Origin of the sequence: Maribacter sp. 6B07 (genome assembly GCF_002700155.1) — a bacterium.
Lineage (GTDB): Bacteria > Bacteroidota > Bacteroidia > Flavobacteriales > Flavobacteriaceae > Maribacter > Maribacter dokdonensis.
In genome coordinates, this window is the sequence record NZ_PDUT01000003.1 from 230,493 (window position 1) to 288,163 (window position 57,671).

The 57,671-nt window shown below is 35.7% G+C and carries 57 protein-coding genes (2 of these 57 cut by a window edge); 30 read left to right on the top strand and 27 right to left on the bottom strand.

Annotated elements, in window-relative coordinates; translation table 11 throughout:
* Positions 1-2,819 carry the 5' portion of a HEAT repeat domain-containing protein gene (locus CSC80_RS13575; protein WP_099192537.1) on the bottom strand. Its footprint begins 613 nt before the window's first position, so 2,819 of the gene's 3,432 nt are visible here — the first part of the coding sequence; the start codon lies at positions 2,817-2,819; its stop codon lies beyond the left edge, outside the window.
* 196 nt (positions 2,820-3,015) lie between these two features.
* On the opposite strand from CSC80_RS13575, the gene CSC80_RS13580 reads away from it, so the two are divergent.
* Entirely contained in the window at positions 3,016-3,951 is a 936-nt protein-coding gene (locus CSC80_RS13580; RefSeq protein WP_099192538.1) for a DUF1080 domain-containing protein, read from the top strand.
* 42 nt (positions 3,952-3,993) lie between these two features.
* Here the strand turns inward: CSC80_RS13580 and CSC80_RS13585 are convergent, their stop codons facing one another.
* The 4 genes from CSC80_RS13585 to CSC80_RS13600 form a co-directional block, all read right to left on the bottom strand.
* Positions 3,994-4,221, bottom strand: coding sequence for a DUF2007 domain-containing protein (locus CSC80_RS13585; RefSeq protein ID WP_099192539.1), 228 nt, complete (start codon positions 4,219-4,221; stop codon positions 3,994-3,996).
* Between the two features lie 12 nt (positions 4,222-4,233).
* Entirely contained in the window at positions 4,234-5,346 is a 1,113-nt protein-coding gene (locus CSC80_RS13590) for a Gfo/Idh/MocA family oxidoreductase (RefSeq protein WP_099192540.1), read from the bottom strand.
* A complete protein-coding gene (locus CSC80_RS13595; protein WP_099192541.1) occupies positions 5,336-6,718 on the bottom strand; it encodes an ATP-binding protein in 1,383 nt (460 codons plus the stop codon). Before CSC80_RS13595 ends, CSC80_RS13590 begins: the two co-directional genes overlap by 11 nt.
* Positions 6,719-6,945: 227 nt before the next feature.
* The gene (locus tag CSC80_RS13600; RefSeq protein ID WP_099192542.1) at positions 6,946-7,656 is read right to left on the bottom strand and encodes a pirin family protein; all 711 of its coding nucleotides are present in this window, start codon (positions 7,654-7,656) and stop codon (positions 6,946-6,948) included.
* 194 nt (positions 7,657-7,850) lie between these two features.
* On the opposite strand from CSC80_RS13600, the gene CSC80_RS13605 reads away from it, so the two are divergent.
* Positions 7,851-8,309 (top strand): hypothetical protein, encoded by a 459-nt coding sequence (locus CSC80_RS13605; protein WP_058105727.1) that lies wholly within the window; start codon positions 7,851-7,853, stop codon positions 8,307-8,309.
* A 1-nt stretch (position 8,310) separates the two neighbouring features.
* Here the strand turns inward: CSC80_RS13605 and CSC80_RS13610 are convergent, their stop codons facing one another.
* The 6 genes from CSC80_RS13610 to CSC80_RS13635 are packed head-to-tail and all read right to left on the bottom strand — an operon-like array spanning position 8,311 to position 14,473.
* Positions 8,311-9,645 (bottom strand): DUF58 domain-containing protein, encoded by a 1,335-nt coding sequence (locus tag CSC80_RS13610; protein ID WP_099192543.1) that lies wholly within the window; start codon positions 9,643-9,645, stop codon positions 8,311-8,313.
* A 6-nt stretch (positions 9,646-9,651) separates the two neighbouring features.
* Positions 9,652-10,650 (bottom strand): MoxR family ATPase, encoded by a 999-nt coding sequence (locus CSC80_RS13615; RefSeq protein WP_071339996.1) that lies wholly within the window; start codon positions 10,648-10,650, stop codon positions 9,652-9,654.
* The gene (locus CSC80_RS13620) at positions 10,640-11,860 is read right to left on the bottom strand and encodes a DUF4350 domain-containing protein (RefSeq protein ID WP_099192544.1); all 1,221 of its coding nucleotides are present in this window, start codon (positions 11,858-11,860) and stop codon (positions 10,640-10,642) included. The genes CSC80_RS13615 and CSC80_RS13620 overlap by 11 nt, the downstream gene beginning before the upstream one ends.
* A gap of 4 nt (positions 11,861-11,864) precedes the next feature.
* A complete protein-coding gene (locus CSC80_RS13625; RefSeq protein WP_143751753.1) occupies positions 11,865-12,584 on the bottom strand; it encodes a DUF4129 domain-containing protein in 720 nt (239 codons plus the stop codon).
* A 1-nt stretch (position 12,585) separates the two neighbouring features.
* Positions 12,586-13,524, bottom strand: a complete 939-nt coding sequence (locus CSC80_RS13630; protein ID WP_099192546.1) for a hypothetical protein — start codon at positions 13,522-13,524, stop codon at positions 12,586-12,588.
* Complete coding sequence (locus CSC80_RS13635; protein ID WP_099192547.1) at positions 13,493-14,473, bottom strand: stage II sporulation protein M; 981 nt, start codon at positions 14,471-14,473, stop codon at positions 13,493-13,495. Before CSC80_RS13635 ends, CSC80_RS13630 begins: the two co-directional genes overlap by 32 nt.
* A gap of 33 nt (positions 14,474-14,506) precedes the next feature.
* Here CSC80_RS13635 and CSC80_RS13640 point away from each other — a divergent pair, with 33 nt between their 5' ends.
* Positions 14,507-15,232: an RDD family protein gene (locus tag CSC80_RS13640; RefSeq protein WP_058105734.1), complete on the top strand. Its 726-nt coding sequence runs from the start codon at positions 14,507-14,509 to the stop codon at positions 15,230-15,232.
* A 3-nt stretch (positions 15,233-15,235) separates the two neighbouring features.
* A complete protein-coding gene (locus CSC80_RS13645) occupies positions 15,236-15,847 on the top strand; it encodes a trimeric intracellular cation channel family protein (RefSeq protein ID WP_099192548.1) in 612 nt (203 codons plus the stop codon).
* Between the two features lie 24 nt (positions 15,848-15,871).
* Here the strand turns inward: CSC80_RS13645 and CSC80_RS13650 are convergent, their stop codons facing one another.
* Positions 15,872-16,591, bottom strand: coding sequence for a peptidylprolyl isomerase (locus tag CSC80_RS13650; RefSeq protein ID WP_099192549.1), 720 nt, complete (start codon positions 16,589-16,591; stop codon positions 15,872-15,874).
* Between CSC80_RS13650 and CSC80_RS13655 the strand changes: the two genes are divergently transcribed.
* Both CSC80_RS13655 and CSC80_RS13660 read left to right on the top strand, forming a co-directional pair.
* On the top strand, positions 16,590-17,231 hold the full coding sequence (locus CSC80_RS13655) for a CoA pyrophosphatase (protein ID WP_099192550.1): 642 nt from the start codon (positions 16,590-16,592) through the stop codon (positions 17,229-17,231). The two genes, CSC80_RS13650 and CSC80_RS13655, sit on opposite strands and share 2 nt — an antisense overlap.
* Before the next feature lie 26 nt (positions 17,232-17,257).
* The gene (locus tag CSC80_RS13660; RefSeq protein ID WP_058105738.1) at positions 17,258-18,067 is read left to right on the top strand and encodes a lysophospholipid acyltransferase family protein; all 810 of its coding nucleotides are present in this window, start codon (positions 17,258-17,260) and stop codon (positions 18,065-18,067) included.
* Here the strand turns inward: CSC80_RS13660 and CSC80_RS13665 are convergent.
* The 3 genes from CSC80_RS13665 to CSC80_RS13675 all read right to left on the bottom strand — a co-directional run bounded on the left by CSC80_RS13665 (position 18,064) and on the right by CSC80_RS13675 (position 20,765).
* Positions 18,064-18,714, bottom strand: a complete 651-nt coding sequence (locus CSC80_RS13665; RefSeq protein ID WP_099192551.1) for a hypothetical protein — start codon at positions 18,712-18,714, stop codon at positions 18,064-18,066. The genes CSC80_RS13660 and CSC80_RS13665 overlap by 4 nt on opposite strands.
* Positions 18,715-18,718: 4 nt before the next feature.
* Positions 18,719-19,213 (bottom strand): sigma-70 family RNA polymerase sigma factor, encoded by a 495-nt coding sequence (locus CSC80_RS13670; RefSeq protein WP_058105740.1) that lies wholly within the window; start codon positions 19,211-19,213, stop codon positions 18,719-18,721.
* A 124-nt stretch (positions 19,214-19,337) separates the two neighbouring features.
* Positions 19,338-20,765, bottom strand: a complete 1,428-nt coding sequence (locus CSC80_RS13675; protein WP_099192552.1) for an amidohydrolase — start codon at positions 20,763-20,765, stop codon at positions 19,338-19,340.
* A gap of 99 nt (positions 20,766-20,864) precedes the next feature.
* Between CSC80_RS13675 and CSC80_RS13680 the strand changes: the two genes are divergently transcribed.
* The gene (locus CSC80_RS13680) at positions 20,865-22,157 is read left to right on the top strand and encodes an NAD(P)/FAD-dependent oxidoreductase (RefSeq protein ID WP_058105742.1); all 1,293 of its coding nucleotides are present in this window, start codon (positions 20,865-20,867) and stop codon (positions 22,155-22,157) included.
* A 133-nt stretch (positions 22,158-22,290) separates the two neighbouring features.
* The gene (locus CSC80_RS13685) at positions 22,291-22,806 is read left to right on the top strand and encodes a hypothetical protein (protein WP_143751754.1); all 516 of its coding nucleotides are present in this window, start codon (positions 22,291-22,293) and stop codon (positions 22,804-22,806) included.
* Here CSC80_RS13685 and xerD read toward each other — a convergent pair.
* Positions 22,803-23,705 (bottom strand): site-specific tyrosine recombinase XerD, encoded by a 903-nt coding sequence (gene xerD, locus CSC80_RS13690; RefSeq protein ID WP_099192553.1) that lies wholly within the window; start codon positions 23,703-23,705, stop codon positions 22,803-22,805. The two genes, CSC80_RS13685 and xerD, sit on opposite strands and share 4 nt — an antisense overlap.
* A 194-nt stretch (positions 23,706-23,899) precedes the next feature.
* Between xerD and CSC80_RS13695 the strand changes: the two genes are divergently transcribed.
* The 4 genes from CSC80_RS13695 to CSC80_RS13710 all read left to right on the top strand — a co-directional run bounded on the left by CSC80_RS13695 (position 23,900) and on the right by CSC80_RS13710 (position 26,829).
* Positions 23,900-24,364, top strand: a complete 465-nt coding sequence (locus tag CSC80_RS13695) for a hypothetical protein (protein WP_071339986.1) — start codon at positions 23,900-23,902, stop codon at positions 24,362-24,364.
* Positions 24,365-24,562: 198 nt separating this feature from the next.
* Positions 24,563-25,081 carry an outer membrane beta-barrel protein gene (locus CSC80_RS13700; protein ID WP_058105746.1) on the top strand — a complete coding sequence of 173 codons (519 nt, stop codon included), beginning with the start codon at positions 24,563-24,565 and terminating at the stop codon, positions 25,079-25,081.
* Between the two features lie 78 nt (positions 25,082-25,159).
* Positions 25,160-25,576 (top strand): type II 3-dehydroquinate dehydratase, encoded by a 417-nt coding sequence (aroQ, locus tag CSC80_RS13705; RefSeq protein WP_058105747.1) that lies wholly within the window; start codon positions 25,160-25,162, stop codon positions 25,574-25,576.
* A gap of 65 nt (positions 25,577-25,641) precedes the next feature.
* Complete coding sequence (locus CSC80_RS13710) at positions 25,642-26,829, top strand: PQQ-dependent sugar dehydrogenase (RefSeq protein ID WP_099192554.1); 1,188 nt, start codon at positions 25,642-25,644, stop codon at positions 26,827-26,829.
* Here the strand turns inward: CSC80_RS13710 and CSC80_RS13715 are convergent.
* From CSC80_RS13715 to CSC80_RS13730, 4 genes are all read right to left on the bottom strand, one after another.
* Positions 26,826-27,113: a DUF3817 domain-containing protein gene (locus CSC80_RS13715; protein ID WP_071339983.1), complete on the bottom strand. Its 288-nt coding sequence runs from the start codon at positions 27,111-27,113 to the stop codon at positions 26,826-26,828. The two genes, CSC80_RS13710 and CSC80_RS13715, sit on opposite strands and share 4 nt — an antisense overlap.
* Positions 27,114-27,136: 23 nt before the next feature.
* On the bottom strand, positions 27,137-28,528 hold the full coding sequence (gene lpdA, locus CSC80_RS13720) for a dihydrolipoyl dehydrogenase (RefSeq protein ID WP_058105750.1): 1,392 nt from the start codon (positions 28,526-28,528) through the stop codon (positions 27,137-27,139).
* 201 nt (positions 28,529-28,729) lie between these two features.
* Positions 28,730-29,227, bottom strand: coding sequence for a peptide-methionine (R)-S-oxide reductase MsrB (gene msrB / locus CSC80_RS13725; RefSeq protein ID WP_058105751.1), 498 nt, complete (start codon positions 29,225-29,227; stop codon positions 28,730-28,732).
* A 153-nt stretch (positions 29,228-29,380) separates the two neighbouring features.
* Positions 29,381-29,944: a hypothetical protein gene (locus tag CSC80_RS13730; protein WP_058105752.1), complete on the bottom strand. Its 564-nt coding sequence runs from the start codon at positions 29,942-29,944 to the stop codon at positions 29,381-29,383.
* 172 nt (positions 29,945-30,116) lie between these two features.
* Between CSC80_RS13730 and glgB the strand changes: the two genes are divergently transcribed.
* From glgB to CSC80_RS13750, 4 genes are all read left to right on the top strand, one after another.
* Positions 30,117-32,012 carry a 1,4-alpha-glucan branching protein GlgB gene (glgB, locus tag CSC80_RS13735; RefSeq protein ID WP_099192555.1) on the top strand — a complete coding sequence of 632 codons (1,896 nt, stop codon included), beginning with the start codon at positions 30,117-30,119 and terminating at the stop codon, positions 32,010-32,012.
* A gap of 80 nt (positions 32,013-32,092) precedes the next feature.
* On the top strand, positions 32,093-34,495 hold the full coding sequence (locus CSC80_RS13740; protein ID WP_099192556.1) for a glycoside hydrolase family 31 protein: 2,403 nt from the start codon (positions 32,093-32,095) through the stop codon (positions 34,493-34,495).
* Between the two features lie 38 nt (positions 34,496-34,533).
* Positions 34,534-35,343 (top strand): M48 family metallopeptidase, encoded by an 810-nt coding sequence (locus CSC80_RS13745; RefSeq protein WP_058105755.1) that lies wholly within the window; start codon positions 34,534-34,536, stop codon positions 35,341-35,343.
* Between the two features lie 60 nt (positions 35,344-35,403).
* A complete protein-coding gene (locus tag CSC80_RS13750) occupies positions 35,404-36,735 on the top strand; it encodes an MFS transporter (RefSeq protein WP_099192557.1) in 1,332 nt (443 codons plus the stop codon).
* Positions 36,736-36,782: 47 nt separating this feature from the next.
* Here CSC80_RS13750 and CSC80_RS13755 read toward each other — a convergent pair whose 3' ends face one another.
* From CSC80_RS13755 to CSC80_RS13770, 4 genes are read right to left on the bottom strand one after another with little or no spacing between them, the layout of a single operon-like run.
* The gene (locus CSC80_RS13755; RefSeq protein WP_058105757.1) at positions 36,783-37,508 is read right to left on the bottom strand and encodes a head GIN domain-containing protein; all 726 of its coding nucleotides are present in this window, start codon (positions 37,506-37,508) and stop codon (positions 36,783-36,785) included.
* A gap of 24 nt (positions 37,509-37,532) precedes the next feature.
* Entirely contained in the window at positions 37,533-38,624 is a 1,092-nt protein-coding gene (locus tag CSC80_RS13760) for a hypothetical protein (RefSeq protein WP_099192607.1), read from the bottom strand.
* The gene (locus CSC80_RS13765) at positions 38,605-39,168 is read right to left on the bottom strand and encodes a hypothetical protein (protein ID WP_091602583.1); all 564 of its coding nucleotides are present in this window, start codon (positions 39,166-39,168) and stop codon (positions 38,605-38,607) included. Before CSC80_RS13765 ends, CSC80_RS13760 begins: the two co-directional genes overlap by 20 nt.
* Entirely contained in the window at positions 39,168-39,722 is a 555-nt protein-coding gene (locus CSC80_RS13770) for an RNA polymerase sigma factor (RefSeq protein WP_058105760.1), read from the bottom strand. Before CSC80_RS13770 ends, CSC80_RS13765 begins: the two co-directional genes overlap by 1 nt.
* A gap of 262 nt (positions 39,723-39,984) precedes the next feature.
* Here CSC80_RS13770 and lon point away from each other — a divergent pair, with 262 nt between their 5' ends.
* On the top strand, positions 39,985-42,435 hold the full coding sequence (lon, locus tag CSC80_RS13775; protein ID WP_099192609.1) for an endopeptidase La: 2,451 nt from the start codon (positions 39,985-39,987) through the stop codon (positions 42,433-42,435).
* Positions 42,436-42,463: 28 nt separating this feature from the next.
* Positions 42,464-43,159 (top strand): (d)CMP kinase, encoded by a 696-nt coding sequence (gene cmk / locus CSC80_RS13780; protein ID WP_099192558.1) that lies wholly within the window; start codon positions 42,464-42,466, stop codon positions 43,157-43,159.
* Positions 43,160-43,207: 48 nt separating this feature from the next.
* Here cmk and CSC80_RS13785 read toward each other — a convergent pair whose 3' ends face one another.
* On the bottom strand, positions 43,208-43,588 hold the full coding sequence (locus tag CSC80_RS13785) for a LysM peptidoglycan-binding domain-containing protein (RefSeq protein WP_058105800.1): 381 nt from the start codon (positions 43,586-43,588) through the stop codon (positions 43,208-43,210).
* Positions 43,589-43,853: 265 nt separating this feature from the next.
* On the opposite strand from CSC80_RS13785, the gene rpsA reads away from it, so the two are divergent.
* Positions 43,854-45,689: a 30S ribosomal protein S1 gene (gene rpsA, locus CSC80_RS13790; protein ID WP_058105762.1), complete on the top strand. Its 1,836-nt coding sequence runs from the start codon at positions 43,854-43,856 to the stop codon at positions 45,687-45,689.
* Positions 45,690-46,137: 448 nt separating this feature from the next.
* On the opposite strand, the gene CSC80_RS13795 is transcribed toward rpsA, so the two are convergent.
* Positions 46,138-47,388 (bottom strand): hypothetical protein, encoded by a 1,251-nt coding sequence (locus CSC80_RS13795; protein ID WP_099192559.1) that lies wholly within the window; start codon positions 47,386-47,388, stop codon positions 46,138-46,140.
* Positions 47,378-48,718: a DUF4270 family protein gene (locus CSC80_RS13800; RefSeq protein ID WP_083365560.1), complete on the bottom strand. Its 1,341-nt coding sequence runs from the start codon at positions 48,716-48,718 to the stop codon at positions 47,378-47,380. Before CSC80_RS13800 ends, CSC80_RS13795 begins: the two co-directional genes overlap by 11 nt.
* 241 nt (positions 48,719-48,959) lie before the next feature.
* On the opposite strand from CSC80_RS13800, the gene CSC80_RS13805 reads away from it, so the two are divergent.
* The 11 genes from CSC80_RS13805 to ppk1 form a co-directional block, all read left to right on the top strand.
* On the top strand, positions 48,960-49,949 hold the full coding sequence (locus tag CSC80_RS13805; RefSeq protein ID WP_099192560.1) for a kelch repeat-containing protein: 990 nt from the start codon (positions 48,960-48,962) through the stop codon (positions 49,947-49,949).
* 74 nt (positions 49,950-50,023) lie between these two features.
* Positions 50,024-50,365 carry a DUF4907 domain-containing protein gene (locus CSC80_RS13810; RefSeq protein ID WP_099192561.1) on the top strand — a complete coding sequence of 114 codons (342 nt, stop codon included), beginning with the start codon at positions 50,024-50,026 and terminating at the stop codon, positions 50,363-50,365.
* Positions 50,366-50,371: 6 nt separating this feature from the next.
* Positions 50,372-51,406 carry a histidine kinase gene (locus tag CSC80_RS13815; protein ID WP_058105767.1) on the top strand — a complete coding sequence of 345 codons (1,035 nt, stop codon included), beginning with the start codon at positions 50,372-50,374 and terminating at the stop codon, positions 51,404-51,406.
* Positions 51,403-52,131: a LytTR family DNA-binding domain-containing protein gene (locus CSC80_RS13820; RefSeq protein ID WP_058105768.1), complete on the top strand. Its 729-nt coding sequence runs from the start codon at positions 51,403-51,405 to the stop codon at positions 52,129-52,131. The genes CSC80_RS13815 and CSC80_RS13820 overlap by 4 nt, the downstream gene beginning before the upstream one ends.
* A 114-nt stretch (positions 52,132-52,245) precedes the next feature.
* Complete coding sequence (gene pyrR, locus CSC80_RS13825) at positions 52,246-52,785, top strand: bifunctional pyr operon transcriptional regulator/uracil phosphoribosyltransferase PyrR (protein ID WP_058105769.1); 540 nt, start codon at positions 52,246-52,248, stop codon at positions 52,783-52,785.
* Positions 52,786-52,789: 4 nt separating this feature from the next.
* Positions 52,790-53,716, top strand: coding sequence for an aspartate carbamoyltransferase catalytic subunit (locus tag CSC80_RS13830; protein ID WP_099192563.1), 927 nt, complete (start codon positions 52,790-52,792; stop codon positions 53,714-53,716).
* Position 53,717: 1 nt separating this feature from the next.
* Positions 53,718-54,050, top strand: a complete 333-nt coding sequence (locus tag CSC80_RS13835) for a ribonuclease Z (RefSeq protein WP_071339965.1) — start codon at positions 53,718-53,720, stop codon at positions 54,048-54,050.
* A gap of 42 nt (positions 54,051-54,092) precedes the next feature.
* A complete protein-coding gene (locus CSC80_RS13840; RefSeq protein WP_099192565.1) occupies positions 54,093-54,998 on the top strand; it encodes a ribonuclease Z in 906 nt (301 codons plus the stop codon).
* A gap of 78 nt (positions 54,999-55,076) precedes the next feature.
* The gene (gene pdxH, locus CSC80_RS13845) at positions 55,077-55,724 is read left to right on the top strand and encodes a pyridoxamine 5'-phosphate oxidase (RefSeq protein ID WP_099192611.1); all 648 of its coding nucleotides are present in this window, start codon (positions 55,077-55,079) and stop codon (positions 55,722-55,724) included.
* Between the two features lie 10 nt (positions 55,725-55,734).
* A complete protein-coding gene (locus tag CSC80_RS13850) occupies positions 55,735-56,223 on the top strand; it encodes a histidine phosphatase family protein (RefSeq protein WP_099192567.1) in 489 nt (162 codons plus the stop codon).
* On the top strand, positions 56,220-57,671 hold the 5' portion of the coding sequence (ppk1, locus tag CSC80_RS13855; protein ID WP_099192569.1) for a polyphosphate kinase 1. It continues 615 nt past the right edge of the window; 1,452 of the gene's 2,067 nt are visible here — the first part of the coding sequence; it begins with the start codon at positions 56,220-56,222; its stop codon lies beyond the right edge, outside the window. Before CSC80_RS13850 ends, ppk1 begins: the two co-directional genes overlap by 4 nt.

Here is a 57,671-nt window from a genome sequence, read left to right on the forward strand (position 1 = left end):
CTAGATAGTAATGCATTACTATTCTCTACAGGTAGGTCACCTAAAACATTTAACATTCTCTGTTGTTCAGATATAGAGCCTCTTTTAAAAATAGGGTCTACAATGCTAGGAAGTTTTTCTTTAGGTATATTTAATTGCGCCAAAAGACCTACGGCTGCTGTTCTTACTTCTTCATAGCTGTCTTTCATACCAATGGACATGGCAGTTTCCATTTGTTCGAATTTTAATTGACCAAGACTGTTTAGTACTGTAGCACGTACCTCTGCTGATTTATTGTATCTAAAAATAGAGAATAACTCATTGTTATAATCGGTAATGCCCACTGCGCTCAATGTCTTAGAAATACCAATTAAAATTTCAGGTTGGCGTTCATTTAAAAATGAAGGGATATCTTTTCTGATCTTCTCTTCTAGTTGACCGTTTTGCCTAATTATTTCTCCTCTATATCTACCATCTACACGGTCTAAGAGAGAAGGATTGTTCCAAGTTCCCAAGGCGGCAAGAGCCTCGCCACGTAAGTCGCTGGAAACACTTTTTCGCTTTGCAAAATTGATAAGGAAATCTAGTTGTTCATCACCACCAACGCGTAAAGCTGCATTGATCGCTCTTCTTAATAATGGTTCTGAGGTAAATTTCTCATTATTAAGGGTAGCCGCCAATGCCGGCAATGCAGCCTCTATAGAAAGATCATCGTTTATGGCACGAGCGGCTTCTGTTACTATATACTCATCTTTATCAGATAAAAATATTGAAATATTAGGGTCTTGTAATTTTCTCAAGACAAGAACTGCTGCAATACGCAAACTTCTGTTCTCATTATTGGCAAGAGCTAAAATTGGTTCTGCTTTTCCTATTCTTGCAAGAGCCAATACGGCAGCATGTCTTAGGTAAAGATCTTGATCATTATTTGCTTCGATCATTGCCAAAAGTGGTTCTATGGCGTTTTCATGTTTCAATCTTCCTAATGCTTGGGCAGCATAGAACTTAACCCGATCGTTCTCGTGTGTAGTCAATGCTATTAAACTATCGGCAGCTTTCCCGTACCTTACATCACCAAGAACTTTTACACTTTGCGCGATAATTTCAGAATCTTCGTCACTTAATAGATTTAATAAAGGTTCGGCATCATCAACATCTTTTGCCGCAATTTGTCCAATACCCCATATGGCGTGAATACGTGCAAATTGGTTTTCTTCCTCAGTTAAAGCCTTTTCTAAAGCTCTGTATCCCCAAAAAGTTCTTTTGGCGAGTTCAAATTGTGCTTTTTGCCGAATTCTCATATCATCATATGAGAGTAGTTTTATAAGATTATCAGTTTTGTCATCTTCATAATTATGGGTCATTAACCGTTGTGTTTCTAACCTTTCTTGTTCAAGGTCATTGGTTTGGTCCGTAACGTCTAATTTCCATACCCTTCCGTAATTTTTGGTTCCCCAACCATTAACCCAATCGGCAAGGTATAATGCGCCATCTGGACCAAAATCAATACCTGTAGGCAATACTCCGGATAAGATAGATTCCTCACTCTTCAGTTCAAAAGAGGCACCTTTCGTTTTTAGATCAAAAGACCAAATATGTGATCTGCTGGGGTCACCTACAAATTCTACTAAGAAAAATTTGTCCATCCACTTTTTGCCCAAAGCGGTGCCAGGGTTATATCTCATTCCGGTAGGTCCGTTATGAAAATTCTGAATAGGAGGTATGATATACGCGGCTTGACCATCCCAATGTGGGGTAAAGAGTTTTTCATCCATCCAAACGTTATAACCATTGTTCTTTGGGTCCGTATATTTTCCATACTGCCAATTGGCTCTCCACCCAGCATCTGAACCTTCTACGATATGAACCAGGCGTTCACTTTCTCCCTTATGGTCACCGTCGTTATCAGAAGAAATAATATTTCCGTAGGCATCAAAAACAAACTCATGCGTATTGCGCAGACCGTGAGCAAAAACCTCAAAGTCACTTCCATCTAGGTTACTTCTTACAATTACCCCTTCATTTGGGTACTTATGGTTTTCACCATCAACGGTAGTAATGTTGGCACCAATATCACCAATACCCCAATATATTTTACCATCTGGACCTTCTATGGCACCAGACATACCGTGACCGCTAAATCCTATATGTACGGCAAAGCCCTCTGCAATACTCGTTTTTTCGTCTAAAATTTTATCGCCATTAGTATCTGTTAAGCGATACATACCTGGACCAATACCAACAAAAACATCGTTATCACGTACTAAGAGTGCGCCGGCCACATCATTGATTTCATCGCTAAAATCGTTCATAATCTGGGTAGAAATATCTGCAATACCATCATTATCGGTATCTTGTAACATCCAAATTTCATCTTGTTCAACGGCAAGATCTTGCCAGTCATGAATGCTATCATTATTAAGGTCAGGTAACCATTCATTTTCTTTACTAAGTTCAGGAGCAAAAGTTTTATGAAGAAAAGCTCTTCTATCTTCCACAGATTCTAGGGAGATGGATTCTGTCATCCAATCTCTATGTCCGCGAATATCAAATTCTGAGTTTTTGGCTCTGTTAGTACGTGTAATGTATACATTGCCTTCATTGTCAATATCAAGTGCAATGGGGTCTGGAGCTAAGGAATCTGAAGCCCAAAGACTTAGTTCTAGTCCGTCTGCAACTTCAGCAGTAATGGTTTCTCGAGCTAATTTAGCCATTTCAATAAGCTCGGTACTATCTTGTTGAATGGTTAACGGAATTTCGACAGGCTTTTTATTGATGCATGAAATAGAAAAAAATAATAGGGCGATTACCCCCAAAAGGAATTTTTTAAAGAATGTCATTGTTGTTTGGTTGAATTGAAACTTAAATGTAGCGAATAATGGAGATAATCAAGAAAGAAATTGAATAGTTGTTAAGTTATTAACCATATATGATATAGATTTATCAATTTGAAATATAAACGACATTTAAATTAATGTGGTGAAACTGTAACTATAAGTTCTGCTATATTTGATTACTTATTAAACTAACAATGATATGAATACTATTAAAACAGCTGTATTTGTTTTTCTGACGGCAATCGGTTTAACATGTGCACAAGCGCAAGAAGGTCATCCTTTAGAGGGAAAATGGAATTTGACAATTGATCAAGAAGGAGAGAAGCTACCATCTTGGTTAGAAATTAGGCACTCGGGTACCAATACATTGATCGGAAGATTTACATATGCTTTTGGTAGTGCAAGACCTGTAGCCGAAATAGAAAAGCACGGAGAATTATTTTCTTTTGAATTACCTCCACAATGGGAGCCAGGAGCTGCCAATATGGAATTTGAAGGGAAAATAGTAGGGGAAGGGCTAGAAGGAACCATGATATATGTAGATGGTAAAACATATAATTGGACAGCAACAAAATCGCCAAAATTACCATACTATGAAAATGCAAAAGAAGGGAAGACCATAAAACTTTTTAATGGAAAGAACTTAAATGGTTGGATGATGCAACCGGGCAATCAATGGGCGGTGTTAGATGGTATATTGACCAGTGCAAAACCTGGAGTCAATTTAGTCTCGGAAGAAAAATTCAAGGATTTTAAATTACATGCAGAATTTAGATATCCTGAAAATAGTAATAGCGGACTTTATTTAAGAGGGCGTTATGAAGTACAAATTGCTGATAACATTGGGTTGGAACCATCTTCAATTTATTTTGGCGGAATCTACGGATTGTTGACCCCAAACGAAAATGCCGCTAAGAAAGCGGGCGAGTGGCAAACCTATGATATTACGTTGATAGGTAGAAGAGTAACCATAGTTGCCAACGGAAAAACTATTATCTCTAATCAGAATATAGACGCTATGACAGGTGGAGCTTTAGATAATAATGAAGCAGAGGCCGGACCTATTATGATTCAAGGCGATCACGGACCTGTAGAATTTAGAAAACTAGAAATTACGCCATTGAGCAAAGGTTAATTTAAAGTATAGGGATAAAAGCCTCTATTTTAGAGGCTTTTTTTATGCTTTTTTATTGAGCGTAGTTATTAAAGCAAGCGATTTCTCTTCCTCATCTTTGTGCACAAACACCTCAATAAGTTCGGGCAAAGGACTGCCAAAACCCGCTAACCTAGCAGATTCGGTTTCGTCTTTGATTACGGCCTTGATATTGTTGTCTTCTAAAGTTAGTTTTATACGTTGAGCTTCTATTTTATTACCGCCAAATACTTTTATATAGTCTGTGTCCATTTTTTTTTTTTTTTAATTTAAAAGAATTGTTTTTCCGCTTTTAGCACTCTTGATGGCAGATTCAAGAATTTCCATAGTTATCAAATTGTTTTCTAAAGAGTATACATTGTACGGTTCTAATTGAAGTGTGCCATTAATAACTGCAGCAAAAACGGCGAAAGGGTCATTGTAGGGCTCTTCCCGCTCTCCCAGAAGAAATGTTTCTTCGGTATAATCGCTATAGCCCTTAGAAAGTCTAACTCTTAATTGGGTAGGATTGTCAGAGTAAATAGCACCTTTAGTGCCATAAATTTCCATATCTTTTCTGCCAATTGGCCAGTTCCAAGAAGGTTCTAAGATGGCCATTTCATTCTCATAAGTTAATATAATAGTTGCATCGTCATCAACATTCGGGTTGTTTTCTTTTTGTAGTTGCTGTGTTACGGCAGTAATGCTTTTTGGTCTTTTACCCTTAGTTATCCATGTCATTAAATTGGCGCCATAGCAACCAAAATCTGTTATAGCACCGCCACCGTTTAAATTGGGGTCCGTTAACCATTCTAAAAATTCACTAGAGACACCAATGTTTTTAGGTCCCTTATGTCCATCTCTAATAATTACCTTCCTTAATTCACCAATTTCTCCTTGTTGGTATAGTTCAATAGCTTTGACATTGGTTTTGTACCATGAAGTTTCATAATTGGTCAATACCCGAATATTATGTGTGTCTACGAGTCTTTTAATTTCCTTCGCATCATCATAGGTAGTTGCCAATGGTTTTTCTACCATAACATGAATTCCTTTTGGGGCACATGCTTTCACTACTTTTAAATGATCCTTAATGTTGCCAAAAGCTGCAACCGCATCAGGGTTGACCATGTTAATCATTTCATCCATGGTACTGAAAACGATATCCATAGAGAAACCAAATTCTTTGGAAAGTTTTATGGCCAGTTCTTGATTGGGTTCTACAATTCCTACCATGTTCATATCCGGTTGCTGGCCTCTGCCAAGAATCCATCCAACGTGTCCATGGGTTAGTCCTGCTACTCCTAATTTTAACGGAGGTTCTTGAGCATAGACCAAGGTCGTTATAATCAAGGTTAATACTAGATGTATATTTTTAAAATTAAAGTTAGTTGACATTATCAATTAATTCATGGGTTGGCTTTTGTTCCAATAAATTTGTACTTATGGTAAAGTAAAATATACTGCCTTTGTTTTCTTCGGAAGTCACCCATATTTTACCTAAATGATGATCTACAATTTTCTTACTCCCATAAAGCCCAATACCTGAGCCTTCAAATTTAGATTGGTTGTGTAATTTGTGAAAGGCATTAAATATTTTTTCTGACTGTTCGCTCGGAATTCCTATACCGTTATCTGCAACGCTGAACAAATAATCATTCTCTCTTTTCTCAGATGTAATGGTGATTATTGGCTCCTGAGCAGATGATTTAAATTTTAAAGCGTTGTGAACTAAATTCTGAAATAGCATTCTAATGTCGCTTGGTCTGGCAATAAGGGTTGGTAATTCATTAAATTTAATTGTAGCCTTTGTTTCTTTAATTTTTTCAGAAAGGTCATCAAGAACAGATTGCAATATTACAGTAACGTTTACAGATTCCATACCGCTTGAGTTTCCAATTTCAGCATATTTTAAGAGACCTTCTACTAAGTTTGTAAGTCTAGTAGAACTGCCCTGCAAATGTTTAAGATAACTACTGAAATTAGCATAACTAGAAATGGCGTGTTGTTTTTCCAACTCGCTGGCAATAACATTTATGTTGTTCAATGGTCCTCTAAGGTCATGGGTAACTATAAAGGTAAATTCTTCTATATGGGTATTTTTAAGTTTTAATTCATTGTTCAATACCTCTAGTTTTTTATTCTGGTTCTTTAGGTTGTCTTGTGCCTTTTTTAAGTTGAGTTCACTTTCTTTTAAAGCTTCAATATGATTTTCCAAATCTGTAGTATAAGCCCTAGTTTTATTTTGATCGTACATTCTAAAGGTTAGTGATAGCCAACCTAAACTCGCTAAAAATGCAAACACTTCATCAAAAGGAACGTCTATGGTGCCAAGTATTGGACCATACATAGTAACATAAATAGTAGGCAGTATAAACGCAAGTACATCAAAAAAAATGATGATGTTTCTTAACCTAGGATTTTTACGATACCCGATAAACGCTAGAAAACCCATGGTAGCAAAGGCAACTCCTTGTCCAAAATAGCCACCAATTAGGAGTATAAGCGACATAAAAACCAATGGAGGTAATAATGTCATGTATAACCTAGTTGCTTGTCGGTAATCTAATCGATTTAAGATAAAACCAATGCCAAATACCACTGCAACAATAAGAGCGAGAATTTGTTCTATATACGAATGAAAAATTAACGTGTATATAAAAACCAAAAAAGTGAAAATAGCGGATATGATGGTAATTAAACCAAATTCGTCGGTAATGTCCCTGCTTTTAGCTTTATGATTTTTTGATGTCGTATTTAGCTGTGACAAATGATTTAAATTTTAATGTAGTCAATTTGAGTTCTAAACAAATAAACAAGAGCGTTAATGTTTGATCAGTATCAAATTAAAAGTAATTGTTATACATATATTCGTTAATAATGAAATAGAAACATAACTCAAACAGGGGAAGTTGTAAACAATTTAATTTCTACTTAAATATAATCAAGTAATAATTAATAAGCACAATATTTTTTGCTTTAAAATGGCTTTTAAATTTATTGCATTGGTATTTCCATTAGCAATATTTCAGTTTCGCTATTTGCAGTTATATTCAGGGAATTTACATCCCAGATACCTAAACCGTCTCGGGAGTTCATCTTTTGGCTTTCAATTTCGACTTCACCTTTGATAACAAAAATATATACTCCGTTTCCATCCAAATGAATTGTGTAATTGTCTGTAGCCCCGGTGTCATATTTTCCCAAATAAAACCATGCATTTTGTTGGATCCAAACTCCTTGATCGTCTTCGTAAGGAGATAATATTTGATATAAACTGTTTTTAGTTGCAATTTCTAAGGTTGAAATTTGATCATATCTTGGAGTTATATTTCGTTGATTAGGAATAACCCATATTTGCAAAAACTTGACCTCATCAACTGAACTTTGGTTATACTCGCTGTGGGTAACTCCATTACCGGCACTCATTACTTGAATATCTCCTGCTTTGATAATTGTACTATTGCCCATATCATCCATATGTTGAAGGTTACCTTCTAATGGTATAGAAATAATTTCCATGTTTTTATGGGGGTGTGCCCCAAAACCACGCCCCGCTGCAACCGTATCGTCATTTAAAACTCTTAAGGTTCTAAAATTCATTCGTTCTGGGTTATAATAATTGCCGAAACTAAAACTATGATAAGAGTTTAGCCAACCGTGATCGGCATGACCTCTAGTGTCCGATTTGTGAAAAATTGTTTTCATTTTTTATATTTTTTATAATGATTTTAGTCGAGAATTATGGCATAACTTTACCTTAGAATATATAATAAAATGCAGTGCTGAGTCTATTGTGTTAGATTTTGATTCATACTGTGGAATTATTGATTCTATTAATTTACAGCATAATTTAATTTGCTTAAGTACGTTATAAAATAAAAATTCCTTTTTCCCCTAATATGAAATTTAATATACTATTTTTTGCTTTTATTTTTGGTGTTTATGTGAATGCTCAGGATCCAAGCGATGCAGCTAAACATATAGGAGCAGGTGTGGTCATTGGTGCAGCAGGAGGATATGCAGCACATAAAATATCAGACGGACAACGTGGTTGGAAATGGGCAGGAGCAGTAGGTAGTAGTTTAGCCGCTGGTCTTGCGAAAGAAGCAATTTATGATCAGTCTAAAGGGTATGAATGGGAAACTAAAGATGTTTTGTATACTACTTTAGGCGGTGTTCTTGCAGGGATGGCGATTGATATACTGACTGATAATAGTAGAAGAAGAAGTGGTGGGGGTAAAAGCTGTGGCTGTCTCGTAGCTCATTTTGATAGTAATAAAGTTCAACTCCCAAAGTTCGTTGAAACTGGCACTGGTGATATATTCTCAGAGGTACAGGCAGCCTATTTACTGAATTGATTTATAATAACCCTTTTGCTTTTATCTCTAAATATTTATTGATGGTGTTTATGGTAAGGTCTTCGGGCTTTGTCAGTATGGTCTGTATGCCATACTTTTTTAGTTCATTGACCACTAGTTGTTTTTCATAAATAAATTTCTCTGCAATTGCCTGTTCAAAAACTTCTAGTGTATTGTTGGGTTTACATTTTGCGTACGATACAAGTTCTGAGTTTTCAAAGAAAATAACGACCAGTAAATGTTGTTTGGCAATAGCTTGCAAGTAAGGAAGTTGGCGATGCAAGGCATCAAGGGTTTCAAAATTGGTATACAGTAATAATAGACTCCTTTGTGGTAAATTTCTTTTTACATCAATATATAACCTACTGAAATCACTTTCAACAAAGTTGGTCTTGAGGTTGTAAAGTGTTTCTAATATTAAGTTCATTTGTGAACTTCTGCGTTCTGCAACAACTCTGTTTTCTATTTTATTGCTAAAAGAGAAAATACCTGCTTTGTCATTTTTTTTGAGGGCAATGCTGCTGATGACCAAGGTAGCGTTTATGGCGTAATCCAGTAAGCTGAGTGAATTAAAAGGCATTTTCATGACCCTGCCTTTATCAATTACAGAATAAATCGGCTGTGACTTTTCATCTTGAAATTGGTTGACCATTAGTTGCCCTCTTTTGGCAGTGGCTTTCCAATTTATATTTCTTATATCATCACCTTGTATGTAATCTTTGATCTGTTCAAACTCCATCGTATGACCGATTCGTCTAATTTTTTTAATGCCAAATTCAAGTAATCTGTTGCTGAATGCCATAAGGTCATACTTGCGAAGTTGTAAAAAAGAAGGGTAAATAGGTACTTCTTTATCTTGGTCAAACGTATATTTTTTAGCTAAAAGGCCAATGGGTGAAATGGCGAATACATTTAAATTTCCAAAACTATAAACGCCCCTTTCTACGGGTCTTACAGCATAGGAGTATAGTTTCTGCTCTCCCGGTTTTAATAGGCTGTTAAAATTAAAATCTCGCTTTTGAAATTGAAACGGAAGTTCATCTATAATGGTTATTTGAGCAGAAAACAAATATTTGTTGGTGACTTCTATCTTAATCGTATTTTCATCACCATTAGAAAGTTTGTCGGTAACAATTCTATGCGCTGTAATTTGCCCTTTTGACAGAAAAAGTAAAATGGCATCGGTAATAAGTAAAGCTAAAAAAAGGTAAAATAGAAGCTTTGGAATATATGCAATGTTTTCAAAAATATAAGATAGTAGAAAACATAGGATAACTCCTGATAACACCAAGAAGAACCTTTTTTGAATAAATATATTTTTGAAAATCTTTTTCACTGAAGTTTATCTTGGGATTTCTATGGTTTGAATTAAATCCTTGATCATTTTCTCAGCTGTATAACCCTCCATTTCACGTTCTGGAGTCAGAATAATTCTATGGCATAGTATAGGGCTTACTACTTTCTTTATATCATCTGGTGTAATAAAATCTCTTCCGTTAATGGCGGCAACGGCTTTAGAAGCATCTAAAATGGCAATAGATGCCCTTGGAGATGCGCCTAAATAAAGGTTGGCGTTTGTTCTGGTATTATTAACGATTGCTGCAATATATTTTAGAAGATTATCTTCCACGACAATATCTTTGATGACCTTTTGGTAAGCGGCAATTTGTTCAGCCGAAAGAATAGCATCTATAAGCGATTCTACATTATTGTTTTTTTGATGGTGTTTATTTTCTAAAATCTGTACTTCTTCTTCTAAAGTTGGGTAGTGCACATTGATTTTAAAAAGAAAACGGTCTAATTGGGCTTCGGGTAATCTGTAGGTGCCTTCTTGCTCTACAGGGTTTTGGGTAGCAAAAACCAAAAACGGAGGTTGCATGTCAAATTCATTACCATCTATGGTTATTTGTCTTTCTGCCATAGCTTCAAAAAGTGCAGCCTGTGTTTTTGCCGGAGCTCTGTTTATTTCGTCGATCAATATAATATTTGAAAAAATAGGACCCTTTTTAAATTCGAATTCAGATGTTTTAACATTGAAAATAGATGTTCCAAGAATATCACTAGGCATTAAATCTGGCGTAAACTGTATTCTGCTAAAATCTACGTTCATAGTTTTTGCAAGTAGTTTTGCGGTTACAGTTTTGGCAACACCTGGAACCCCTTCTATAAGTGAATGACCGTTGGCTAAAATTGAAACGATCAAAAGTTCGATCATTTCTTGTTGACCGATTATAACCTTTCCTAATTCGGCTTTTACCTTGGTAACAGAATCTTGAAGCTTGGTAAGATCTATTCGAGAATTAAATTCTACCTGCTGCTCGTCTTGTGTGTTATCTTCCATAAGATTGTTTAAATGTATTTATTTTCTTGGCAAGTACTATAGCGTCTTGTTCAGAATGTATAGGTTTGTTTTTAAGACTAAGAATGAACTCGATGAGGTCTTTGGTTTCTTCTATCGATTTTCCTGCCTTAGCACTTAATTGGGCTATTAGTTTTTCATCTAGAACCGTACTGTTTACGTAAAACCTATTTCGAATATGTGTTAAAAAATAGGTGATTTTTTTATGGTTCAAGTTGGTGTAGTCTTTCTTTTGATGGTATAATGACCCCACGGTTTTAGCAAATTCTACAGAAGAATTTTCTAATGGTTTTATAATTGGTATTATTCGTTGCTCTCTTTTTGCCTTGAAAATAACAAATAGCAATAAACCAGTAATTGTTAGGTAGTAACTCCATTTTAAAGCAGATTGATTTAAAACGAACCGCATTGGAGAGGTAATTACTTTACGCCCAGATTTCTTATAATCGTCCCATATTAGGGTATTGTTATTCAAATAAGCGAAACTTTGACTACTGTAACCAATTTTATCACTTAACATATAATAGTTGGTATAAGCAATAGGCAGGGTGTTGATAATAAAATTTCCTTTGCCAAATGAAGTTTTTATGAAGTTGGGACTTATTTTTATTTCATTGGGGGTGTTATTTAGCAATGTGGAACTTTTCACGTGAATATGACCTAAAATTTCTGTTTTGGCGGTATCAATACTGGTTAAATATGCAGGGATGATTCCTCTTTCAAAATAGAAAGCCTCTTCATTAAAATGTGCATTGGTAAATGATGCTTTAGTTGAATCTTCTTTTATATCATACCGTTGTTCAATGGTGATATTCAATGTGTCTGCCAATTTACCGGTAAGGTTGCTCGTAGCTATGAATACCTGATTGCCTTCGTCAACAAATTTTAATAGTTGGTTTGTTTCCTGTTCGTCCAAATAAATAAAATCATTGATCAAAATGTAATTGGCGGCAGTTGAGGTATCTCGATCTACTAGCACATCATAGATGTTTTCTTCTACAGTTTCAATATCGTTATGTGGAAAAATAGATGCTAACTCATTATAAAGCACGTAGCAACCGAACGGAATTTTAGATGCCAATGTGTAAGACGGGCTCCAATTGATCGGTCTTGGGCGTACTATTTCTGTTACAATGATACCAATAAGCACCGCAACCAAAAGACCAAGTATTATTTTAGAACGTTTTCCCAAGTTACTATTGAATTAGTTTGTTGATTGCCTCAAAATCTAAGACAGATATGGTGTATCTATCGTTATCTATATCTTGTTCTCCGTACCATATATAATCGTATAGATAGGCTATTCTTTTAAAACCTTGTTTTAACTGTGGTTGTTCGATCTCGTTAACGTAATCTGTATTGGTTTTATCAAAATGCCAATCTATAATATCTTTTTTAGACAGTTTTTGCAGTGATAATAGAAACTGGTAACGTACCGCTAATCTGTAGTCCTTGTTTGCAAGGGCCTCATTCAATAAGTTGCCGATATCAACACCTTCAATGTGTTCTTCGGTAAGGTTAATATCGTTGATCGTTTTAGCCTTTTTTTGAAAGATTGCGCTGAAATTTTCATTGATCAGGAATTTTACGAGCAGGTAAATGGCGAGAATTCCTAATAAGATATAAATGAGATATTCTAAAAGTTGTAATACTTCTGGAGATAGGGTAATGCCAAATACATCGAATAGCCCTTGCCCAACCCAATTTAAAAATCGGGCAAATAAATTTTGAGATTCGCCGGTTTTAAAGGTATAGTTGAATTCATCGCCTGAATATTTCTTTGTCAGGTCATCTTCAAAATTTCTCAATGTTAAAACTGATGAAGTATCGGTTTTAACAATACTATCTGTTTTATGTTGAGCAAATGAATTAAAGGTCATCAACAAAAAGAAAATATAAATGAATGGTAGTCTCAAATTAATCGTTTTGTCCTATTTGTTCAATTCTTGCCCTTGTATTTTCATTATAAGTTTTTTCATGTAATGCATAATATAATATACCATTGATAAACTGGGAAAGACATTGTCCGTATACCGCAATAATCAGGAAAATGGATAACCCTAAAGTGTAAACAATTGTTGAAACAATGGAATTTGTATAATCTACATCGTTCTCTACAACATGAAAAGTATACACCCCTATTATAATACCGGGTATGATCAAAGCGATCATTAATAGCAAACCTAATAATAAACCTAAAATAAAGTTTACTCCTATAGATTTCCAAAAACTACCGGTTACAAGTTTCCAACCTTCGCCCAAGGCATCGGTAACGCTTTTTTTATTTTGGAGCATATCAAAAAAAGAAACACCGATCCAGGCTGTTAAAAAGAACTGAACAATATACTGGGCAAAAAAGCCTAGTAGGGGTATAATGGCTAAAATTATGGCCACTATAAAATAGACAAGGTAAATAGGTATAAGCAATAAGACAAAAAGCAGAATATTTCCAAATTGGCTTTTGGCATATTGCCAAACTTCTTTTTTGTCTACGTTACAGTCTTTGGTTTCTTCATATTTTATCATATAACTGGTAGAAAGCGAATAATTTAGAAAAGCAACTCCCAGAAAAATAACAAAGAATAAAAATCCTCCTATACCTAAATAAACATAATACTCTTCTTCAGCAGCTAAATTATCGGAAAACGGACTTTGCCCAGATTCGTGTGCTATCATTCCTATAAAACCAGAAACCAATAGGTAACTGGTAATTAAAAGTCCTATTAAAAAAATACCATTGTAGCTTAAGAAAACATTGGTAAAGCTTTTTATGTTCTGTTTAAAAAAATCAAAATAAGCGGAGATAATACCGCCGAATTCACGATTAACCTTTAGCGGTATGTAATTGTCTTTCATGTTTGGTATTTAGTAAAATAGGATATGCTATGTAATAAAAAATGATTAGAAATAATGATGTTCCAATAATTATGAATGCCAACCAATTGGGCATATTGGTATACCTTGTTATAAATCCTTCAATAAATCCGGCAATTATAAAAAACGGTATGGTGCTGACTACAACTTTAAGTCCATCTTTGGCACCCTTCATAAAAGAGACGCGCCTAGCGTACGTTTTCGGAAAAAGTATGCTGTTGCCCATTATTAGACCTGCACAGCCGGCAATAATAATAACCGATATTTCTATGGTACCGTGAAGCCAAATTTGTTTATTGGCCTCAAAGAAAACTCCTTTGGTATAAAAAAAAGTAATGAATGCCCCGAGCATTACACCATTTGAAAATAATATATATGCGGTGCCTATACTTGTGATTACCCCAAAGGCAAATGCTAAAAAGGCAACTCTAATATTGTTAATGGTAATTCCCAAAAAAGAACCAATTTCACTACCGCCTTTATAGATTGCTGCTGGATCACCGTTAGCTATGTTGTTAAGTGTTTCATTGACATAGGCATCACCTAAAATCAACCTTACAAAGGTAGCATCGTTAATAGCGGATAAAGAGCCAATGGCAGATGCGATAATAAAAATTAAAAAGGCTATGCCCAAGGTGTTATGGTACTGTCTAAAAAAAAGAGGGAATTCTGTAATCCAAAAACTGAGAATTCGATTTTTACTTTCCTTTTTGTTCTTATAGATTTTCTGGTGGGCAAGAGAAGCAAGTTCGTTTAAATACAATAAAGTCTTACTTTCTGCGTAATACGTTTGCGCGTATGCCAAATCATTGGTCAGTTGAATATAGCCATTGGCAAGTTCATCTGGGTCGGTAGAAGCACCTAGGTTAATAGCTTTTTCAAAAGCTATCCATTTTTCCTTATTTTGCTTTACAAAAGCAGCTTCGCGCATAAACTATATTTACCTTGTTAAATTTAAGATTAAATGAATAACCTTCAAATCAATACAACGCAAAATGTTAACCTTAATTATACTATTGTTAGTATTGGTGAAAGAATTGTAGCATTTTTTATAGATGCATTTATACTTTACCTCTATTTTATCTTGGTGAATTTAATTGGCGATGCTATAGGTTATATATATTCAGATGGATGGACGCAGAGAGGTTTAGTTGCTTTAATTTCTTTACCGGCAATGTTTTATACACTTTTAATGCATATTACCTTTAATGGTAGAACCGTTGGTAAAATGATTATGAAAATGAGAGTGGTAAAGGTAGATGGTTCACCCGTTCATTGGAGTAATTATTTAATTAGATGGATGTTACGTTTGGTTGATATTTGGATTTTTCTTGGGTCTATAGGTTTGCTCACTATTTTATTCTCCGATAAAAAACAGCGTTTAGGTGATGCCGCGGCAGGTACGGTGGTCATTAGCACAAAGAATAGGACAAAGGTTTCCCATACCATTTTAGAAGAGGTGGAAGATGCTTATGTGCCTCAAATCATGAATGTTACTATGTTGACCGATAAGGATGTTAGACTTATTAAAGAAACATTTGGGATAGCTAAAAAAAGTAATGATTTTAAGACGTTAAAAGCGCTTAGAGAGAAAGTTGAAAGTATCTTGCAGACCAATTCGGAATTGTACGATATTGCGTACTTGGATACCGTTCTAAAAGACTATAATTACTTTACGCAAAAGATCTAGCCCATGTTTTATTTCATTATCGATATTTTAGGAACCATTGCTTTTGCGATATCTGGAGTGTTGGTTGCTATGGATAAAAGGTTAGATGTATTTGGGGTTTTGATTATTGCATTTGTTACAGCTGTTGGGGGAGGCACCTTACGAGATCTACTTATAGGTATTAAACCTGTTGGCTGGCTTAATGCCCCAATTCATTTATTGATTATTGTAGTAACCGTATTGCTGGCAATCATTTTTGTGAAACAATTAAAATACGTAAGAAAATCACTTTTTTTGTTTGACACCATTGGCATTGGTTTGTATACCATGGTAGGTATAGAAAAAGGTTTGGCGGCAGATCTTTTACCGGTAATGTGTATTGCTTTAGGAACCATTACCGCCTGTTTTGGTGGCGTTATAAGAGATATATTGTGTAATGAGATTCCTGTAATATTTAGAAAGGAAATTTATGCCACCGTTTGTATATTAGGTGGGTTGGTGTATTTTGTATTGATACAGTTTCCTATAAAAGATACCATTGCTTATTCTTTGGCTATCCTTACCATAATAATTATGCGGGTATTAGCAGTTCGCTTCAAAATTTCCCTGCCCAATATTTATAGAAATCAAGCTTAATTCTGAGTGGTTGGCTATGGTTGCTTATTCTATAACTTCAGCTTTTTGAATATATACATTTCTCATAGGCCAATCTCCTTTTTCTACAGGTACGTTATTTATCTCATCAACCACATCCATGCCATCAATGACCCTTCCGAAAGGAGTATAGTTATCATCTAAGTGATATGAGCCAGGGTCTGTAACAACAATGAAAAATTCAAATGGTGATGCTAGTTTATGTGGATTGTCCATTTCACTACTTGGCATGGAAATAGTGCCCCTGTGGTGCTTATGCCCTTTTCTGGTATCTGGCGGCAATAGATAACGACCAATTTTAGATCGTTTTTCTGCTGTCTTTTTGTCATCAGAGTTTCCACCTTGAATAATAAAATTCTTTACCACTCTATGAAACTGAGTATCGTCAAAATATCCTTTTTTGGTTAGGTATATAAAATTGGCCCGGTGGTAAGGTACGTTATCAAATAATTCTACTGTAAAACTGCCAAATTTTGTGGTAATTCTGACCTTGTTTTCTTTAAGGGTCTTTTCATAGTTGAAAAAGTAATCAATGGCATTCTCTTCGGTAAGTTCAAAAGCATCTTTTTCTTGTTCTTTTTCAGCTTCATTTTCCGTAATTTTAGTAGAGTCTATCGTTGTCTTGGCTACGGTAGTAGTACTATCAACTTTCTTAGGGGTATCTTTGCAACTGGCCATTGCAAAAAATACTAAGAGTAGTAAATAATAGAATTTTGGTAAACGCATGAATTTTAATTTTTTTGAACAACAGATATCAAAAATAAAGGATCTACCGCTACCGGGAGAAGCTTCGCAATACAAAATGGCTCCAGAAAGCCGATTAGAAGAATTACAACGTATTAATATTTCTCAGAAAAATCCTAGAAGGGCAGGGGTAATGGCATTGTTTTACCCTACAAAAAATATGGGAACAAACTTGCTTTTGATTTTACGTAAAACTTATAAAGGGGTACATTCTAACCAAGTTGCTTTTCCTGGGGGCAAAGAAGAAAAATCTGATGATGGTCTATTGACCACTGCGCTTAGGGAAACGTATGAAGAAGTAGGGGTGGCACCAAAAGACATTACGGTGATCAAAGAAATTTCAGAAATTTTTATACCTCCCAGTAATTTTATGGTTCAGCCTTATATTGGGCTATATCGAAATCCAAAACCATTTGTAAAACAAGATGCAGAGGTTGAGTTAATTTTAGAAGTTCCTGTATCGGATTTTTTAGATGATACATTGGTAGTTTCAAAAAAAATGACCACATCTTACGCTGTGGATATTGAAGTACCAGCCTTTAAATTAAACGGTTATATTGTATGGGGGGCAACGGCAATGATGATGAATGAGATTAAAGAGTTACTAAAGCAGGTGTTGTAAGGCATATTTAATTATTTTAGCATTCTATGGGATTATTTGATAAAAACCCTTTTGGGCATAATTTATTCATTAAAAAATGGCTAATACGCATTTTGGCCGTGCTATCGCATCAGCGGTATAAACGCTTTAATACGTTGGAAATTGAAGGGTCTGATATTATTAGAAATTTACCGGATAAAAATGTGTTGTTCGTAAGTAACCATCAAACATACTTTGCAGATGTTGTGGCTATGTTTCATGTTTTTAATGCCAGTTTAAGCGGTCGTGAAGATTCCATTAAGAACTTGGGATATATATGGCAACCAAAATTGAATATGTATTATGTGGCCGCTGCAGAAACAATGAGGAAAAGTCTTTTGACCAAGATAATGGCCTATGCGGGATCTGTAAGTGTAGAGCGTACTTGGCGTTCAGAAGGCAAAGATGTTAAGCGCCAAGTGAAAATGAGCGATATTTCTAGTATAGGCAAGGCATTGAACGATGGTTGGGTAATTACTTTTCCACAAGGTACAACTACCCCTTGGAAGCCTTTAAGAAAAGGTACGGCACACATTATCAAAAAATATAAACCAGTGGTTGTGCCAGTGGTTATTGATGGCTTTAGACGTTCTTTTGATAAAAAAGGACTTCGTGTTAAAAAGAAAGGAATACTTCAATCTATGGTTATTAAAGAGCCATTGGATATTGATTACGAAAATGAATCTACCGAATCTATAATAGAAAAATTGGAGTACGCTATTGAGCAGCACCCATCATTTTTAAAAGTGATATCAAAAGCCGATCTTTTGGCTATTGAGGAAGAGAACAAACAGCGTAAATGGAATCCCCCTTCTTAAATAGTAAGGTTTCTAAGTTCACTGTAGTTCTGTTTTAGTTTTCTAAGTAGCAGTCCGTATAATAAGAAATAAATGCCACCCATGACCAAGGTTAGAATTACTCCAAAAATACCTATGGACATCATTATGGTAATTTTTAATTTTTCGGGTGATATGTTTGCAAGGCTATCTTTTAATTCTGGGAAGGCATTGACCATATTATCATTTAGGTAAACACCTATAATCATTATGATTATGGTCATCATTATCATGGATAATGAAAAAATAACGTAATGCTTAACGGTTTTTCTAGTCTTTATGATTTTCTTCATTAGATTTTTGGAGTTGTCCAAAACCGAAATTTCCTTAAATCTTTTATAGAACTGAAAAATAAAGTAAAAGGCTATGATATAAGTAAAGCCAGAGAGGACTACAAGGTATTTTGAGACACCTATGTTTTCATATAGCTCCATACCATCACGCATAGATGGTAGTAGATATAAAAGGTGCGGTACGGTAAATTCCAATATACTGATGATAAGGATCCACCTAACAATTGAGGAAGATTTCTTCCATATCATTTTATGAATCTCGTCATAGCTTAATTTAGGAACATCGAATTCCTTTTTTTGCCAATCTTTCTTTAATAATTCCAGTTCATCCGTCATACGCCTATGGATTCAAAATGGTTCTTAATTTTGTTTTGATACGGTTCATTTTAACCCGTGCATTTACTTCGGAAATACCTAATGTTTCAGATATTTCAGTATAGTTTTTATCTTCAAGATATAAAAACACCAACGCTTTATCAACGTCATTTAATTGTTTGACCGCCTTGTACATTAATTTTAATTGTAGTTCTTCGGTCTCGTCATATTCGTCGGCTTTGATCTTAAAAATTACAGACTCATAATCAGCTGTGTCAATTCTTCTTTTTTGTTTTCGATATAGTGTAATGGCAGTATTCAGCGCCACACGATACATCCAAGTACTGAATTTGGCATCGCCCCTAAATTTGGGATAAGCCTTCCATAATTGAATGGTAATTTCTTGAAACAGATCATTGTGAGAGTCGCGGTCGTTTGTATACAGCGTACACACTTTATGGACAATGTTTTGGTTGTCCTGTAGCTCGGTCACAAATTTGTGTTCAAGTTCTTTATTCACTCTTGGTTGGCTGTTCTTACGTTGTTAGTCTATAAAAGGTTTTGTTTGTTACAATATATTTAGAAATACATAAAAAAAGTGCCAATTAATACCTTGGCACTTTTAAAATCTATAACATAAGACTCTATTTTCTATAATCTAAGGCAGGTGCTCTATCACCTAAAAGAGGAATGTATTTAAAATCTGCCCCTCTTTTTTCTAAAAATTCCGCTTTGGCGGTCTCTACTAATTTTTTATCCTTAAAAAGGTCTATTGCAGTTTTGGTCAGGGTCTTTGCGGCTACCATCATTCCTTTTCTACCAATGGAAGTTCCGCCTGCAGCAACCGCCTGCCAACTGTGAGCCGGTGTGCCAGGAACCCAGGTAGCGGTGCCAAAACCAACTGTAGGTACGGTAAAGCTAACATCGCCTACATCTGTAGAGCCATAAGCCCTAGCTTCGGTTTTGTAAGGTTGAACATTTTTAGCGGTAGCAAGATCCGCTTTTTCCTGCCCTAAGGTTACAGCTATTTTATCGGCAAATTCTTTTTCTTCTGCTGTGTATTCTATACCGCCAACTTCAGAAAGATTATCGTGCATTACTTTTTGTAATGTTAGGTTGGGCAATAATTCGTGTGTACCACCGATCATCTCATAGTCCATTGTAGTTCCTGTACCCAATGCGGCACCTTCGGCAGCTTTTACCATTCTGTCGAATATATCGATCACAACATCACGTCGATTATGACGTGCATAGTAATAAACTTCTGCAAAATCTGGCACTACGTTGGGTGCTTTACCTCCGGCTGTAATAACGTAATGTATTCTGGCCTCTTGCGGAATGTGTTCCCTCATCATATTGATCATCAGGTTCATGGCTTCAACACCATCAAGGGCAGAACGTCCTTTTTCTGGAGAACCGGCGGCATGGGCAGAAATACCATGAAATCTGAATTTTGCCGATTTATTAGCTAAAGCAGCACCTGCGCTAGCTGCATTTTGTGACCCGGGGTGCCAATGTAGCGCTATGTCTACATCATTGAAGAGACCTTCACGAACCATATAAACTTTACCCGATCCACCTTCTTCAGCAGGAGTTCCATAAAAACGTATGGTACCTTTTGCCTTATTGGCCTCTAACCATTCCTTTGTTGAAATTGCCGCTGCCGTAGATGCCGTACCGAACAAGTGATGACCACAGGCATGACCAGCGGCGGCACCAGCAGATTCTTTTTCAGCGGTAGCTTTTTGGGATAGTCCCGGTAATGCATCATACTCGCCCATAATGGCAATTACGGGACTGCCACTGCCATATTCCGCAATAAAAGCGGTAGGTATACCCGCTACTCCGGTTTTAATGGAGAAACCGGCATCCTTTAATGTTTTTTGTAAAAGACCCGAGCTCTGTTCCTCTTGGTATCCCATTTCTGCGAATTCCCAAATATTTTGAGCTATATTTCCGTAATCATCACTTTTTTGCTCTAATTTTTTGATTATGTCTTTTTCGCTCTTCTGAGCATTCATAGAAAAAACTGAAGTACCTAGTACTGCCAGTAAAATAAGGGTTTTGCGCATTTTGGTGTTTGTTTGAGTTAGAGCTTAAAGATACTAAAAACACATTATTATTTTAAAGTAGGAGTCCATTTGTTTAATTTTGTCAGTAAGTAAACTACTATGAACATACCACTCTCAAGCTATCCTAGAATTGTAATTATAGGTGGTGGTTTTGGCGGAGTATCTCTAGCCAAAAAATTAAGTAAACAAGAAGTACAAGTTGTCCTTATAGATAAGAATAATTATCATACATTTCAACCACTATTGTATCAAGTGTCTACAGGAGGTCTTGAGCCAGATTCCATTGCCTACCCCTTACGCAAGGTATTGATCGGATATGATAATTTTTATTTCCGTTTGGCAGAAGTAGAACATATTGATGCGGCCGGTAAAAAAGTGAATACCAACATTGGGGATATAAGTTATGATTATTTGGTGGTAGCCACAGGTTCTGAAACCAATTTCTTTGGAAATAAGGAAATTGAGGAGCATGCTATGTCGATGAAATCAATTCCGCAATCATTGAACTTACGTAGTTTAATATTGGAAAATTTTGAGCAAGCGCTTCTTACCGATGTCTATCACGAACGCGATGCATTAATGAACTTTGTAATTGTTGGTGGCGGACCAACTGGTGTTGAGTTAGCAGGTGCTTTGGCAGAAATTAAAAAAGGAATATTGCCAAAAGATTACCCTGATCTAGATACCCGAAGAGCACAAATTAATATTGTTCAAGGTGGAGATTGTTTACTGCCGGGTTTTAGTGCGCAAGCATCTAAAAAAGCAGAAGATTTTTTAGAAAAATTAGGGGTTCAAGTATGGAAAGGGGTTAGGGTTACCGGTTATAACGGTAAAACCGTTACCACAAAAACAGATTTGAAATTCGATTCTGCCGCCGTCATTTGGGCAGCTGGTGTTAAAGGAGCCGGAATTAAGGGGTTGGATGGTGAAGATGTTGTGGCTGGTGGCAACAGGTTAAATGTTAACGAATTTAATCAGGTAATAGGACATCCGGAAATATTCGCTATTGGCGATATTGCTTGTATGGCTACAGAAGATAACCCCCGTGGTCATCCAATGGTAGCTCAACCGGCAATTCAACAAGGGAGGTTGTTGGGTGAGAATCTGGTGAGGTTAATAGAACATAAGCCAATGAAACCTTTTGTGTATAATGATAAAGGTAGTATGGCTACTATAGGGAGAAATAAAGCAGTATGCGATATTAAGAAATTTAGGTTTCAAGGGGTATTTGCATGGTTCGTTTGGATGTTCGTTCATTTATTTTTTTTAATAGGGTTTAGAAATAGAATGGTCGTATTTATAAACTGGGTATACAATTATATAAGGTTCGATCGAGAGGCTAGATTAATTATTAGGCCGTATAAAAGAGATTACAGTCAGTTTAAAGACTAAAGAAGAGGTGTTATTTCTTGCTACCGCTGTAAGTTAAGTGTTTGGTAGTTAAAGTTTTGATAAGTATTTCGTTAGGTGTACTATTTAAAATATCTTTTGTAGGAATTTATTTTCAACATCTGATATCCAACCTATGAAAGTTCTCGTGCGAAGTTTTCTGTTCATGTTTGTAATTGTTGTCAATGGTCAAGCAATAGAAGAGCCTCCAGAGAAAAATCAACCTTCTTCATTGACGGGAATAGCGGTTACGGGGCATGCATATCCTGTTTCTGCAATAGGTGATGTTCACAAATCTTTTATGGTTCAATATGGGGTTACAAAATCTTTGCAATTAGAACTTCAAGGGTTTTATGATACTTATATTTTGTCGGAAAGATTTCGATCTAGTTTAATGGTAAAGTATTATCTGAATAAAAGATTATACTTGCTCTCTGGCCTAGATGCAGAAATTGCAACTGAAAATTCAGAAGTTGGACAAGCACCTTATCGACTTGGCTTTGTAGCGGGAATGGGATATGATGTTACGGAGAATTTCATGCTTGAAATAAAAAGTAGTATTCAATTGAACGAAACTGGTATAGGTGCTTTTGGTGAAACTCAAATTGAAATGCCATCTGTTTATACCATTGGCAGTAAATGGAAATTTTAATAACTTTTTCTAGGGTGGTAGGTATTCATGACCTCCGCCAAATGAGATCGGTCTACGTGCATATAAATTTCTGTAGTGGTAATACTCTCATGTCCTAGCATTTGTTGAATTGCACGTAAATCTGCACCATTTTCAAGTAAATGAGTGGCAAATGAATGTCTAAAGGTGTGAGGGCTAATACTCTTGTTTAATCCAATAGTGGTCGCCAAGTTCTTAACAATAGTAAAAATCATGGCTCTGGTAAGTTGTTTTCCTCGTCGGTTCAAGAACAAAATATCTTGAAAGCCTTCCTGAATTTTTAAATGTACCCTAATTTCATTTCGGTAAATATCAATATATTTTTTATTCACGTGACTTATAGGTACAAATCGCTGTTTATCACCTTTGCCGGTAACTTTAATAAAATCTTCATCAAAAAAAAGGTCGGAAATTTTTAAGCTAATTAGTTCGGAAACTCTTAAACCACAGCCATATAAAGTTTCTAGCATAGCTCTATTTCTTTCACCTTCTGGTGTACTTAGGTCAATGGCATTGATCAAATTATCTATTTCAGTTTCTGAAAGCGTATCAGGTAATTTTCGTCCTATTTTTGGAGATTCTATTAAGTCTAAAGGGTTGTCTTTTCTATAATCTTCAAAAATTAAGTATCCAAAAAAGCTTTTTAAGCCAGATATGATACGTGCTTGTGATCTGGGGTTTACTACTTTGGCCACCTCATATATAAATTGCTGTACGGTTTGTTTATCAATAAGAATAGGGGTAGTATTAATGTCGTGCGCTTCTAGAAAGGTCATAAGCTTTTCAATATCTCTAGAGTAACTTAGAATAGAGTTTTTAGATAGTCCGCGTTCCAGTTTAAGGTAGGTGGTAAAATCTTTAAGCGCATGTTTCCAATTCATGGTTTAAAGATAAAGAATACATTAATTCTGTAGTAAATAATGTATAGATGGAAGAAATACTGGTTTATTGGTATATGTAAATACTTGTTAAATTTTTACTTTTACACCTATTAACTATAAAATGGACTTTTAGTCAATAGTCCTATTAATCAATCAATTTTTAATTAAGTCAAGTACATTAAAAAAACAACAAAATGAAAAAACTATTATTTTTAGTAGCAGCGGTTATTTTAGGAACAAATGTTTCTAACGCACAATCTGATTACACATTTGCAGCCGGTTTAGGTCTAGATTTATTTTCTGGGGTAACCTTAGTTGGTCCAAGTGCAAAATATTTCTTTGCAGAAGAGCATGCAGGTCAAGCGGAGTTGATGTTTGAAAGCGGATTAACAACTTTAACAGCTCTTTACGAATACCATGGTGATATTTCAGGAGCTGATGGTTTACAATGGTTTGCCGGTGCAGGTCCTTCAATCTTATTTTTTGGAGAAGGCATAGGGACAGAGATAGCACTTAGACCAATAGTTGGTTTAGATTATAAAATTGATGGAGTGCCATTAGCTTTTTCGTTTGACTGGAGACCCTTTATAGGTCTTGGTGATCTTCTTGGAAATGAAGTTGGTGCTTTTGGTATCGGCGTTAGATACGTAATTGAATAGAAATTTCAGCATTTTAATATTAAAAGGGGAAGCTAAGCTTCCCCTTTTTTTGTACTCCAATAGGTGATTTTGTGTTAAAATAGAATTATAAAACCTATTTAAAAGCAGTGTGTACAACTACTTTAAGGGTGTTCACAACAAAGATTCATGTAAGCTAAGTCTTACCTTTATTTTTGATGAAAACAAACCAAACCAACCATGAAAAAGTTTTTTATAGTACTTATTGTTTCATTTTTTTCGACCGGTATTTATGCTCAAGAAGGGTTTAAGCTAGGAATACAGGCAGGTTTGCCATTTAATGATTACAATGAAGCGGTAAGTGTAGTACTTGGTGCAGATTTCTCGTACATGTACCCGTTAGGTGAAGTTGTTGATGTTGGTCCGGCTATAGGTTATATACACGGTTTTGCTGAAACTTTTCAAACTACAATTATAAGGGAAGAGCAAAAAGCTGTTCAATTTATGCCATTATCCGCAGGTGTTCGTTTTTGGACCTCCAATTATTTCTCTTTTGGCGGTAATGTTGGTTATGCCGTGGGTATCAATGATGGTAACGAAGGGGGGCTTTATTATAGACCTACTTTGGCTTACTTAATGAGTTCAAGTGTAGAGGTCAATGTTTCTTACACAGGTATAGATATAGATGAGACCTCTTGGACTACTTTGACACTGGGTATTGTTTTCAACTTTGAGCCTAAGTATAGAACTCGACGTTAGTTTCGCTGTTCTTTAGTTAACTATTATACTTCTTTGATTTCTTATTAATTGTTAAGTAACATTCGTTATTTTTGATACATGAAGATTATCATAATTAACGGTCCTAACCTAAATCTATTGGGTAAAAGGGAGCCAGAAGTTTACGGTGCACAGACTTTTGAAGATTATTTTTCAAAATTGCAGTTTAAGTTTAAAGATGTTGAGTTGGAGTATTTTCAATCTAATATAGAAGGAGAACTTATTTCTAAAATACAAGAAACTGGTTTTAGTTATGATGGTATAGTCCTCAATGCTGCGGCATATACCCATACTTCTGTTGGTATAGGAGATGCGGTAAAGGCTGTAGAAACTCCTGTCATAGAAGTTCATATTTCCAATACCCATAAGCGCGAAGAATTTAGGCATATTTCCTACATATCGCCTGCTGCCAATGGGGTTATTCTGGGCTTTGGATTAAAAAGTTATGATCTAGCCATTGAGAGTTTTTTATTTTAACTCAAAAAAATAATTAACATCTAGAGTGAGGTGTACATTCGTAAATAATAGCAAACTATGCTGTTATGAAAAGAATTGTATTTCTGTTATTTGGTTTTGCTATATTACTTATTGTTTCATGTAGTGATAAAGACGAGTTGGCACTTAGTCCAAATCCAAACGCGCCTATTGATTCAGTTGGGGTATTGACGACCATAAATGCTTTTTCAAATTTATCTTTTTCCAATCCTTTGGATCTACAATCTCCAGATGATGAAAGTAATAGAATTTTTGTAGCTGAAAAAGATGGGATTATAAAATCCTTTTCAAGTGAATCTGAGGTAAGTGAAGTAAGTACATTTTTGGATATTTCTGATCGCATAGCCAATGAGAGCGAACTAGGGTTGCTAGGCTTTACTTTTCATCCGGAGTTTAGTACAAACGGTTTTTTATATGTTGTCTATACACCCAATGAAGAATTGGCGGTGATATCTCGTTTTAAGGTTTCTGAAAATGATTTGGATATTGTAGATATGTCTAGCGAAACTATTTTATTGGAAATTCCTCAACCAAATACTAATCACAATGGCGGGCAGTTGGCATTTGGACCTGATGGGTATTTATATATTGCATCTGGTGACGGTGGTGGCTCAGGTGATCCCAATGGTAATGCACAGAATTTAGAAAACTTATTGGGTAAGATATTGCGTATAGATATAAATACTACAGATGCTGGGTTAAATTACGCTATACCAGCAGATAATCCTTTTGTAGAAGTAGAAAATGCGAGGGGTGAGATATATGCATATGGATTAAGAAATCCGTGGAGATTTAGTTTTGATGTAGCTACCAATACCATTTGGACTGGTGATGTTGGTCAAGGAGAGAAAGAAGAAATTAACCTTATTGAAAAAGGAGGTAATTACGGTTGGAATATTCTTGAGGGAACTTCTTGTTTTCTTGAAGATGATTGTGATACCGCAAACACTATAGCGCCAATTTATGAATATGGTCATGAACAAAATGATAGGTCCGTTACCGGTGGTTATGTGTATAGAGGAAGCAGTTTACCTTCGTTACAAGGTTTGTATGTGTATAGTGATTTTGTATCCGGTAGAATTTGGGCTTTAGATATAAACGGTAATAATAAATTGATCGTAGATACGGATTTGGCTATATCGTCATTTGGTACGGATGCAAACTACGAGTTGTATATATGTGCCTTTGATGGTAGTATCTATCAGTTGACTACTGAAATGGAAGAACAGCCTTAAGCGTTGTCTTCTGGCTTTAAATATTTTTCTTCAACATAGAATGTTGCGAAGGGTAGAAGTGAAGCTATACCAAAAATGAAAACTTTTTTAAATGACCATTTATGGGTAAAGCCAACTATTAATGTAAGTGCTATGAAAGCGATAAAAAGCACTCCGTGGGCGTAGCCAACATATTTGTTTGGTTCTGGTATTTCTGCCCAGTATTTTAATGGCATGGTCACCCCGAACAACGCCAAATAGGAGATTCCTTCTAAAATTGCCGTTGCTCGAAATAACTTTAACATGCTAAATTATATTAAGTAGTAAATTATAAATGAATAACCTCGTCATAAGCTGCTGCCACTGCTTCCATAACAGCTTCGCTCATTGTTGGGTGTGGGTGAATTGCTTTAAGAACCTCATGTCCCGTAGTTTCTAGCTTACGGCCAAGAACCGCTTCAGCGATCATATCGGTAACACCTGCACCGATCATATGACAACCTAACCACTCACCATATTTAGCATCAAAGATTACTTTTACAAATCCGTCGGAAGCACCCGAAGCTTTCGCTTTACCACTTGCCGAGAAAGGGAATTTACCAACTTTGATATCTATTCCTTTTTCTCTGGCCTGCTTTTCGGTTAAACCTACAGAGGCAATTTCTGGAGAGCAATAAGTACAACCAGGTATATTACCGTAGTCTAATGGCTCAACATGCATTTCTGCCAATTTTTCAACACATAAGATACCTTCTGCCGATGCTACGTGAGCAAGTGCTGGTCCAGGAGTTACATCACCAATGGCATAGTAGCCAGGTATGTTGGTTTGGTAATAATCGTTCACCAAAATCTTATCACGGTCGGTAGCAATACCAACATCTTCTAACCCTATGTTCTCAATATTGGTCTTAATACCTACGGCAGAAAGAACAATATCGGCTTCAAGAACTTTTTCTCCTTTAGCTGTTTTAACGGTAGCTTTTACCCCGTCACCAGAAGTGTCAACAGAAGTAACTTCTGCAGAAGTCATAATCTTTACACCTGATTTTTTGAAACTTCTTTCCAATTGCTTGGATACGTCTTCATCTTCTACCGGTACAATGTTAGGTAGGTATTCTACAACCGTAACTTCGGTCCCCATAGAATTGTAAAAGTATGCGAACTCTATACCGATTGCACCACTACCAACAACGATCATTTTTTTAGGTTGCTTATCTAAGGTCATTGCCTCTCTGTACCCAATGATCTTCTTACCATCTTGCGGCAAGCTTGGTAGCTCTCGGCTTCTTGCGCCTGTAGCTATAATAATATTACTGGCACTATATTCCGTAGTGGAACCATCTTCAGCCTTAACTGAAACTTTTTTACCAGCTTTTAAAGTACCGTAACCTTTAATAACCTCAATTTTATTCTTCTTCATTAAGAATTGAACCCCTTTGCTCATTCCTTCTGCAACACCACGGCTTCTTTTCACGACAGCATCAAAATCCTTATCGGCACCTTTCACTTTTAAACCGTAATCTTCGGCATGTTGCAGGTATTCAAATACTTGTGCAGACTTCAATAAGGCTTTGGTAGGTATACAACCCCAATTTAAGCAAACGCCTCCTAGACTCTCTTTTTCTATAATGGCAGTCTTAAAACCTAATTGTGCAGCCCTAATTGCGGTAACATATCCACCAGGACCACTACCTAAAACGATAATATCGAAAGTGCTCATATTTTGATTTTTTGTAGTTTTAATTGAGGTGCAAAAATACAAAACCTTTATCAAATTATTTGTAGGTTTTTAAAATATGACCTTTAATCTAAAATTGTGATATTTTATTAGGAGTCATCCTGTATGTGGTATATAGGTTTTAAAGTAAAAAAGAGGTCTTAAAGACCTCTTTTTTATTTCAAAATTGTTAAGCTATATGAACTATTCTGCAGGAACAAAATTTAAAGCCACACCGTTAATGCAATGGCGTAAGCCTGTTGGGGCTGGTCCATCCTCAAAAACATGTCCTAAATGCCCCCCGCAAGTGGCACAGTGCTCTTCGGTTCTTTTGTAACCAATTTTATAATCTACATCATAAGCTACATTACCTTCTATTTCCTCATAAAAACTGGGCCATCCGGTACCTGAATCAAATTTGGTATAACTTTTAAATAAAGGAGTGGCACAGGCGGCACAAACATATGTACCTTTTTCTTTGTTTTTAAGAAGTTCACTGGTAAACGGATTTTCAGTAGCAGCTTCGCGTAGAACGTAATATTCGGCATCGGTCAATTCTTTTCTCCATTCACTGTTGGTTTTTTGAACAGGAAATTCTTTTTTATCCTTATCAATGCTGCTAGATGTCATCTCTTTCTTTTGGGCATTACCCTTACAGCTTACAAAGAGTATTAAAAGTGCAATAGCAAAATGTAGTTTCATATTATATTTTTTTAATTATGTCGATGAATTTATATAATCCTTTCAATGTATAGTAATTACGATACTTTTTTGGTTAAGGTTTTAATAAAATAAATAAAAGCCTTTGAAGATTATTCAAAGGCTTTTACTTATATAGGTTAATTCCAGGGATATTTATTGTAATGTTACTTTCTGGACTTCATCTTCCGTAATACCTAAATGTGACATTACAGAGTTGATGTTAGAAGTATCTAACTTTCCAGTGGTAGATTCTGCTGGTAATATGGCGATTCTAAATACTTGGTCATCAGTATCACCTGGTTGTAAAGTTGATAGGTCAAAATCTGATTCTAAGAAAATACTAACATCAAAAAAAGTATAATCGTAATTATATTGTAATAAGCCTTGGTCTAATATTCTAGTTTGTGGCATTAACCTCCAAATATCAACAGATTCACCGTTACTATCTTCAGTTACATCCCAAAGCATATATACAAGTACTACATCAGTTTCAAAAACTTCTATAGTTTGTGGAAACTCATAAAAGATAGAATAGTCATTGTCCAAGGTGAAAGTACCCTGTATGTCTATCACTTTGCCTAAGATATTAATTCCGTCCGCACCATCTGCACCATCTGCACCGTCAAACCCATCAAATCCTTGTGGTCCTTGCGGTCCTTCACACGAAATAAAGAATAGCGTTACAAGTGCTCCTAGAAATACATTTATTTTTTTCATAATGTTATAATTTTTGGTTTGAGTTTTTATTTTGAATTGTTATTTCAAAAAGCGTTCCATTTTTGGTATTTAAATATATAAATCGGATATTAACTGCTATATTTTCAACAAAAATGAAATGTAGTTGAGCGTCTTTAAAAGATGATTAGCTTTACAAAAATAAACACTCAATATGCCTAACGTACAAGTTTACTCATTATTTACAGATTTTGATATCAATCTTTTTAAAGGGGGAAAGCATTATCGACTATATGATAAACTAGGATCTCATATCGTAGAAGTTGATGGTGTGGCCGGTACATACTTTGCTGTATGGGCACCTTCGGCGAAAGCGGTTTCTGTTGTCGGTAATTTTAATTTATGGAATGCAGAGGAGCATCAATTAAATGTGAGATGGGACAGCAGTGGTATTTGGGAAGGTTTTATTCCCAATATTGGAAAGGGTGAGATCTATAAATATAAAATACAGTCTAACAATAATGATATTTGGACAGAGAAAGCTGATCCATTTGCCAGGTATTGTGAGCATCCGCCTAACACGGCATCAATAATTTGGACTGCTGAGCACAATTGGAAAGATGATGCTTGGATGGGCTATAGAAAAGATAAGAACGGTTTGGATAAACCTTATTCTGTATACGAAGTTCATTTGGGATCCTGGAAGAAAAATGCCGAAAATAAATTTTTGACCTATAAGGAATTTGCAAAGGACCTTGTGGAGTATGTAAAGGAAATGGGGTATACACATGTGGAGTTTATGCCTATAATGGAATATCCTTACGATCCTTCTTGGGGGTATCAACTAACAGGGTATTTTGCCCCCACATCAAGATTTGGGTCGCCCGAGGAGTTTAAATTACTGATAGATACATTTCATCAAAACGATATAGGGGTCATATTAGATTGGGTGCCGTCTCATTTTCCGGAAGATGCGCATGGTTTAGGCTTTTTTGACGGCTCGCACTTGTATGAGCACCCAGATAGAAGAAAAGGATATCATACAGATTGGAAGAGTTTGATCTTTAATTATGGTAGAAATGAAGTGAGGGCTTTTCTGATTAGCAATGCTTTATTTTGGTTAGATCAGTTTCATGTAGACGGCTTGCGTGTAGATGCCGTAGCCTCCATGTTATATTTAGACTATTCTAGAGAGGAGGGTGAATGGGAGCCAAATATGTATGGTAACAACGAGAATTTAGAGGCTATGTCCTTTATACGTGAACTAAATGAAGCGGTATATACCAACTTTGAAGGTGTACAGACCATAGCGGAAGAATCTACTGCATTTTCAGGCGTATCAAAACCGGTGGCACATGGTGGTTTGGGCTTTGGTATGAAATGGATGATGGGATGGATGCATGATACCTTACAGTTCTTTAAGAAAGAACCCATCTATAGAAAACACCACCAAAATGATCTTACCTTTAGTATGACCTATGCGTTTACCGAAAATTTTATGCTTCCTTTTTCTCATGATGAGGTAGTTTATGGTAAGCAGTCTTTGGTTTATAGAATGCCGGGAGATGAGTGGCAAAAATTCGCAAATTTAAGATTGCTATTTGGGTATATGTTTACCCACCCGGGTACCAACTTAATGTTCATGGGGGGTGAATTCGGTCAAACGGCAGAATGGAATTTTCAACAAAGTTTAGATTGGCATTTGTTACAGTACAGTGTGCATAAGGGAGTACAGGATTTTGTAAAGGATCTAAACCATTTATATAGAAATTCTCCGGGTTTATATGAAAAACAATTTAGTCCAGAAGGTTTTCAATGGATAGATTATGGTGATCATGAAAACTCGGTATTAACATACGTTCGCAAAGGACATGATGAGAAGAACGATTTGGTGATTGCATGTAACTTTACTCCTGTACCAAGAGAAAATTACAGAATAGGAAACCCGAAAAAAGGAAAACTAAAGGAAATTTTAAATAGTGACGATGCCAAATATGGTGGCGGTGGCAATCTAAATGAGAAGATAACATCATCAACCAAGCCTGCGCACGGACATAAGAAGTCTATCGTAATAACGATACCGCCTTTAGGGATTGTAATATTGAAATAATCATAATAAGTTGTCGTTTAAACACATCCAATTGTAAGAGTTTCTGATTTACCGACTGTTATGCTAATAATTAAGAATTCATGATCACAAACACAGAGCTTGAATATAAAGGTAATTTATATCCAAACCACATCGTTGAATTTGCACAGGACACTGATAAAATCTATTTCACCACAGATAACGGAGTAGTATTACAAATAACTATCCTTAGGGGAAGTATTATACGGTTTAGGTACGCTACAAATTACAACTTTGAACCTGATTTCTCTTATGCCATAGACCCCGAGGCTACTATGGGGTATAGTAAATTAGAGGTGGTAGAAAATGATACGGAATATATAATTTCTACGGCACGTTTAAATATTCTGGTAGACAAGAAAACGTTACGAACCCAGATTTCTGATTTAAACGGTACTATTATCAATGAAGATGAGTTGGGCTTTCATTGGGAAGAAAATTATGAATATGGTGGAAATACCGTAAAGTTGAGTAAGATTACCCAATCTGGTGAAAGTTTTTATGGAATGGGCGATAAAGCCATGCATAGCAATTTAAAGGGTAAAAGAGTGGAGAATTGGGTAACTGATCAATTTGCCTATGCAAAAGAGCAAGATCCACTGTATAAGGCCATTCCTTTTTATATAGGTTTAAATAAAGGTATAGCCTACGGTATCTATTTTGACAATAGTTTTAGAACAGGCTTTGATTTCTCTCAAGAACGAAGAAATATTACCAGTTTTTGGGCAGAAGGTGGAGAAATGAACTATTATTTCATATTTGGTCCAGATATGCCAAAAGTGGTCAGTTCATACTCTAGCCTTACCGGTACACCAGAGTTACCACCCATGTGGGCATTAGGTTTTCATCAATCTAAATGGAGCTACTATCCAGAAAGCAATGTAAAGGAAATTGCCAGTGAATTTAGAAAGTTACAAATACCATGTGATGCTATTTATCTAGATATAGATTACATGGACGGCTTTAGGTGTTTTACTTGGGATAAAAACCATTTCCCTGATCCAAAGCGAATGATTCAAGAATTGGAGGAAGACGGATTTAAGACCGTGGTGATGATAGATCCTGGTATAAAAGTAGATCGCGATTATTGGATTTATAATGAAGCCCTTGAAAATGGTTATTTCTGTAAAAGAGGAGATGGTCCGTTAATGCATGGAAAAGTGTGGCCGGGAGAATGTAATTTTCCTGATTTTACAAACCCAGCAGTGCGTGAATGGTGGGCAGAATTGTACAAGGAATTTATGTCGGATTTGGGTGTTCATGCAGTGTGGAACGATATGAATGAACCTGCTGTAATGGAAGTTCCATCAAAAACTGCCCCATTGGACACTAGGCATGATTATGATGGTAACCCGTGTACCCATAGAAAAGCACATAATGTTTATGGTATGCAAATGGTTAGGGCTACCTATGAAGGTGTTAAAAAATATGTATATCCAAAAAGACCGTTTGTAATAACAAGAGCTGCATTTTCAGGGACCCAAAGATATTCTTCTACGTGGACAGGAGATAATGTGGCTACATGGGAGCATTTGTGGATCGCTAATGTACAAGTGCAGCGTATGTGTTTAAGCGGGTATTCATTTGTTGGCTCTGATATTGGTGGTTTTGCAGAACAACCAGATGGCGAATTATTTGCTAGATGGGTACAATTGGGAATTTTTCACCCATTTTGTAGGGTGCATTCCAGTGGGGATCATGGTGATCAAGAACCTTGGTCCTTTGGATCTGAAATAACGGATATCGTAAGAAAATTTGTAGAACTGCGCTATCAGCTATTACCGTATTTGTATACGATGTTTTACAAGTATACCAAGGAAAATGTACCTATGGTGCAGTCTTTGGTCTTTTTTGATCAAGAAGATAATCAAACTCACTTTAGGACAGATGAGTTTATATTCGGTGATAAGATATTGGTATGTCCAATACAAGAACCTAATGCTCAAGGGCGCCGTATGTATGTGCCAAGGGGCGAGTGGTACGATTTTTGGACAAATGAGTTTGTAGAGGGAGGTAAGGAAAAATGGGTTGCGGCAGCATTGGATATGATTCCGATCTTTGTAAAGGCAGGGTCTATTATTCCAAAATACCCTATACAGCAATATGTTGGAGAGAAAAAAATAGAAGAGCTTGTTTTAGATGTGTATTATAAAGAAGGCACTGAAACCTCTGAAGTTTACGAAGATGCCAATAATGGTTATGATTATAAAAAAGGAAGATATTCTCTAAGTAATTATAAGCTTACGGGTAAAGACAACTCCTTGATCATTCAATTGTTCAAGGATGGTACTTTTGATACGGAGTATGAGAAAATGAAGTTGAATTTTCACGGACTTCCATTTGAGATCAGTAGTGTTAAGATAGATAATGAAGAAATACCGCTAAGGAGTATAAGCATTAATGATAACAATGATTTGCTTATAGACAAAAACTTTACCTTATTGCATTTATCAGGAAAAGAATAACTTTGTAGTTTTCTACCATTAACTAAAATGAACAAAAAATGAAAAAACTAGTATTAATAATATTCGTCTTTATAGGCGTTTCGGCTTGTAAGGTTAATCCCTTTACTGGTCAAAAAACATTGAATTTTTACCCAAATAGTCAAGTATTTCCATCTGCATTTGCACAGTATGACCAATTTCTAACGGAAAATAAGGTGGTTACAGGTACTGCAGATGCGCAAATGATTACTAGGGTTGGTCAGCGAATTTCTTCGGCTGCTGAACGTTGGTTAACGGCTAATGGGCATCCAGGTTATTTAAAGGACTATGCTTGGGAATATAATTTGGTAAATGACGAAACTGTAAACGCATGGTGCATGCCAGGTGGTAAAATTGTTTTCTATACGGGTATATTGCCCATAACACAAACAGAGACCGGTGTAGCTGTAGTTATGGGGCACGAAGTTGCCCATGCCTTGGCTGATCATGGAGCACAGCGTATGAGTGCAGGTACATTACAACAGTTAGGTGCCGTAGCAGGTAATGTTGCAATTAAAAATCAGCAAACCTTAGGTATTTTCAATCAGGCATATGGTGTAGGTACCCAGTATTTAGGTATGCTGCCTTTTAGTAGAAGTCATGAGACAGAGGCAGATAGAATTGGCTTGCAGATTATGGCAATAGCAGGTTACGACCCTTATGAAGCTGCGGAATTATGGAAAAGAATGAAAGCGAACAGTGGTGGAGAAGCACCGCCAGAATTTATGAGCACGCACCCATCTAATGATACCAGAATAAATAATCTTACGGCTTGGGCGCCAGATGCCGCTGCAGAAGCCGCAAAATTTGGGGTAACAAATTTTAAGTAAAACTTTAAGGATTATTGTATATTGAAGCCGTTCAGAAATGATCGGCTTTTATTTTTATATATGGGGAAGACACTAGTTTTAAAAGGAAGTAAGAAATTATTGAACGCTTGGGCCTTTTATGACTGGGCAAATTCCGTTTACAGTTTGGTAATTTCGTCGGCAGTTTTTCCAATATTTTATGGCGCACTTTTTAGAATTGCCGGTATTGAAAAGGTGACCATTTTTGGTGGGGAAATAGCAAGAGCACCATTAATAAGTTACACAACATCTTTAGCCTTCGTTTTTATAGCCATCATAACACCATTAATTTCTGGCGTTGCGGATTATTTGGGAAACAAGAAGGTTTTCATGAAATTCTTCTGCTACGTAGGAGGGTTGTCATGTATTGGTTTATACTGGTTTTCATTGGAAAATATATACATAGGGTTAGTATGCTACTTTTTTGGCCTTGTAGGATTTTGGGTGAGTTTTGCCATTAACAACTCCTACCTACCGGATGTTGCTTTTCCAAAACAGCAAGATGCAATTAGCGCTAAAGGATTTACACTAGGGTATATAGGAAGTGTGGTGCTTTTGGTTTTTAATTTGGCTATGGTCATGAAACCAGATTTTTTTGGAATAACCACAGATGAATCTGGTGCGGCCGAAATTAAGGCCATGAAATATTCTTTTGTAACCGTTGGAATATGGTGGATACTTTTTGCACAGTACAGCTTCTACTATTTGCCAAAAGGCTACAAAAAAGAAGGGGAGCGCACCAACATTGTTTTAAATGGTTTTAAAGAGTTGAAGCAAGTATGGCATCAGTTAGGGGACCAAGTGAAGTTAAAAAGGTATTTAGGTGCATTTTTTGTCTATAGCATGGCAGTGCAAACTGTGATGTTGATAGCAACTTATTTTGGGGAAGAAGAAATTGCTTGGGGTACGGATTCTGAAAGAACTACGGGGCTTATCATTAGTATATTGGTTATTCAATTGGTGGCAATTTTAGGGGCCACTGTTACCGCAAGTGCGTCAGAAAAATTTGGTAATATAAAAACATTGATCGTGGTAAATGCCCTTTGGGTAGCCATCTGTATTTATGCCTATTTTGTAATTACGCCTACGGACTTTTATATAGCCGCTGGTTGTGTTGGGTTGGTTATGGGTGGTATACAGGCGCTTTCTAGGTCTACCTATTCTAAGTTTTTGCCAGATACTACAGATACCACATCTTTTTTCAGTTTTTATGATGTTGCGGAAAAGATTGGAATTATAATAGGAACATTTTTATACGGGGCAATAGCTCAGAGAACGGGTAGTATGAGAAGTTCTATCATCTTTTTGGGCGTATTTTTTCTGATCGGCATGATATTGCTTGTGAGAGTACGCGAAACAAAAAAGCCCCTTTAAAAAGAGGCTCAGTTGAATTGATTGTTCGCTATTTTGATCTTATGCTTTTATCCTTTTGAAATGTCGCCAGAACCAGAAGTTTTTGTGTTTACTTTTTCAGGATTTCCTCTATAGGAAATATCCCCAGAACCAGATACCCTTGCTTTTAAAGACTTATTTGCGGTAACCTGTATATCTGCTGAACCGGATATTGTTGCGTCAACATTATCAGCTTCTAGGTCATATGCTTCAATATCTCCACTACCTGAGATTGTAGCTTCAAAATTGGTGGTGTCACCGCTTAAAGTAATATCTCCTGAACCCGACATTGAGGCAGATATATTTTGCACATCAAGGTCTAAAGTAATATCACCTGATCCTGACATTGCTGTTTTGAAATCATCAGTTTTGATTTTTGTTTTGCCAACAATATCACCTGATCCTGACATAGAAACAGAACTTATAGATTCAACGGGTACGGTAATATGAATTCCAGATTTCCAATTGCTCGTTTTTAGATTAACACCCTTTTCTGTCTTGATTACCAGTTTGCCGTCTTTGACTTCGGTAATTATGTACTCCAATAGGTTTTCTTCACCTGTTAAGGTTATTTCACCTTCGTTGCCAGATACCAAATCAACATCGAACCAGCCCGATACGGCTACACCGTCATAATCCCCTGTATTTCTCTCAATGGTAACATTGTTACCGTTTCCTTTAATAGTCTTTCCCCATTGCGCTGAACAAGATAGGGAGATTAACCCTGCACATACTAATACACTTAATTTTCTCATGATATTCATTTTTAATTGATTGATTTATTTTTTGCTAAAACTTATGCCGCCATAGTCGCTTGTAAGTATAATTTTGTTGCCACTGCCTTTAGAACCATAAAATCCTTCATAGTGTTTGTCAGATGATTTTTCTATGCTAATGTTAATAGTGAAGTCATCTTTGCCACTTACACCGGCATAACTGGTAGAAATATCGAAATCAAAATGATAGGCACTGTTGTATCCAATTTTAACTCCGGTATAATCTGTTCTAATTTCTACATCGCCAGCGTCTGCAGCAAGTTCATCTATTCTAATGGAGCCATAGTCAGCTGTTATAGATACATCTCCATGAACGACGCCTAGTTTTACTGTGATGTAATCACCATTGCCATCTATGCTTTGTAGTTCTTCAATGTCCATATTGCCATAGTCACTGGTATAATCTAAATTGCCCATTTTGCCTATACTTGCATTAGTGTAATCAGCATTGATATGAAGGTCGCCGGCTTTCTCAATAGTAAAGCCCGAGTAATCTGCTCTAATTTCACCACTGTTGATAAAACCAATTGTGGATTTTGAAGTATAGTCAAAATTTAAACGGTTATTACGGCCTCTAAGCTCACCAAGTTCAAGTCTGCCATAGTCACAGTTTATTTTGGCGTGCCCGTCTATTCTGTCCAAAATTATATTGCCATAATCATTACTGAGGTCAACATTGTTTTTAACGGGCACCTTAATGGTGTAATTAATCTGCATATTAACGTTGTTGTTATTTCCCCAGCTCCATCCCCAGCCATTGTTATTTTTGTTGAAAATGGTTTTGGCGTAAACTCTTTCGTTATTGGCTTCAAAATCAACTGAAATTTCATCTAATTTTTTTTGGACCTTGTCTTCATTGTTGCCATTGGTCTTAATGTGAACTTCAATTACTACTCTATTTTCATTCCAAGAAGTTATATTTAAGTTGCCATAAGAATTGTCTATTTTTAGCAACGCGTTGGTACTTACGTTAAACTCTTTTTTAATGGTCTTTTCTCTGGTATGCTTACCATCAAAAGAAGTGTCATTGGCGAAGGCTACTGTTGAGAAAGCCAAAAATAATAGCCAAGTATATTTATATAGTAAAGTTTTCATCATGTGATTTTTTAATTGATTTAATATTTTCAATTTGAATCATAACCTCGTTTAAAAGATCGATTCTGGTTTGGAAATTGGTAATCATGGCACTTAAAATTAACTTGCTGTTACCTCCATTTAAAAGGTCTTGCTCCATTTTGGTATAGTTCAGCTGAAGCTTTTTTAGTTGGACCATGGTGTCATTAATAATTTTTTCTGTTTCGGGTGATTTTTCTGAATTCAGTTCTTTTACCTGCTCTTCGATTAAATTCGCAAAATAGAATTGCGTTTTTGATGCTTCTGGCGAAATCTCGGCAACTTTTTCTTCAATACTTGATGCTGTGTTGAATTGGGATAATCCAACCGTTAATAAAATGGCAAATGATGCTGCGACCGATAGAAAAAGTAACCAACTGTTCTTTTTCTTGGGTGCAAGTGTAGCCACGCCTTTAGATTCGTTCAGTTTTTCTAAGAATCGCTGTTCGTGCCCGCTGGCGGGTTCGGCATAATCCAATTTGTCATGTAGCTTTATAAAAAGCTCGTCAATAGTATCTTTCTTCATTAGACTGCGAGTGTTAGTTTTTTCCTTAAACTTTCTTTTGCTCTAGAAACAGTAGTTCTGCAATTGGCATAACTAATGTTCATGATTTCACTAATTTCATCATAATCAAATCCTTCAATTAGATGTAAGGTCAAAGAAATTCTGTAGTTGTCTTTTAAATCTTTCATGGTTTCCATCACTTTTTGAGCCTTTAGTTCTGTAAACACATGGTCAGATGCAATTCCGTCATTATCTTCGACCCTGTACAATACCTCATCTAAAGCAACTTCGTTCTTTTTTTGTTGCTTTCTATATTGATGTATACTGTTGTTAATAACAATACGCTTTAACCAGGATCCAAAAGTTACTTCCCCTTTAAAAGTATGCAGTTTCGTAAATGCGCTTAAAAACGATTCTTGCATAATGTCTTCTGCTTGGGCAGAGTCTTTTACGATTCTGAGTGATGTATTGTACATAGCCTTGTAATACCTGTTGTACACTTCTAGCTGTGCACTTTGTTTACCGGCTAAGCACAATTGCACTAGCTCATCAATATGTTCTCTTTGTTGGCTCAAAAAGTGATTGGTTTATTGAAAGATGAACCAAAATACAGTTTGTTACAGTTTGATGGAAATAAATTTTAATTATTCCATAAGCAATAGTTGGGTATTTATTGAAATGATTTATTTCAGTTGGCACAAGAATTGAATTAGATAATAGCAAATGAAAGTGCAAAAAGCCGTATTTAACTGATTTTCATTGTTTTTACGGCAATTATGTATAATTTATAAAAACTAAATTCTGTTAATTTAATGACAGAATGACCGATATATGAGTATGGGAGATTCTAAATTTTCAAATTTTGACAATATGTCCTTACAAGGAATAGACCAAGATTCTGAGCTAATTCCATTATTGACTCCAGAAGATGAGGAGCAAATGAATAGTGAAACCTTGCCAGAGACCTTGCCTATATTGCCTTTAAGGAATACAGTACTTTTTCCTGGTGTAGTAATTCCTATTACGGCGGGTAGAGATAAAAGTATTCACTTAATTAAGGATGCCAACAACGGCTCAAAAGTAATAGGTGTAGTTTCCCAAAAAGATGAGGAAACGGAAAATCCTGATGTAAAGGATATAAATACCTTGGGTACGGTAGCCAAAATTTTACGTGTGCTACAAATGCCAGATGGTAATACCACCGTAATCATTCAAGGTAAAAAGCGTTTTGAGATTGCCGAAGTCTTAACTAAGAAGCCTTATATAACAGCTACAGTTAGAGAAACCGCAGAAGTAAGACCGGAAAAGAACGATAAGCAGTTTTTGGCAATTATAGAGTCTATTAAAGAATTGGCTTTAAAAATTATAAGGGATAATCCTAATATTCCTAGCGAAGCATCTTTTGCTATTAAAAACATTCAAAGTGATTCTTTCTTAATAAACTTTGTTTCTTCCAATCTTAATTTGGATGTAAAGGCGAAACAAGAGTTGTTGGAAATAGGCAGTCTGCAAGAGAGAGCGTTGGCAACATTGAAATATATGAATGTTGAAATGCAAAAGCTTGAACTTAAGAATGATATTCAATCAAAAGTTAGAAATGATCTAGATCAGCAACAGCGAGAATATTTCTTGCACCAGCAGATGAAGACCATTCAAGAAGAATTGGGCGGAGTTTCTTATGATGAGGAGCTAGAGGAGATGAAGGAGAAGTCCAAGAAAAAGAAATGGGGCAAGAAAGAAAGAGAGCATTTTGAAAAGGAATTGTCGAAAATGAAACGGATGAATCCGCAGGTGGCAGAATATTCTATTCAAAGAAATTATTTGGACCTGCTATTGGATTTGCCTTGGAAAGAATATTCTAAAGATAAGTTCGATTTAAAAAGAGCAGAAAGAATTCTTGATCGTGACCATTATGGTTTAGAGGATGTAAAGAAAAGAATTGTGGAATATTTAGCGGTTTTGAAGCTGCGTAATGATATGAAATCACCAATTCTTTGTCTTTATGGACCTCCAGGAGTAGGTAAAACTTCATTAGGTAAATCTATTGCAGAAGCGTTGGGTAGAGAGTATGTAAGAATGTCATTAGGTGGTTTAAGAGATGAGGCTGAAATTAGAGGTCACCGAAAAACATATATTGGTGCAATGCCGGGTAGAATTATTCAGAGCTTAAAAAAGGCGGGTAAATCTAACCCTGTTTTTATCTTAGATGAAATAGATAAGCTATCCAATAGTCATCAAGGTGATCCATCATCTGCTATGTTAGAGGTTTTAGATCCTGAACAGAACAGTGATTTTCATGACAATTTCTTAGAATTGGGTTATGACCTTTCTAAAGTGATGTTCGTTGCTACCGCAAATAATTTGGGCAGTATACAGCCAGCACTTAGAGATCGTATGGAAATTATCCATGTAAGTGGGTACACTATTGAGGAAAAGGTTGAAATAGCTAAAAAACATTTGTTGCCAAAACAATTGACTGAACATGGTTTAAATGCTAGTCATTTGAAAATTGGCAAACCACAATTAGAAAAAATTGTAGAAGGGTATACCAGGGAATCTGGAGTACGTTCTTTAGAAAAGCAAATTGCCAAAATGGTACGTTATGCTGCGAAATCTATTGCCACCGAAGAAGACTATGAAGTAAAGGTGAGCAATGAAGTTATCGTAGAAGTTTTGGGTGCGCCTAAAATGGAGCGTGATAAATATGAAAATAATGAAGTGGCAGGTGTTGTTACAGGGTTGGCTTGGACCAGTGTTGGTGGGGATATTTTATTTATAGAATCTATACTTTCAAAAGGTAAGGGAACCATGAGTATTACGGGTAACCTTGGTAAAGTGATGAAAGAATCTGCAACCATTGCCATGGAGTATATAAAATCTAATGCCGATCGTTTTGGTATAGATGCCGCGGTATTTGAGAAATATAATGTTCATATTCATGTACCAGAAGGGGCAACACCTAAAGATGGTCCAAGTGCAGGTATTACTATGTTGACCTCTTTAGTGTCATTGTTTACGCAAAAACGTATTAAAAAGAGCTTGGCAATGACCGGTGAGATTACATTGCGAGGTAAGGTGTTGCCAGTGGGTGGAATTAAAGAGAAGATTCTTGCTGCTAAAAGAGCGAAAATTAAAGAGATCATTCTTTGTGCCGATAATGAACGTGATATTAAGGAGATTAAAGAGTCTTACTTAAAAGGATTGACTTTCCATTACGTAAAAGAAATGTCTGAGGTAATTGATATTGCCATAACTGATGTTAAAGTAAAGAACGCTAAGGAGCTATAACTTAGCTTTTCTTTATACTTTTGATAGGATGAAAAAAATCACCATTGCAATCGACGGGTTTTCCTCAACGGGAAAGAGCACATTGGCAAAGCAATTAGCCAAAAAATTACATTATATATATGTAGATACAGGGGCAATGTATCGTGCGGTAACGTTGTTTGCCATGAGGTCTGGTTTTGTGGAGTCCGGTAAGGTAGATGAAGAGGCATTGGAACAAAAACTAGATGCTATTGAATTGAAATTTGAGTTTAATTCAAATCTTGGCTATGCCGAAATGTTTTTAAACGGTGAAAATGTTGAGAAGGAAATACGCACCATGCCAGTTTCAAAGAATGTAAGTCAAGTTGCGGTCTTGGAAGCGGTACGGAAAAAATTAGTGGCCATGCAGCAAGCTATGGGTATTGATAAAGGTATAGTTATGGACGGTAGGGATATTGGCACTGTAGTATTTCCAGATGCAGAACTTAAAATCTTTATGACCGCATCACCTGAGAAAAGAGCTGTTAGAAGATATAAGGAATTGTTAGATAGGGGAGAGAACGTTGTTTATGAAGATATCTTAGAAAATGTTCAGAAGCGAGATTATATAGACAGCAATCGTGCAATTTCGCCATTGAAGAAAGCAGAAGATGCCATTGAATTTGACAATAGCGATTTAGGATTAGAGGATCAGTTTCAAAGAATCTATGAACATTCGCTTCGGGTTATAGAAAAGCAAGGATAAAAAAAGAGGTTAGCAATGCTAACCTCTTTTACTTTTATAGTATTTGGACTATTTGTTTGGAATAACCAATACTTGATCAGGATGAATTACATCCGGATTTTTTAAGATGTTGGTATTCGCTTCAAAAATAGCTTTATATTTCATTGGGTCACCGTAATATTCTTTAGCTATTTTACTTAAAGACTCACCGCTTTTTACCACGTGTCTGTGATAAACGGAATCATCTTCTACTGTAATGTTCGCTTTAATATCAGAAGGGCTTTCACCGCCCAATGCTTTAATTTTATCCCAGATCAAATCCTTTTCATAAGGAGTTTTTGCTTGTCCTTTTATTTTTAGAACATCTCCTTCAACAGTTACGTTACCGTCTTTGATACCTAATTGTTCACCTAGGTCCAAAACCCCTTGATATTTCGCTTTAACGCTCATATTTTTACTTTTTTTAATGGTTATTATAATGCTTCTAAGATAAGCATATTTAAGATATTCCATTCCAAAATCATGCCATATTCTTTAATTGAATGGTATATAATAAGTTGTGTTGTCTAATTTAAATAAAATGCTTATTTTTGCACACCTTTTTTGCAAGGCATTCAAGAGAAAAAGGGATTAGATAAACAAAAAGATATAACTACTTTCATAGTCGTTGCTTAAATCTTGATAAGATTATGGAATACAAATTATTGATCAGCAAATGGCTGAAGAAAAAACAAACGCAGAGGTAGAAGCTACTACCGAAGCAACACAACAAGCTGTAGAGACTCCACAGCAAGATCCACAAGAATTTTTAGAGAACTTTAATTGGGAAAAATACGAACAAGGAATTGAGCGTGTAGATGACTCAAAGTTGAAGGAATTTGAAGATTTAGTAGCTGAAAATTTCGTTGATACTGCCGATGAGGAAGTAGTAGAAGGGAAAGTAGTTTATATTACTGATAGAGAAGCTATCATTGATATCAACGCAAAATCTGAAGGTGTAATTTCGTTAAACGAATTCCGTTACAACCCAGGTTTAAAAGTAGGTGACAAAGTAGAGGTATTGATCGATATTCGTGAGGATAAAAGTGGTCAGTTGGTTTTATCTCACAGAAAAGCGAGAACTATTATGGCTTGGGACCGTGTAAATGCGGCTCATGACAAAGAAGAAATCGTTAGTGGTTTTGTGAAGTGCAGAACTAAAGGTGGTATGATCGTTGACGTATTTGGTATAGAAGCTTTCTTACCAGGTTCTCAAATTGACGTTAAGCCAATTCGTGACTACGACCAGTATGTAAACAAAACAATGGAATTCAAGGTTGTAAAGATCAACCATGAATTTAAAAACGTTGTTGTTTCTCATAAAGCACTTATTGAGGCTGATATTGAAGAGCAGAAGAAAGAAATCATTAGCCAATTAGAAAAAGGACAAGTATTAGAAGGTGTTGTTAAAAACATTACTTCTTACGGTGTGTTCATTGATCTAGGTGGTGTTGATGGTTTAGTTCACATTACTGACCTTTCTTGGAGCAGAATCAACCACCCGAACGAGGTTGTTGAATTGGACCAGAAATTAAATGTTGTAATTCTTGATTTTGATGAAAACAAATCTAGAATTCAATTAGGTCTTAAGCAATTGGAGAAGCATCCTTGGGAAGCTTTATCCGATGAAATTAAGATTGGTGATAAAGTAAAAGGTAAAGTAGTTGTTATCGCTGATTACGGCGCATTCATTGAAGTTGTTGAAGGTGTTGAAGGTCTTATCCACGTTTCTGAAATGTCTTGGTCTACGCACTTGCGTTCTGCACAGGATTTCGTAAATGTAGGTGATGAGGTAGAAGCGGTTGTATTGACATTGGATCGTGAAGATCGTAAAATGTCTCTTGGTATCAAGCAATTGACTCCAGATCCTTGGACTGATATTACTACGAAATACCCTGTAGGTTCTAAACATAAAGGTATTGTAAGAAACTTTACAAACTTTGGTGTTTTCGTTGAATTGGAAGAAGGTATAGACGGTTTAATTTACATCTCTGATCTTTCTTGGACTAAGAAAATCAAGCATCCATCTGAGTTTACTAACGTAGGTGATACTTTAGAAGTTGAAGTATTGGAATTAGATGTTGAAGGTCGTAAGTTGAGCTTAGGTCACAAGCAGACTACTGAAAACCCATGGGATAAATATGAAACTGAATTCGCATTGGGTACAGTTCATACAGCAACCATTTCTGATGTAGTTGATAAAGGTGCAACAATTGAATTTAACGATGATATTACTGCATTTATTCCTCAACGTCATTTAGAAAAAGAAGATGGTAAAAAACTAGGTAAAGGCGATGAAGCTGAATTCAAGATTATTGAGTTCAACAAAGACTTCAAACGTGTTGTAGCTAGTCATACTGCAATCTTCCGTGAAGAAGAGCAACGTAATGTTAAGGCGGCTGTTAAAAGACAAGCAGCTAGTGCAGATGAGGCTAAGCCAACTTTAGGTGATGCTAACGATGCGTTACAAGCGTTGAAAGACAAAATGGAAGCTGATTCTAAGAAGAAGTAATTTCATTAGCATACATCCTTAAATAGGATAGTTTATAAAAGCCCGGATGCATAATCCGGGCTTTTTGTATTTATGATTGTTTGTTGTTTCCTAAAGGTAAGTCGCAACGGAACTACACGTCATTCTAATTAATTTCGTTTTGCCTTTGGAATAGATGATAATTAAAAGGCTATCAGCAAAGCAAATAGGTTTTACTATTTTAAGTTTAGGATTTTAATTTCTGAAACAAGTAAACAACATAGATACGTTGAAGAAATGAATATATTTAAATGTTTTGTTAATAGGGTAAATAGTAAAAGCCCAGATTTTCATCTAGGCTTTATTAGTTTTCATTCAGTCGGTTCCTATTAGGGTTCTAACGTAAATGAAATACTAGTGGAGATTGTTATGTAATTAGACTTTTTATGTAATTGTGTTTGCTCAGAACAAGATCAGGTTGGCAAAAAAATTAATACACCTTTTTCTTCACGAACCAGATATCTTCAAGGCTTAAGTTCAAGGTAAGTAGGTGATAGTTCTCCTTTACCAGAACGTTTTGCAATAGACCTTTAGATCCATAGCTATATGAAAGGTTGATCATAGAATGGGTTCCTCTACTTGTTGGTATACCAATACCTGCTGTAAAATTGTAGCCCTCAACTTTTTCATCACTAATGGCTAAATATCCATTGTCATAATTATAACCTAATCTATATGCTATTCTTTGACCATATTTATAGCTGGTTGGGTCTTGAATATATTCTAGTCCAAAAGCATAGATGTCTTGGTCTTCATAACTACCTATATTTTCAGATTGATCGGTGTTGGTCCAAAAATTCTTTTTGTAATCCGCGCTAAATGTCAGCTCTTCAATAGGTTTAATGCTCATACCAAATCCCAACTCAAGGGGTAATTTAAAGTCTGATACAGTATCTGAACTCTCGTCCTCTACAGTAATTTCAATACCGGATAACGATTTGTTGACAGACCTTTTTAAATTGCCGTTTAAACTTGTAGGTAATTGTACAGTACTACCTATGGTAATTTTTTCGTTTACATCATATTGCAGTCCAAAGCCAAGTCTTGCACCACTATAATTTGTTTTTTCAATAGATTCAAAAGCAGTTGCATTGTAGGTAAAAGATTCCGTCTCTTCAATGTTTCCAAATAGGAATGAAGCACTTAAACCTAATCTAAGCTTAGGAATTAAGGCATAACCAACATTAAGTTTAATATCATTTAAACCGCCCAAACCGGTTACGTTACTTTCAAATGAATTTGTAGACCCTTCAATGTTGCTACTTACACCAAGTAGGGAATATCCAACATCACTATAAGGTACCATGGTTATGCCTGCACCAAAATTTTCTGCAATTCTAAAACCAAAGGCGATATTGGAAAAATTGACATTTGATTTTTCTTCAGTGTCCGATGTATTGCTGTAATTATTAAATTCTCCGGTAACCCCAATATCATACAGGAAAGAGTTTTGGGGTATTAAGGCATAATTGGCAGGGTTTAAGTTATTCAACTCGTAAGTCGATTTAATACCAATACCGCTATAGCCTAAACTATTGAACTTTCCAATACTGGTTTGGTTAATAACACCTAGTCCGTATAAGGAATAAGGAGAACTGGTTAATGCTTCTGATTGTGCTGAAATTTGCTGTATGCCAAGAAAAGCTCCTATGGTGACCACTATAATTTGGTTAATCTTCATCGTAAATACCGTATGTTAATTCTAAAATTGTTTCGTTTTCCCCATTACCGTTTCCGCTCATAATAAATCGATCTACAGTAGAATTATAATCAACAGGAAGTAAGATTAAAGCATCATCAATATCCCTGTCCTTTAGGTAAAGCTCTTCTAAATAATAAGACAAGGATATTTCATAATAGATGTCGTTAAATTCTTGATTGTCCCTGTTTAAAATAGCATAGGAAGTAGAGGACAGGGTTTCGGTCAAATCATTGTTTTGGTCAACGACATATACCGCAAGGGTGTCTCTTAGTTTTAGGTTATCGTTATAAGATTGGGCAACTGGTTTTATTTTAAGTGTGCCGTCCAATATGGTGCCACTGCCAGGTATGTCGTAAAGACTGGTAATACTTGGAAATTGTACCCTCATGGCTATTCCTACTCCAGATTGAATGTAACTTTCGTTGTTAGAATCGGAACTTTCTAAGTTGACCTTGCTATCTGTTAAGCCCTGTAGCGGTGTAATAGGGTCTTCTGCGGTTATGCTATTAAAGAAAGGAATTGGTGTGGTTGTTGCGTTTATTTGAATATCAAAATATTCCTGTTCAGATTCATATTCGGTTTCTGTACTGTAATATAAGCGCATGTAAGTATTCTCAGAAGATTTTGAAAAACCGATGATTGAGCCATTGTCGGTTTCGTCAGGTAATAGCGCTATGCCTTTAAAGTAATCCCTATATTCATCAGAATTTACAATGTCTTTCTCCTGTAGTTTGGAGAATATATCCGTACCAAAATCGTCTATCATTTTTATGGTTATAGAGTCTCCTGCCAAAGGTCTTGGGTTGTATTCGTAGAAACCCAGGTCATCTTCATCATAGCTGATTTTACTAGTATTGTAGAAGTAATCATCACTTTCGGGATTCAGGTTTTCTATAATTTTTTTAATGTGAATGGTGTTTTTCTGTAGCGTGTCATTGTAGTAGTAATTATCATAGCCCAAGACCATTACCAAACTATCAAATACCGCCTCAGAATCTATGGTATAGGTCTCTGGTAAAAATTGCATGTAGCTAGATGCCCTAACGGTACCAAAAACAGCATCTGAATATTTTCCTGTAAGAATTCTTGTAGATTCTGAAGTAGCTAAACTATCGAACTTCATGGTGGATGTACTCACCGTTAATGTATCGATCAATATGAGACGAATGTTACTATCGGTAAATGTTTCACCGGCTACAAAATCGGTATCATTATATATGTCATCACTGCAAGAGATAACGACTATTGTAAATAAACCACCGATCATTATGATGTGGAGTGCACGTAGTTTGTTTAGGAACACCTTCATTTAAAATTTAGTTTTCATCAAAGCTAAATACCCAATGCGGTTGTAAAAACCTGAATAGACGAATCCCTAATGTTAAGGGATGAAATCTATTATTTAAACTATTAATGAAATGTTTGTGTTCGTAGATGAAAACCTAGGATTGGTATGTTAAAAATCAATCTTAATCTATTGTGTTTTTTAGAACCCTGGGGTCTCTAGTAGATTTGATTTCTCAAAGAAAGAACCTTAAAACAAAAAAGTAATGAATAAAAGAAAATCGTATGTATACAAAATTACCGGGTTGGCGCTTTTGGCCATGGTAGTTACAAGTTGTTCAAGTGATGATGACGACGATTTAGGTAACTGGGTAGATAAATCTGTATTTGATGGTAGCCCAAGAAGTAGTGTATCTGGTTTTACAATAGGTAATACTGGGTATATGGGTGTTGGTTATGATGGAGACGATTATTTGGCTTCCTTTTGGGCATACGATATTGAAGGTGACTACTGGTCTCAAAAAGCTGATTTTCCTGGAGCTGCTAGAAATGCGGCCGTAGGTTTTGAGATTGACGGTACTGGTTATATAGGTTCTGGGTATGATGGTGTAGATGAATTGACGGATTTTTATAGTTATGATACTGCCTCTAATACATGGACGGAAATAGCCTCCTTACCAACAGCAAGAAGAAGTGCTGTAGGTTTTGGAATTAACGGCTTTGGTTATGTGGGTACAGGATATGATGGCGAAAATGATAGAAAGGATTTCTATAAGTATAACCCTGCAACCGATTCTTGGACTGAATTAGTAGGTTTTGGAGGAAATAAAAGAAGATCTGCCACCACTTTTACTATAGATGGTTTGGTGTATTTAGGTACTGGGGTGTCCAACGGGGTATACTTAGATGATTTTTGGGTATTTGATCCTGCTACTGAAAGTTGGACCTCAAAGTTAGATCTTGATGAAGAAGATGATTATGCTATTGCAAGAAGTAATGCTGTTGGATTTACATTAAACGGATACGGTTATATAGCAACCGGAGAATTAGGTGGTGCTACCAATACAGTTTGGGAGTACGATCCAGTTTCAGATGAATGGGAACAAAAAACATCTTTTGAAGGAGCCACAAGGCAAGATGCCATTGCTTTTTCAAATGGAAGTCGAGTATTTATAGGAATGGGTAGAACTGGAACATTATACCTAGATGATTTAGATGAATTTTTTCCATTGGATGAGTACGATGACGAAGATTAATTTTTCATAGTGAGTGCAATTGTTAATTTTTTGGGTCAATCTGTGAAGGTTGGCCCATTTTTAAACATTTATTTATGAGTTCTATTGTAAAATACTCGCTTGCTATTGTGCTATTTTTGGTACTTGGTTTTGGCATTGTTATGTATATTCAATCTGAGCCCAGCCAAAACCAAATATTTGAAAGTCAAATAGTAAGTCTGGATGATGGATTTGGTTATAAGATTTTGAGAGGAGAAAAGATAGTGATCGTACAAGAGTTCGTTCCCGGTCTTCCAGGTAAGCAACAATTTGTTTCTAAAGAAGAAGCTCAGAAAACGGCAAACTTGGTACTATCTAAATTAGAAGAGGGGAAATCGCCAATTTTATTACCGACAGATCTGGCGAAATTGAATATTTCAACCCAAGTAGGTCATTGATAGTATATGAGATCGATAATTAATAATAGAATTCAGATAGTTGTCCATATCAGCATTTGGATTCTGTTTTATGGACTCACATTTTATCCTGTACTAAATGATGCAAGACCTATTCCTTCAGATGTGTTTCCAAAGCTCATTGTAATTATAGTACTATTTTATTTCAATTATTTTTACTTGGTACCAGAGTATTTACTGAAAAAGACAGTGCTCTTTTATTTATTTCTTTCACTGGGACTTTTGATTTTTTCGGTGTATTTGCTCAATCATTTTTTTCCGCCAAGAATACCCGATAATTTCTTTATACAACAAGAAAGACCAAGAGGTCTTGGTTTTATGCCGTTTTATAGAACGTTCGTAAATCTTGGAATACCTTATGTGATCAGTGCCATTTTAAGAATGTATGTTGAATGGAAACGTAATGAGAATTTACGTTTATCGGTTGAAAAGGAAAATATTAAGTCTGAGCTACAGTTTTTAAAGGCGCAATTAAATCCACATTTTTTGTTCAATTCGCTTAATACCATTTATGCCTTATCTGTGAAAAAATCTCCCGACACCTCAGAGGCAATAGTTGATTTATCGGAACTTATGAGATATATGATCTATGAGGCAGATAAAGACTTAGTGCCTTTAAATAAAGAACTAGATTATATAAAAAGTTATATACAGTTACAGCGATTAAGACTATCTGATAGTGAAAATGTATCCTTAAAGATTACGGGGGAAGATAGAGGGCGTGCGGTGCCGCCTTTGCTATTTATCTCGTTTATAGAAAATGCCTTTAAATACGGTACGGATTACAAGGGTAAAACCTATGTGAAAATTTCATTGATAATTACAGATGCCTCTATCTATTTAAACGTTAAGAATAAAATTGGAATTTTTAGAGAACCCACCAAGAACTCGGGTATCGGACTTGAGAATATTAGAAATCAATTAGAATTAATATATCCAGGCCTGCACAACTTAGAGGTTAGTAATGACGGCCAAGATTATGAAGTTTCTTTGACCATTTACCAAAAACAATCAAGCTTATGAAATGTATAATTATAGATGATGAGCCTTTGGCGATTGAAATACTAACGGGCTATTGTGAAAAGCTAGACTTTATAGAGTTGGTGAACTCGTATACCAATCCGCTCGATGCTATTACGGAAATCAAGGAAAAGAAAATAGATTTGATCTTTTGTGATATAGAAATGCCCCAAATAAATGGTATAGATTTTATGGGCACTTTAGATAACAGACCGTTGTTCATATTTACCACAGCTTATTCACATTATGCGGTAGACGGGTTTGAGTTGAATGCAGTAGATTATTTGGTGAAACCTATACCTTATCATCGTTTTATAAAATCAGTATCAAGAGTACAAGATTTAATTTCAAAAAAACAAAAGCCAATTATGGAAGCAAACGTTTTCTCATCTACCGGTGATAGTACAGTAGAAAAAAAGTTCATTTTTGTGAAGGCGGAATATGAAAGTATAAAAATAGATTTGGACCAAATTGAATATGTACAAGGTTTAAAAGATTATTTGAAAATTCATATTGCCAACACCAATAAAACCATTTTAACGTTAATGAGCTTTAAGGAGATTATGAGTAAGTTACCGGCTAATCAATTTCTTAGGGTGCATAAATCCTATGTGGTCAATGTAAATTACATTAAAACGGTACAGCGTAACAGAATAGTTATTAATGACATGCGCATACCTATTGGTGAAAGCCATAAAGAAGCCTTCTTTTCTATCTTGGGCTTATAGATTTCACGTTCATTGATCTAATTTTATTTTTTTTGATTTTACTTCCTTATTTTGGCTGTCAAAGTTTAGATAGAATTATCTATTTTTGTTAAGCTAAAAGCACGGGTGCCCATTATGAGTCAAAAAGTTTTACTCTCTTCCAAAGAAATACATATCATCCTGCACAGATTGGCTTGCCAATTGCTTGAAAACCATTTAAATTTTGAAAACACAGTTTTAATTGGAATTCAACCAAGGGGAAAATTTCTTGCTGAACGCTTGAATAAGATTTTAAAGGAGGAGTATAAAGTAAAGAAGATAGACTTAGGGTTTTTGGATATTACTTTTTATCGTGATGATTTTAGAAGAGGGGAAAAGACCCTAGAGGCCACAAAAACAAAGATAGATTTCTTGGTAGAGGACAAAAACGTTGTTTTAATTGATGATGTGCTGTACACAGGCAGAAGTATAAATGCGGCTTTAACTGCTTTGCAATCTTTTGGCAGGCCAAAAGATGTAGAGTTGTTATGTTTAATAGATCGCAGATTTAGCAGACATTTGCCAATACAACCCAATTACAGGGGGCGCCAGGTAGATGCCATAAATGATGAGAAGGTAAAGGTGATGTGGGAAGAAAATGACGGGGAAGATATAATATACTTAGTAAATAGATAAGAAAATGAGCGAACTGAGTGTTAAACACTTACTGGGAATTAAATACCTAAAGGAAACCGATATTCAGCTTATTTTTGAAACTGCCGATCATTTTAAAGAGGTAATCAACCGGTCTATTAAAAAAGTGCCTTCGCTTAGAGATATTACCATTGCCAATATATTTTTTGAGAACAGTACTAGGACTAAACTGTCTTTTGAATTGGCGGAAAAGCGTTTATCTGCAGATGTGCTTAATTTTTCCGCAAGTCAGTCTTCGGTTAAAAAGGGTGAAACCTTAATAGATACGGTAAATAACATTCTATCTATGAAAGTAGATATGGTGGTGATGAGGCATCCTAACCCTGGTGCGGGCATATTTTTATCCAAACACGTAAATGCATCAATCGTAAATGCTGGTGATGGTGCACACGAGCATCCAACACAGGCATTGTTAGATTCTTACTCCATACGTGAAAAATTAGGAGACGTAGCAGGTAAAAATGTAGTGATCGTTGGTGATATTCTTCATTCAAGGGTTGCCCTTTCAAATATTTTTGCGTTAAAATTACAAGGAGCAAATGTTAAGGTGTGTGGTCCTAAAACATTGCTTCCTAAGCACATAGAATCTTTAGGGGTCGGTGTAGAAACCAATTTAAGAAAAGCGTTGGAGTGGTGCGATGTAGCTAACATGTTGCGCATACAAAACGAAAGATTGGATATAAGTTATTTCCCGACCACACGAGAGTATACCCAACAATTTGGGGTGAATAAAAAATTGCTTGATAGCTTGGATAAGGAAATTGTAATAATGCACCCAGGTCCTATAAACAGAGGTGTGGAAATTACAAGTGATGTGGCAGATTCCAAGCAATCTATAATATTAAATCAGGTAGAAAACGGAGTTGCCATTCGTATGGCGGTAATTTATTTATTGGCATCTAAAATAAAATAATATGATTTTCACTAAAGAAGAATCGTTGATTATTGTATCTCAAGAAGAAATTTCAATTGAGCGTTTTTTAGAGAATTTGCAGAAAGAATATGCAAAATTAAAAAACGATAATTTGGTGTTAAACTTGTTAAGCTTCTCAAAGTTGACACCTTATAATGTTATCTCATTTTTAGAAATAGCAAGAATGCACAAAAAGAACGGACAGTCGTTCGTTTTGGTATCGGATAAAGTGTCTTATGATGATGTTCCTGAAGAAATTAATCTTGTGCCAACACTTCAAGAAGCTAGAGATGTTGTTGAAATGGAAGAAATAGAACGTGATTTGGGTATATAACAATACGCAAAGCACAGATAAGAATACTTAAGTACTTATTTTATGCGCCTTACTGTATTGGGTTGTTATGCGGCAACACCAAGAACGCTTACGAATCCTACGTCACAAATTTTAGAAATTAATAATCAAGTTGTATTAATTGATTGTGGTGAGGGAACCCAGGTAGAGCTTAGAAGGCATAAAATAAAGTTCTCAAGAATAAACCATATTTTCATTTCTCACCTACATGGAGATCACTTTTTTGGACTCCCAGGTTTTATTTCTACCATGAGATTATTGGGTAGGGAGAAAGCACTTCATGTATACGGCCCCAAAGGAATTAAAGAGGCTATTACATTGCTTTTGAAATTGGGAGATTCTTGGACAAACTACCCATTGTTATTTCATGAACTTACCAGTAAGGAACAGGAGCTTATCTTTGAGGATGATAAGATAAGTGTAACTACCATACCATTAGATCATAGGGTATATACAAATGGCTACTTGTTCAGGGAAAAATTAGGCAAGAGAAAGCTGAATGTTACTGCGGCAGAAAAGTATGGGATTGACAAAGCTTACTATAACAATATAAAAAACGGAAAGAATATAACTTTGGATAGTGGCACTATTGTACCCAATAGTGAATTAACCTTTGATCCGCCTGAGCCAAAATCTTATGCATTTTGTAGTGACACCGTTTACGATGAAAGTTTGGCTGAAAAGATTAAAAATGTAGATGTTTTATATCATGAATCTACATTTTTGGAAACAGAGACCGATCTTGCCGTGAAAACCAAGCATGCTACCGCTAAACAAGCCGCAATGGTAGCAAAAAAAGCTAATGTAAAAACCTTAGTGTTAGGTCATTACTCTACCCGCTATAAATCAATAGTATTGTTTAAAGAAGAAGCTTCAACTATTTTTCCTAATGTAGTTCTTGCTGATGATGGTAAGACATTCGATTTTTAAACCTTTTAATACGTTTTTATAACGTTTATTTTCCTTTCTTTTTAGAACTTTGTTTATCTTGTTTTTAACACGAAAATGATGCAGAAAGATTTAGGTGATTATAGAAAATCCTATGAGAAAAGTGCGTTGGTAGAAGACAGTATATCTGATAATCCAATACAGCTATTTCAAACATGGTTTTATGAGGTTGAAAATTCCGATGGGGTAGATGAACCCAATGCTATGACGGTTTCTACGGTAGGTTTAGATGGTTTTCCTAAAAGCAGGGTAGTACTTCTTAAGAAATATACTCATGAGGGTTTTATCTTTTATACGAACTACAATAGCGAAAAGGGAAAAGCTATTAGTGAAAACCCAAATCTATGTCTATCCTTTTTTTGGGCAAACTTAGAACGCCAAGTAATCATAAAAGGTGTTGCCGAAAAATTGCCTGAAAATCTTTCTGATGGTTATTTTGAGTCAAGACCTGAAGGAAGTAAATTAGGGGCATTGGTATCAAATCAAAGTACTGTAATTGATTCCAGAGCCGTATTGGAAGATAAATTAGCTAAGTTGGAAAAAGAATATAACGGTAAAGAAATAGAAAGGCCTAAGCATTGGGGTGGCTATTTGGTAAGACCTTTATCTATAGAGTTTTGGCAAGGCAGACCTAATAGACTGCATGATCGAATTAGGTACACCCTTACCAGTGAATTTGATTGGAAAATGGAACGATTGGCTCCTTAAATATGTTAACATGAAGAATCTATTTTTAATGCGCCACGGTAAGTCTTCTTGGGAGCTAAATGTTAGTGATCAAGATAGGGCACTTTTGCAAAGAGGGGTTAATGATGCCCATTTGGTTGCTATGGAAATTGCCAGACAAGATATTAAAATAGATAAAGTATATACTAGCCCCGCAAACAGGGCATTTCACACTTGTATGATTTGTCTTAGAATTATTGGTCATCCTTTAAATAATTGTGGTATAGATTCAAGTTTGTACGACTTCTCAGGTGATCAGGTTTTTGAGTTTATAAAACAATTAGAGGATACTTTTGAAAATGTTCTCATTTTTGGGCATAATCATGCTTTTACCTTTTTAGCAAATTCGTTGGGAGATAAACTTATAGATAATGTGCCCACCAGCGGTTTTGTTCAATTACAGTTTAAAGAAAATTCATGGCCCGCTATCACTCAGGGCTCAACAATACAAACCATATTTCCGAAGCAATTAAAAGCATGATAAAAAACAACAATCAGTACGTAAATAGAGAAATAAGTTGGTTATGGTTCAACGAGCGTGTACTACAGGAAAGTGCAGATAAGAATGTGCCATTAATTGAAAGATTACGGTTTTTAGGTATTTTCTCAAATAATTTAGATGAGTTTTTCAAGGTGCGTTATGCAACGGTTAAGCGTATTGTAGAAGCTGGTAAAACCGGCAAAAGTGTACTTGGGGGAGAAAAGGCAAAAGATCTTCTAGAAGAGATTACCAATATTGTAATTGAACAGCAAACAAAAAGTTTATCAATTCTTAGAAGAATTGAACATGAGTTGGAAGGGGAGAATATATTCATTATCAAGGAAACGGAATTAAACGATAATCAAAAGGATTTCGTGAAGGTCTATTTCTTAAAGGAAGTGAGTCCGCAATTAATGACTATCATTTTAAATGATTTAACACGTTTTCCTACCCTGAAGGACACTGCAGCGTATTTGGCTGTTAAAATGGTAATTAAGAGTGATGATAGTAGAAAAGAGAAAAGATATGCCTTAATTGAAATACCCAAAGGAATTGATCGCTTTATTGTATTGCCAGATGAAGGAGATAAAAGTTATATCATAATACTAGATGATCTAATTAGGTACTGTCTTGGCAATATATTTACCATGTTCGAGTATGAATCTATTTCTGCTCATATGATCAAAATAACAAGAGATGCCGAACTTGATATTGACAACGACCTTAGTAAAAGTTTTATTGAAAAAATTTCATCTAGTGTAGAGCATAGAAAAATAAGTGATCCCGTACGCTTTGTATACGATAAGAGTATTGGCAGGGACACCTTGACTTTTCTAAAGGAAAAGATGAACATAGAAGATACGGATAGTGTAATACCAGGTGGTAGGTACCATAACCGAAGAGATTATATGGGTTTTCCAAGCTTGGGAAGAAAAGATCTTTTATATGACAAGATAGTTCCGTTACCGGTAAAGGGGCTTAGTGTAGAAGGTAGTATTTTAGAGAGTATAGCCAAAAAAGATTATTTGCAATACACACCCTACCATACGTTTACCTATGTATTAAAATTTTTACGTGAAGCTGCACTTGATCCAAAAGTACGTTCCATAAAGATTACGGTTTATAGACTGGCAAGTAACTCACAAATTGCTGCAAGTTTGATCAACGCGGTTAAAAATGGTAAACAAGTAACCGTTCAAATTGAACTTCAGGCACGTTTTGATGAGCAGGCAAATATTGAATACGCAGAGCAGTTACAGTCTGAAGGGGTTAAATTAATATTTGGTGTTCCAGGGCTAAAGGTTCATAGTAAAATATGCTTAATTGAGCGCGAAGAAAATGGAGCTTTAAAGCGATACGGTTTTGTAAGTACAGGTAATTTTAATGAATCTACCGCAAGAATTTACACAGATTTCACTCTTTTTACTGCAGATGATTCCATACTAAAA

What these genes read in the sequence shown, in the direction of transcription:
- CSC80_RS13580 (WP_099192538.1), top strand. Translation starts at nt 3,016, where the DNA reads ATGAATACTATTAAAACAGCTGTATTTGTTTTTCTGACGGCAATCGGT.
- CSC80_RS13585 (WP_099192539.1), bottom strand. Translation starts at nt 4,221, where the DNA reads ATGGACACAGACTATATAAAAGTATTTGGCGGTAATAAAATAGAAGCT.
- CSC80_RS13590 (WP_099192540.1), bottom strand. Translation starts at nt 5,346, where the DNA reads ATGTCAACTAACTTTAATTTTAAAAATATACATCTAGTATTAACCTTG.
- CSC80_RS13600 (WP_099192542.1), bottom strand. Translation starts at nt 7,656, where the DNA reads ATGAAAACAATTTTTCACAAATCGGACACTAGAGGTCATGCCGATCAC.
- CSC80_RS13605 (WP_058105727.1), top strand. Translation starts at nt 7,851, where the DNA reads ATGAAATTTAATATACTATTTTTTGCTTTTATTTTTGGTGTTTATGTG.
- CSC80_RS13615 (WP_071339996.1), bottom strand. Translation starts at nt 10,650, where the DNA reads ATGGAAGATAACACACAAGACGAGCAGCAGGTAGAATTTAATTCTCGA.
- CSC80_RS13630 (WP_099192546.1), bottom strand. Translation starts at nt 13,524, where the DNA reads ATGAAAGACAATTACATACCGCTAAAGGTTAATCGTGAATTCGGCGGT.
- CSC80_RS13635 (WP_099192547.1), bottom strand. Translation starts at nt 14,473, where the DNA reads ATGCGCGAAGCTGCTTTTGTAAAGCAAAATAAGGAAAAATGGATAGCT.
- CSC80_RS13640 (WP_058105734.1), top strand. Translation starts at nt 14,507, where the DNA reads ATGAATAACCTTCAAATCAATACAACGCAAAATGTTAACCTTAATTAT.
- CSC80_RS13645 (WP_099192548.1), top strand. Translation starts at nt 15,236, where the DNA reads ATGTTTTATTTCATTATCGATATTTTAGGAACCATTGCTTTTGCGATA.
- CSC80_RS13655 (WP_099192550.1), top strand. Translation starts at nt 16,590, where the DNA reads ATGAATTTTAATTTTTTTGAACAACAGATATCAAAAATAAAGGATCTA.
- CSC80_RS13650 (WP_099192549.1), bottom strand. Translation starts at nt 16,591, where the DNA reads ATGCGTTTACCAAAATTCTATTATTTACTACTCTTAGTATTTTTTGCA.
- CSC80_RS13660 (WP_058105738.1), top strand. Translation starts at nt 17,258, where the DNA reads ATGGGATTATTTGATAAAAACCCTTTTGGGCATAATTTATTCATTAAA.
- CSC80_RS13665 (WP_099192551.1), bottom strand. Translation starts at nt 18,714, where the DNA reads ATGACGGATGAACTGGAATTATTAAAGAAAGATTGGCAAAAAAAGGAA.
- CSC80_RS13675 (WP_099192552.1), bottom strand. Translation starts at nt 20,765, where the DNA reads ATGCGCAAAACCCTTATTTTACTGGCAGTACTAGGTACTTCAGTTTTT.
- CSC80_RS13680 (WP_058105742.1), top strand. Translation starts at nt 20,865, where the DNA reads ATGAACATACCACTCTCAAGCTATCCTAGAATTGTAATTATAGGTGGT.
- CSC80_RS13685 (WP_143751754.1), top strand. Translation starts at nt 22,291, where the DNA reads ATGAAAGTTCTCGTGCGAAGTTTTCTGTTCATGTTTGTAATTGTTGTC.
- xerD (WP_099192553.1), bottom strand. Translation starts at nt 23,705, where the DNA reads ATGAATTGGAAACATGCGCTTAAAGATTTTACCACCTACCTTAAACTG.
- CSC80_RS13695 (WP_071339986.1), top strand. Translation starts at nt 23,900, where the DNA reads ATGAAAAAACTATTATTTTTAGTAGCAGCGGTTATTTTAGGAACAAAT.
- CSC80_RS13700 (WP_058105746.1), top strand. Translation starts at nt 24,563, where the DNA reads ATGAAAAAGTTTTTTATAGTACTTATTGTTTCATTTTTTTCGACCGGT.
- aroQ (WP_058105747.1), top strand. Translation starts at nt 25,160, where the DNA reads ATGAAGATTATCATAATTAACGGTCCTAACCTAAATCTATTGGGTAAA.
- CSC80_RS13710 (WP_099192554.1), top strand. Translation starts at nt 25,642, where the DNA reads ATGAAAAGAATTGTATTTCTGTTATTTGGTTTTGCTATATTACTTATT.
- CSC80_RS13715 (WP_071339983.1), bottom strand. Translation starts at nt 27,113, where the DNA reads ATGTTAAAGTTATTTCGAGCAACGGCAATTTTAGAAGGAATCTCCTAT.
- lpdA (WP_058105750.1), bottom strand. Translation starts at nt 28,528, where the DNA reads ATGAGCACTTTCGATATTATCGTTTTAGGTAGTGGTCCTGGTGGATAT.
- msrB (WP_058105751.1), bottom strand. Translation starts at nt 29,227, where the DNA reads ATGAAACTACATTTTGCTATTGCACTTTTAATACTCTTTGTAAGCTGT.
- CSC80_RS13730 (WP_058105752.1), bottom strand. Translation starts at nt 29,944, where the DNA reads ATGAAAAAAATAAATGTATTTCTAGGAGCACTTGTAACGCTATTCTTT.
- glgB (WP_099192555.1), top strand. Translation starts at nt 30,117, where the DNA reads ATGCCTAACGTACAAGTTTACTCATTATTTACAGATTTTGATATCAAT.
- CSC80_RS13740 (WP_099192556.1), top strand. Translation starts at nt 32,093, where the DNA reads ATGATCACAAACACAGAGCTTGAATATAAAGGTAATTTATATCCAAAC.
- CSC80_RS13745 (WP_058105755.1), top strand. Translation starts at nt 34,534, where the DNA reads ATGAAAAAACTAGTATTAATAATATTCGTCTTTATAGGCGTTTCGGCT.
- CSC80_RS13750 (WP_099192557.1), top strand. Translation starts at nt 35,404, where the DNA reads ATGGGGAAGACACTAGTTTTAAAAGGAAGTAAGAAATTATTGAACGCT.
- CSC80_RS13755 (WP_058105757.1), bottom strand. Translation starts at nt 37,508, where the DNA reads ATGAGAAAATTAAGTGTATTAGTATGTGCAGGGTTAATCTCCCTATCT.
- CSC80_RS13760 (WP_099192607.1), bottom strand. Translation starts at nt 38,624, where the DNA reads ATGAAAACTTTACTATATAAATATACTTGGCTATTATTTTTGGCTTTC.
- CSC80_RS13765 (WP_091602583.1), bottom strand. Translation starts at nt 39,168, where the DNA reads ATGAAGAAAGATACTATTGACGAGCTTTTTATAAAGCTACATGACAAA.
- lon (WP_099192609.1), top strand. Translation starts at nt 39,985, where the DNA reads ATGGGAGATTCTAAATTTTCAAATTTTGACAATATGTCCTTACAAGGA.
- cmk (WP_099192558.1), top strand. Translation starts at nt 42,464, where the DNA reads ATGAAAAAAATCACCATTGCAATCGACGGGTTTTCCTCAACGGGAAAG.
- CSC80_RS13785 (WP_058105800.1), bottom strand. Translation starts at nt 43,588, where the DNA reads ATGAGCGTTAAAGCGAAATATCAAGGGGTTTTGGACCTAGGTGAACAA.
- rpsA (WP_058105762.1), top strand. Translation starts at nt 43,854, where the DNA reads ATGGCTGAAGAAAAAACAAACGCAGAGGTAGAAGCTACTACCGAAGCA.
- CSC80_RS13795 (WP_099192559.1), bottom strand. Translation starts at nt 47,388, where the DNA reads ATGAAGATTAACCAAATTATAGTGGTCACCATAGGAGCTTTTCTTGGC.
- CSC80_RS13800 (WP_083365560.1), bottom strand. Translation starts at nt 48,718, where the DNA reads ATGAAGGTGTTCCTAAACAAACTACGTGCACTCCACATCATAATGATC.
- CSC80_RS13805 (WP_099192560.1), top strand. Translation starts at nt 48,960, where the DNA reads ATGAATAAAAGAAAATCGTATGTATACAAAATTACCGGGTTGGCGCTT.
- CSC80_RS13810 (WP_099192561.1), top strand. Translation starts at nt 50,024, where the DNA reads ATGAGTTCTATTGTAAAATACTCGCTTGCTATTGTGCTATTTTTGGTA.
- CSC80_RS13815 (WP_058105767.1), top strand. Translation starts at nt 50,372, where the DNA reads ATGAGATCGATAATTAATAATAGAATTCAGATAGTTGTCCATATCAGC.
- CSC80_RS13820 (WP_058105768.1), top strand. Translation starts at nt 51,403, where the DNA reads ATGAAATGTATAATTATAGATGATGAGCCTTTGGCGATTGAAATACTA.
- pyrR (WP_058105769.1), top strand. Translation starts at nt 52,246, where the DNA reads ATGAGTCAAAAAGTTTTACTCTCTTCCAAAGAAATACATATCATCCTG.
- CSC80_RS13830 (WP_099192563.1), top strand. Translation starts at nt 52,790, where the DNA reads ATGAGCGAACTGAGTGTTAAACACTTACTGGGAATTAAATACCTAAAG.
- CSC80_RS13835 (WP_071339965.1), top strand. Translation starts at nt 53,718, where the DNA reads ATGATTTTCACTAAAGAAGAATCGTTGATTATTGTATCTCAAGAAGAA.
- CSC80_RS13840 (WP_099192565.1), top strand. Translation starts at nt 54,093, where the DNA reads ATGCGCCTTACTGTATTGGGTTGTTATGCGGCAACACCAAGAACGCTT.
- pdxH (WP_099192611.1), top strand. Translation starts at nt 55,077, where the DNA reads ATGCAGAAAGATTTAGGTGATTATAGAAAATCCTATGAGAAAAGTGCG.
- CSC80_RS13850 (WP_099192567.1), top strand. Translation starts at nt 55,735, where the DNA reads ATGAAGAATCTATTTTTAATGCGCCACGGTAAGTCTTCTTGGGAGCTA.